52 protein-coding genes (1 of these 52 running past the window's edge) are annotated in these 56,897 nt (G+C 58.7%); 29 read left to right on the top strand and 23 right to left on the bottom strand.

All coding sequences use genetic code 11. The annotated features are described in order from the left end of the window. From rapA to AXW11_RS08010, 5 genes are all read left to right on the top strand, one after another. Positions 1–2,341 carry the 3' portion of an RNA polymerase-associated protein RapA gene (gene rapA / locus AXW11_RS08030; protein WP_091642547.1) on the top strand. The gene continues 524 nt to the left of window position 1, outside the view, so 2,341 of the gene's 2,865 nt are visible here — the last part of the coding sequence; its start codon lies off the left edge, out of view; its stop codon occupies positions 2,339–2,341. A 103-nt stretch (positions 2,342–2,444) separates the two neighbouring features. Then, complete coding sequence (locus tag AXW11_RS08025; RefSeq protein WP_213479792.1) at positions 2,445–4,898, top strand: acyl-CoA dehydrogenase; 2,454 nt, start codon at positions 2,445–2,447, stop codon at positions 4,896–4,898. Between the two features lie 77 nt (positions 4,899–4,975). Next, positions 4,976–5,356, top strand: a complete 381-nt coding sequence (gene crcB / locus AXW11_RS08020) for a fluoride efflux transporter CrcB (RefSeq protein WP_036210736.1) — start codon at positions 4,976–4,978, stop codon at positions 5,354–5,356. Positions 5,357–5,595: 239 nt separating this feature from the next. Continuing rightward, complete coding sequence (locus AXW11_RS08015) at positions 5,596–5,802, top strand: cold-shock protein (RefSeq protein WP_007154967.1); 207 nt, start codon at positions 5,596–5,598, stop codon at positions 5,800–5,802. A gap of 139 nt (positions 5,803–5,941) precedes the next feature. After that, positions 5,942–6,637: a lysophospholipid acyltransferase family protein gene (locus AXW11_RS08010; protein WP_091642542.1), complete on the top strand. Its 696-nt coding sequence runs from the start codon at positions 5,942–5,944 to the stop codon at positions 6,635–6,637. Positions 6,638–6,647: 10 nt separating this feature from the next. Here AXW11_RS08010 and AXW11_RS08005 read toward each other — a convergent pair whose 3' ends face one another. Further along, positions 6,648–7,463 (bottom strand): dienelactone hydrolase family protein, encoded by an 816-nt coding sequence (locus AXW11_RS08005; protein WP_036210742.1) that lies wholly within the window; start codon positions 7,461–7,463, stop codon positions 6,648–6,650. Between the two features lie 159 nt (positions 7,464–7,622). On the opposite strand from AXW11_RS08005, the gene ald reads away from it, so the two are divergent. The 4 genes from ald (at position 7,623) to AXW11_RS07985 (ending at position 11,955) form a co-directional block, all read left to right on the top strand. After that, entirely contained in the window at positions 7,623–8,735 is a 1,113-nt protein-coding gene (gene ald, locus AXW11_RS08000) for an alanine dehydrogenase (protein WP_091642539.1), read from the top strand. 29 nt (positions 8,736–8,764) lie between these two features. After that, positions 8,765–9,337 carry a glutathione S-transferase family protein gene (locus tag AXW11_RS07995; protein ID WP_036210748.1) on the top strand — a complete coding sequence of 191 codons (573 nt, stop codon included), beginning with the start codon at positions 8,765–8,767 and terminating at the stop codon, positions 9,335–9,337. 153 nt (positions 9,338–9,490) lie between these two features. Further along, the gene (locus tag AXW11_RS07990; protein WP_036210751.1) at positions 9,491–10,102 is read left to right on the top strand and encodes a Yip1 family protein; all 612 of its coding nucleotides are present in this window, start codon (positions 9,491–9,493) and stop codon (positions 10,100–10,102) included. Positions 10,103–10,215: 113 nt separating this feature from the next. Continuing rightward, on the top strand, positions 10,216–11,955 hold the full coding sequence (locus tag AXW11_RS07985) for an alkaline phosphatase D family protein (RefSeq protein ID WP_091642536.1): 1,740 nt from the start codon (positions 10,216–10,218) through the stop codon (positions 11,953–11,955). A gap of 29 nt (positions 11,956–11,984) precedes the next feature. Here AXW11_RS07985 and AXW11_RS07980 read toward each other — a convergent pair whose 3' ends face one another. Then, the gene (locus AXW11_RS07980; protein WP_036210756.1) at positions 11,985–12,380 is read right to left on the bottom strand and encodes a glutaredoxin family protein; all 396 of its coding nucleotides are present in this window, start codon (positions 12,378–12,380) and stop codon (positions 11,985–11,987) included. Further along, positions 12,377–13,003: an HPP family protein gene (locus AXW11_RS07975; protein WP_007154975.1), complete on the bottom strand. Its 627-nt coding sequence runs from the start codon at positions 13,001–13,003 to the stop codon at positions 12,377–12,379. The genes AXW11_RS07980 and AXW11_RS07975 overlap by 4 nt, the downstream gene beginning before the upstream one ends. A gap of 246 nt (positions 13,004–13,249) precedes the next feature. Here AXW11_RS07975 and ilvD point away from each other — a divergent pair, with 246 nt between their 5' ends. Next, on the top strand, positions 13,250–14,926 hold the full coding sequence (gene ilvD / locus AXW11_RS07970; RefSeq protein WP_041332496.1) for a dihydroxy-acid dehydratase: 1,677 nt from the start codon (positions 13,250–13,252) through the stop codon (positions 14,924–14,926). A gap of 5 nt (positions 14,927–14,931) precedes the next feature. On the opposite strand, the gene AXW11_RS07965 is transcribed toward ilvD, so the two are convergent. Continuing rightward, complete coding sequence (locus tag AXW11_RS07965) at positions 14,932–16,566, bottom strand: EAL domain-containing protein (protein WP_091642533.1); 1,635 nt, start codon at positions 16,564–16,566, stop codon at positions 14,932–14,934. A 255-nt stretch (positions 16,567–16,821) separates the two neighbouring features. On the opposite strand from AXW11_RS07965, the gene pbpG reads away from it, so the two are divergent. Together pbpG and AXW11_RS07955 are read left to right on the top strand one after the other, a co-directional pair. Further along, positions 16,822–17,736, top strand: coding sequence for a D-alanyl-D-alanine endopeptidase (gene pbpG, locus AXW11_RS07960; RefSeq protein ID WP_091642531.1), 915 nt, complete (start codon positions 16,822–16,824; stop codon positions 17,734–17,736). A gap of 26 nt (positions 17,737–17,762) precedes the next feature. Continuing rightward, on the top strand, positions 17,763–18,242 hold the full coding sequence (locus AXW11_RS07955; RefSeq protein WP_041332497.1) for an asparaginase domain-containing protein: 480 nt from the start codon (positions 17,763–17,765) through the stop codon (positions 18,240–18,242). On the opposite strand, the gene AXW11_RS07950 is transcribed toward AXW11_RS07955, so the two are convergent. The 3 genes from AXW11_RS07950 to AXW11_RS07940 form a co-directional block, all read right to left on the bottom strand. After that, complete coding sequence (locus AXW11_RS07950) at positions 18,243–18,935, bottom strand: pseudouridine synthase (RefSeq protein ID WP_091642527.1); 693 nt, start codon at positions 18,933–18,935, stop codon at positions 18,243–18,245. Positions 18,936–18,937: 2 nt separating this feature from the next. After that, a complete protein-coding gene (locus AXW11_RS07945; RefSeq protein WP_091642524.1) occupies positions 18,938–19,969 on the bottom strand; it encodes a metal-dependent hydrolase in 1,032 nt (343 codons plus the stop codon). 88 nt (positions 19,970–20,057) lie between these two features. Next, positions 20,058–21,260: a lytic murein transglycosylase gene (locus AXW11_RS07940; protein ID WP_374700693.1), complete on the bottom strand. Its 1,203-nt coding sequence runs from the start codon at positions 21,258–21,260 to the stop codon at positions 20,058–20,060. Positions 21,261–21,547: 287 nt separating this feature from the next. Between AXW11_RS07940 and AXW11_RS07935 the strand changes: the two genes are divergently transcribed. Beyond that, on the top strand, positions 21,548–22,405 hold the full coding sequence (locus tag AXW11_RS07935; RefSeq protein ID WP_036210776.1) for a response regulator: 858 nt from the start codon (positions 21,548–21,550) through the stop codon (positions 22,403–22,405). An 18-nt stretch (positions 22,406–22,423) separates the two neighbouring features. Here the strand turns inward: AXW11_RS07935 and phoR are convergent, their stop codons facing one another. The 5 genes from phoR to AXW11_RS07910 all read right to left on the bottom strand — a co-directional run bounded on the left by phoR (position 22,424) and on the right by AXW11_RS07910 (position 26,678). Beyond that, the gene (gene phoR, locus AXW11_RS07930; RefSeq protein WP_036210779.1) at positions 22,424–23,740 is read right to left on the bottom strand and encodes a phosphate regulon sensor histidine kinase PhoR; all 1,317 of its coding nucleotides are present in this window, start codon (positions 23,738–23,740) and stop codon (positions 22,424–22,426) included. Between the two features lie 58 nt (positions 23,741–23,798). Further along, on the bottom strand, positions 23,799–24,491 hold the full coding sequence (gene phoB, locus AXW11_RS07925) for a phosphate regulon transcriptional regulator PhoB (RefSeq protein WP_007154985.1): 693 nt from the start codon (positions 24,489–24,491) through the stop codon (positions 23,799–23,801). A 101-nt stretch (positions 24,492–24,592) separates the two neighbouring features. Beyond that, complete coding sequence (gene ubiA, locus AXW11_RS07920; RefSeq protein ID WP_085678688.1) at positions 24,593–25,480, bottom strand: 4-hydroxybenzoate octaprenyltransferase; 888 nt, start codon at positions 25,478–25,480, stop codon at positions 24,593–24,595. A gap of 84 nt (positions 25,481–25,564) precedes the next feature. Then, positions 25,565–26,104, bottom strand: a complete 540-nt coding sequence (locus AXW11_RS07915; RefSeq protein ID WP_036210785.1) for a chorismate--pyruvate lyase family protein — start codon at positions 26,102–26,104, stop codon at positions 25,565–25,567. Positions 26,105–26,120: 16 nt separating this feature from the next. Next, positions 26,121–26,678, bottom strand: a complete 558-nt coding sequence (locus AXW11_RS07910; RefSeq protein ID WP_036210787.1) for a hypoxanthine-guanine phosphoribosyltransferase — start codon at positions 26,676–26,678, stop codon at positions 26,121–26,123. A gap of 264 nt (positions 26,679–26,942) precedes the next feature. Between AXW11_RS07910 and AXW11_RS07905 the strand changes: the two genes are divergently transcribed. From AXW11_RS07905 to tesB, 3 genes are all read left to right on the top strand, one after another. Further along, positions 26,943–27,110: a rubredoxin gene (locus AXW11_RS07905; RefSeq protein WP_007154989.1), complete on the top strand. Its 168-nt coding sequence runs from the start codon at positions 26,943–26,945 to the stop codon at positions 27,108–27,110. Positions 27,111–27,146: 36 nt separating this feature from the next. Then, on the top strand, positions 27,147–28,301 hold the full coding sequence (locus AXW11_RS07900) for an NAD(P)/FAD-dependent oxidoreductase (protein WP_091642519.1): 1,155 nt from the start codon (positions 27,147–27,149) through the stop codon (positions 28,299–28,301). 79 nt (positions 28,302–28,380) lie between these two features. After that, positions 28,381–29,238 (top strand): acyl-CoA thioesterase II, encoded by an 858-nt coding sequence (tesB, locus tag AXW11_RS07895; protein WP_036210796.1) that lies wholly within the window; start codon positions 28,381–28,383, stop codon positions 29,236–29,238. Between the two features lie 14 nt (positions 29,239–29,252). Here the strand turns inward: tesB and AXW11_RS07890 are convergent, their stop codons facing one another. The 3 genes from AXW11_RS07890 to AXW11_RS07880 all read right to left on the bottom strand — a co-directional run bounded on the left by AXW11_RS07890 (position 29,253) and on the right by AXW11_RS07880 (position 33,559). Continuing rightward, positions 29,253–31,817, bottom strand: coding sequence for an EAL domain-containing protein (locus AXW11_RS07890; protein ID WP_091642516.1), 2,565 nt, complete (start codon positions 31,815–31,817; stop codon positions 29,253–29,255). 102 nt (positions 31,818–31,919) lie between these two features. Next, a complete protein-coding gene (locus AXW11_RS07885) occupies positions 31,920–32,366 on the bottom strand; it encodes a flavodoxin (RefSeq protein WP_075194199.1) in 447 nt (148 codons plus the stop codon). An 86-nt stretch (positions 32,367–32,452) separates the two neighbouring features. Beyond that, the gene (locus tag AXW11_RS07880; protein WP_041332501.1) at positions 32,453–33,559 is read right to left on the bottom strand and encodes a GGDEF domain-containing protein; all 1,107 of its coding nucleotides are present in this window, start codon (positions 33,557–33,559) and stop codon (positions 32,453–32,455) included. A 229-nt stretch (positions 33,560–33,788) separates the two neighbouring features. On the opposite strand from AXW11_RS07880, the gene AXW11_RS07875 reads away from it, so the two are divergent. Next, positions 33,789–35,348, top strand: a complete 1,560-nt coding sequence (locus AXW11_RS07875; RefSeq protein ID WP_085678703.1) for an inorganic phosphate transporter — start codon at positions 33,789–33,791, stop codon at positions 35,346–35,348. Between the two features lie 106 nt (positions 35,349–35,454). After that, complete coding sequence (locus AXW11_RS07870) at positions 35,455–35,721, top strand: hypothetical protein (protein ID WP_007154996.1); 267 nt, start codon at positions 35,455–35,457, stop codon at positions 35,719–35,721. A 6-nt stretch (positions 35,722–35,727) separates the two neighbouring features. On the opposite strand, the gene panP is transcribed toward AXW11_RS07870, so the two are convergent. The 4 genes from panP to AXW11_RS07850 all read right to left on the bottom strand — a co-directional run bounded on the left by panP (position 35,728) and on the right by AXW11_RS07850 (position 40,408). Next, a complete protein-coding gene (gene panP / locus AXW11_RS07865) occupies positions 35,728–37,404 on the bottom strand; it encodes a pyridoxal-dependent aspartate 1-decarboxylase PanP (protein WP_036210812.1) in 1,677 nt (558 codons plus the stop codon). A 126-nt stretch (positions 37,405–37,530) separates the two neighbouring features. After that, positions 37,531–37,965 (bottom strand): DUF503 domain-containing protein, encoded by a 435-nt coding sequence (locus AXW11_RS07860; protein WP_228301362.1) that lies wholly within the window; start codon positions 37,963–37,965, stop codon positions 37,531–37,533. A gap of 104 nt (positions 37,966–38,069) precedes the next feature. After that, positions 38,070–39,773: an acyl-CoA dehydrogenase family protein gene (locus tag AXW11_RS07855; protein WP_041332504.1), complete on the bottom strand. Its 1,704-nt coding sequence runs from the start codon at positions 39,771–39,773 to the stop codon at positions 38,070–38,072. Between the two features lie 2 nt (positions 39,774–39,775). Then, complete coding sequence (locus AXW11_RS07850) at positions 39,776–40,408, bottom strand: TetR/AcrR family transcriptional regulator (protein ID WP_041332505.1); 633 nt, start codon at positions 40,406–40,408, stop codon at positions 39,776–39,778. Positions 40,409–40,678: 270 nt separating this feature from the next. Between AXW11_RS07850 and AXW11_RS07845 the strand changes: the two genes are divergently transcribed. The 5 genes from AXW11_RS07845 (at position 40,679) to AXW11_RS07825 (ending at position 46,798) form a co-directional block, all read left to right on the top strand. Further along, on the top strand, positions 40,679–40,900 hold the full coding sequence (locus tag AXW11_RS07845) for a hypothetical protein (RefSeq protein WP_036210821.1): 222 nt from the start codon (positions 40,679–40,681) through the stop codon (positions 40,898–40,900). Between the two features lie 179 nt (positions 40,901–41,079). Further along, the gene (locus AXW11_RS07840; protein WP_228301363.1) at positions 41,080–42,111 is read left to right on the top strand and encodes a lipase secretion chaperone; all 1,032 of its coding nucleotides are present in this window, start codon (positions 41,080–41,082) and stop codon (positions 42,109–42,111) included. 138 nt (positions 42,112–42,249) lie between these two features. Continuing rightward, positions 42,250–43,245, top strand: a complete 996-nt coding sequence (gene hemB, locus AXW11_RS07835; protein ID WP_091642561.1) for a porphobilinogen synthase — start codon at positions 42,250–42,252, stop codon at positions 43,243–43,245. Positions 43,246–43,303: 58 nt separating this feature from the next. Then, complete coding sequence (gene ppk1 / locus AXW11_RS07830) at positions 43,304–45,442, top strand: polyphosphate kinase 1 (protein WP_036210827.1); 2,139 nt, start codon at positions 43,304–43,306, stop codon at positions 45,440–45,442. A 63-nt stretch (positions 45,443–45,505) separates the two neighbouring features. Continuing rightward, positions 45,506–46,798 (top strand): DUF945 family protein, encoded by a 1,293-nt coding sequence (locus AXW11_RS07825; RefSeq protein WP_228301364.1) that lies wholly within the window; start codon positions 45,506–45,508, stop codon positions 46,796–46,798. A 45-nt stretch (positions 46,799–46,843) separates the two neighbouring features. On the opposite strand, the gene coaD is transcribed toward AXW11_RS07825, so the two are convergent. The 4 genes from coaD to AXW11_RS07805 form a co-directional block, all read right to left on the bottom strand. After that, on the bottom strand, positions 46,844–47,326 hold the full coding sequence (gene coaD / locus AXW11_RS07820) for a pantetheine-phosphate adenylyltransferase (protein WP_091642508.1): 483 nt from the start codon (positions 47,324–47,326) through the stop codon (positions 46,844–46,846). 289 nt (positions 47,327–47,615) lie between these two features. Further along, positions 47,616–49,208 (bottom strand): GMC family oxidoreductase, encoded by a 1,593-nt coding sequence (locus AXW11_RS07815; protein ID WP_041332507.1) that lies wholly within the window; start codon positions 49,206–49,208, stop codon positions 47,616–47,618. Between the two features lie 18 nt (positions 49,209–49,226). Beyond that, positions 49,227–49,871 carry a hypothetical protein gene (locus AXW11_RS07810; protein WP_052479358.1) on the bottom strand — a complete coding sequence of 215 codons (645 nt, stop codon included), beginning with the start codon at positions 49,869–49,871 and terminating at the stop codon, positions 49,227–49,229. 52 nt (positions 49,872–49,923) lie between these two features. Further along, a complete protein-coding gene (locus AXW11_RS07805; protein ID WP_041332508.1) occupies positions 49,924–51,369 on the bottom strand; it encodes a coniferyl aldehyde dehydrogenase in 1,446 nt (481 codons plus the stop codon). A gap of 228 nt (positions 51,370–51,597) precedes the next feature. Between AXW11_RS07805 and AXW11_RS07800 the strand changes: the two genes are divergently transcribed. From AXW11_RS07800 to AXW11_RS07775, 6 genes are all read left to right on the top strand, one after another. Beyond that, positions 51,598–52,296 carry a TetR/AcrR family transcriptional regulator gene (locus tag AXW11_RS07800; protein ID WP_041332509.1) on the top strand — a complete coding sequence of 233 codons (699 nt, stop codon included), beginning with the start codon at positions 51,598–51,600 and terminating at the stop codon, positions 52,294–52,296. Positions 52,297–52,569: 273 nt separating this feature from the next. Then, positions 52,570–53,580, top strand: coding sequence for a TRAP transporter substrate-binding protein (locus AXW11_RS07795; protein ID WP_036210843.1), 1,011 nt, complete (start codon positions 52,570–52,572; stop codon positions 53,578–53,580). A 60-nt stretch (positions 53,581–53,640) separates the two neighbouring features. After that, positions 53,641–54,225: a TRAP transporter small permease subunit gene (locus AXW11_RS07790; RefSeq protein ID WP_041332510.1), complete on the top strand. Its 585-nt coding sequence runs from the start codon at positions 53,641–53,643 to the stop codon at positions 54,223–54,225. Beyond that, positions 54,225–55,541: a TRAP transporter large permease gene (locus AXW11_RS07785; protein ID WP_036210847.1), complete on the top strand. Its 1,317-nt coding sequence runs from the start codon at positions 54,225–54,227 to the stop codon at positions 55,539–55,541. Before AXW11_RS07790 ends, AXW11_RS07785 begins: the two co-directional genes overlap by 1 nt. A 1-nt stretch (position 55,542) precedes the next feature. After that, complete coding sequence (locus AXW11_RS07780; RefSeq protein ID WP_228301365.1) at positions 55,543–56,070, top strand: gluconokinase; 528 nt, start codon at positions 55,543–55,545, stop codon at positions 56,068–56,070. A gap of 21 nt (positions 56,071–56,091) precedes the next feature. Then, positions 56,092–56,897: LacI family DNA-binding transcriptional regulator (locus AXW11_RS07775; protein ID WP_286792064.1), on the top strand; the 806-nt coding region annotated here is incomplete at its 3' end.

Below are 56,897 nucleotides of genomic sequence, written 5' to 3'. Positions count from 1 at the left end.
GCTGGCGGACGAAGTGGGGTTGGGCAAAACCATTGAGGCCGGCCTGATTCTTCACTACCAGCTGCACACCAGTCGTGCCCGTCGGGTGCTTATCGTGGTGCCGGATTCATTGATGCATCAGTGGTTGGTGGAAATGCTGCGGCGGTTCAACCTGCGATTCTCGATCATTGATCGCAGCCGGTATGAGGCCATGGAGGATCTGGAGGGGTGGTCGGAAGAGGATGACGACCTGACCGATGCCGATGAAAACCCGTTTGAGAGTGAACAGCTTGCACTGTGCAGCCTGGATTTCCTGATGACCAGCGAACAGGCCCAGGCGGATGCTATTGCCGCCGGTTGGGACCTGATGGTGGTGGATGAGGCCCATCACCTGGCCTGGAGCCCGGAGGTGGCGAGCCCTGAATATCGGTTGATTGAGCAGCTTTCAGAAGCCAGCAATGGCTTGTTGCTGTTGACCGCAACCCCGGAGCAGGTGGGGGTGGCCAGCCACTTCGCTCGCTTGCGGTTACTGGACCCGGCACGCTTTCACGATCTGGAGACTTTCCGGGAAGAGGAAAAGCAGTACGAAGTGATCAATGGCGTGGTTTCCCATATCCGAGAGCAAGGCATAACCGCAGTCTCCGACACGGATCGGAAAGCCCTCGAGGGCTGGCTGGGTGATGAGCTGGAAGGTTTGATGGCGTCCCAGGAGCCGGCACAGGCCGTGGTTGATGCATTGCTGGACCGTCACGGTACCGGTCGTGTGCTGTTCCGGAACACCCGCGCCGCCATCAAGGGGTTCCCGGAGCGCCATCCGCTACCGGTTGCGTTACCCTGCCCGGAACTCTACCAGCAGGGAGATGTTTGTCAGGGGGTAGCCGGGTTAACGCCCGAAACGGCCGTGGACGAAGAACAATGGCTGGCGGAAGATCCCCGTGTCGCCTGGCTGGAGAAGACCCTGACCGGCCTGAAGCCGGCCAAGGTGGTGGTGATCTGTGCCCACGCCTCGACCGCCATGGCTCTGGAGCACTACCTGCAACTGCGTGCCGGTATCCGCAGCGCTGCCTTCCATGAACATCTGAGCCTGATCGAGCGGGATCGCGCCGCAGCTTACTTCGCTGATACTGAACAGGGCGCCCAGGCACTGATCTGCTCGGAAATCGGCAGTGAGGGGCGCAATTTCCAGTTCGCCCATCACCTGATCCTGTTCGATCTGCCCGCCAACCCCGACTTGCTGGAACAGCGCATCGGCCGGCTCGATCGGATTGGCCAGACCGACACCATCGACATCCATATCCCCTACCTGCAGGGAACGGCCCAGGAGGTCCAGTACCGTTGGTTTGAGGACGGCGTGAACGCGTTCAATGAAAGTTGCTCTGTGGGTGTCGCTGTCCACGATCATGTGGCCGTGCAGTGGCGAGCCGTCATTGATGGTGCGACGGACGACCTGCCGGCGTTGGTTGATGCTTCGCGGGCCGAGGCCAAGCGCCTGCGTACCTTGCTGCGCAACGGTCGCGACGCGCTCATCGAGCTTAACTCCTGCCGTCCGGACGTGGCGGAGGCGTTGATCAGCCAGATCGAATCCGAGGAAGAATCCGCCCAGGTTCGTGACTATATGATCGAGGCCTGCGATATCCTCGGCGTTGAGGTCGAGGATCATTCCGAGCATGCCGACGTGCTGAGGCCGGGCGAGCAATACCAGGCCGGACACGTGACCGAGCTGCCGGAAGACGGCCTGACCGTTACCTGGAGTCGTCAGCAGGCTCTTGAGCGCGAAGACATGGCCTTCATGAGTTGGGAGCATCCGCTGGTGACCGGTATCATGGAATCGGTCACCAGTTCCGGGCTGGGCAAGGCGGCTTTGGCCAGTATGACGGTCAAGGCGCTGCCACCCGGCACTCTGTTGCTGGAGGCCCTGTATACCGTGCATTGCCCGGCGCCTGAATCGCTGCAGTTGTCCCGGTACCTGCCGGTCTCGCCGTTGAGGCTGCTGGTGGATGTGAACGGACGTGACTTGTCGGCAACCCTGCCTCATGACCGGCTCAACGACATGTGCTCGAACATCCGCAGGCGCACCGCTCAGGCCATCGTGCCGCAGATTCGCCCGCAGGTGGAAACCATGGTCGATCATGCCGAACGCCTTTCCGAGCCGCACCTGGAGCCCCTGAGAGCGTCGGCCCTGGCCCAGGTCAGAGACGTGTTCGGCCCGGAAATCCAGCGTCTTGAGGCGATGAAGAAGGTCAATCCGACCATTCGTGACGACGAAATCGATTTCTTCCGTAAACAGTTGCACGCCGCGGAGACGTTACTGGGGCAGGCCAGCCTGTCCCTGGAAGGCATTCGCGTGATTGTAACTGCCTGATGGTGAACCAGTTGCTGGTCAGGATTCATCTGATCAGGTAGGTTGAACGTAACAGAATGTAGTTTTTGACATTCAAAACCACGGACGACAGAGAGTATCCATGATGACTTTCATACTGTTTCTTGCTGCTGTTACCGGCCTTCTTGTTGTGATGCGCAAGGAATCCGGTGCCAAACCCGCTATCGGGGTGATGGTGGTAACAGGCGTGCTTTCGCTTTTCCTGGCGTCAGGATTGCTCGCGCTCATACTGTTTATCGGCGCCGCCGTTACCGCCGCTGCAGGTCTGCCGGGATTTCGCCGGAGCTGGCTGACCCCGCGGGTATTCGCCATGTTCAAGAAAGTGGCTCCCAAGGTGTCCGATACCGAAAAGGTGGCCCTGGAAGCGGGGACCGTCAGTTGGGATGGCGAGCTGTTTACCGGGCGTCCCGACTGGCACAGCCTGCTGATCAACCGCAACACGGGCCTGTCTGAGAAAGAGCAGGCCTTTGTGGACAACCAGTGCACCCAGGCCATTTCCATGTGTAACGCCTGGGACCTGGCCGTTGAACGTGCTGATCTGCCGGCGGATTTGTGGGAGTTCCTCAAGAAAGAGAAATTCTTCGGCATGATCATTCCCGAGGAATACGGCGGCCTGCACTTCTCCGCCAAGGCCCAGACAGCGGTGTTGCAGAAGCTGGCGGCCAACGAAATGCTGATGGTCACCGTGGGCGTGCCCAACTCCCTCGGCCCTGGTGAGCTACTGGTTAAGTACGGCACCGACGAACAGAAGAACCACTATCTGCCCCGGTTGGCGGATGGTCGCGAAATTCCCTGCTTCGGCCTGACTGGCCCCCGCGCCGGTTCCGACGCCACCTCGCTGCCGGACACCGGTGTGGTCTGCAAGGGCGAGTTCGAGGGCAAGGAAGTGCTGGGCCTGCGTCTCAACTTCGAGAAGCGCTGGATTACCCTGGCGCCGGTTGCGACTGTGGTTGGTCTCGCCTTCCGCATGTTCGACCCCGACGGGCTGCTCGGTGACACCAAGGACTATGGCATTACCTGTGCGCTGATTCCCCGCAACACCAAGGGCATGGAAATCGGCCGCCGGCATTGTCCCATCGGCACGCCATTCATGAACGGCCCCATCAAGGGCACCGACGTGTTCATTCCGCTGGATTACATCATCGGTGGCCAGGAAATGGCCGGGCAGGGCTGGCGCATGCTGGTTGAGTGTCTGTCCGTCGGACGCTGCATCACCTTGCCATCCGGCGCGGCCGGAGCGGCTGCCTACTCCGTGGGCACCGCTGGCGGCTTCACTCGCATCCGTCGCCAGTTCAATACCCCGGTGGCAGACATGGAAGGCGTGCAGGAGCCTCTGGCCCGCATTGCTGCCAAGACCTACATCGCCCAGTCGGCAGTGAACCACACCGCGAACATGATCGACAAAGGCGAAAAACCGGCGGTACCGTCGGCGATTCTCAAGTACCACCTGACCGAATTCCAGCGCGGTGTCCTGACCGACGCTATGGATGTGCATGGTGGTAAGACGGTCACCCTTGGCCCCCGCAACTACCTGGGTATCGGCTTCAGTGGTGCGGCGGTTTCCATCACTGTGGAAGGCGCCAACATCATGACCCGCAGCCTGATGATCTTCGGTCAGGGTGCAATACGCTGTCATCCCTATGTACTGAAGGAACTGGCGGCCAAAGACAACGATGACATCGACGCGTTCGACGATGCCTTTTTCGGCCACGCTGGCCTGATCTTCGGCAACGCTGCTCGTGCGTTCACCCAGGCTCTGGGTATCGGCAAACCCGACGTGCCGTTTGACCACAATGCACGCAAATACGCCCAGGGTGTGGCCCGCTTTAGCGCCGCCTTCGGCCTGTGTGCCGACGCCGCGATGACCACGCTGGGGTCGGAACTGAAAATGCGTGAGCTGATTTCCGCCCGCCTTGGTGATGTGCTGGCCAATCTTTACCTGGCCTCCATGGTGCTCAAGAACTGGCATGAAACCCAGCCGGTTGACGGTGAGCGCGACCTGATGGAGTACAGCATGGCGCTGTTGCTGAACCGAGCGGAAACCGCCATGGAAGAATTCCTCCAGAACCTTCCTAACCGCCCGGTCGCTATGGCCTTGCGTGCCATCACCATGCCCCTCGGCCGTCGTTGGGACCAGCCCCATGATGATCTGGCCCGCAAACTGGCAAAAGCCATCTCCACCGACAGCCCCGTGCGGGAGAAGCTGTTGGCCGGCGCCTGGACGACGGCTGGCGAAGGCAAGGGTGCGGTTGAGAATCCCATTGCTCAGTACAACTATTTGCTGAAGGATTACGACAAGGCCGAACAGCTGTATCGCAAAGTCACCAAGGCGTATGCCAAGGGCCAGTTGCCGATGGACGCGCTGCATCCGGAAGAACGCTTCGAAGCCGCACTGGAAGCGGACATCTTCACCAAGGAAGAGGCCGAGTTCATGCGCGAGTACGAAGCCGTGGTCCTGGAAATGCTGACCGTCGACGACTTCCCGTTCGACGAGTTTGCCCGTAACAAGGACACGCTGATCGACCACAACCCGGCCTGACAGAGGGTATAGGGGTTTGGATTGAGGATGCCGGATGGCAACATCCGGCAGACACCAAATCATGAGGTAATTTGGGAATGTGGCTATCAATCCTGGCCGTAAGCGCCGGAGCCGTCATAGGCGCTAACCTGAGATGGGCACTGGGCCTTTGGCTCAACAGCAGCTACCACGCCATTCCCTACGGCACCCTCGCCGCAAACCTCTCCGGCGGCTGGCTTGTTGGCCTGCTTATTGGCTATTTCGTTCATGGCACTTCGTTGGCACCGGAGTGGCGCCTGTTTGCCATTACCGGCCTTTGCGGCGCCCTGACCACCTTCTCCACCTTCTCCCTGGAAATGCTTTCCGCTATTCAGGAAGGTAAATGGAGCATGGCCCTGGCTGGAATTCTGGCCCATGTTGTTGGCTCTATCCTCATGACAGCACTGGGAATTTACACCTTCGGGCTGGTCCGGGGATGATGGGTAACACTACGTACGGAATAAATGAAAAATACGCTTGGCAATCCCAAAAACAAAGAGTAGAGTTATTTACGTAGGAAAGATTCAGTAAAGCTTTCATGAATAAGACGTACCTCCGCAGTTAGTAGTGACCGTCCTGTTTTTGATTCCGCGAATTCTGTATTTCCGTAAACGCTGATCAGGCATCACGACGATGGCCTGGCGGCAAGATAAAATGATTGATTTCAGGAAGTTTAAGTATGTCTACTACTACCGGCACTGTTAAGTTCTTCAACGAAGCAAAAGGCTTTGGCTTTATCACTCGTGAAGGCGGCCCGGACGTATTCGTTCACTACAGCGCAATTCAGGGCAGCGGCTTCAAGACCCTGGCAGAAGGCCAGCAGGTTGAGTTCACCGTTACCCAGGGCCAGAAAGGTCCTCAGGCGGAAAACGTTACTGCTATCTAACGGATAGTAGGGCACCGCCAGAAAGGCAGCCTCGGCTGCCTTTTTTTGTGGGTGGATTTTGTGATTCCCACCCGAATGTGACATCTTTTATACCCTGCCGTCGGGCGATCGCCCAACCTTAGTTTGCTCAGGGCCTGCTATGCTGAACACCCTCAAAGCTGTCTGGATCCTGTTTTGGGCTGCACTGCTCACGCTGATCCTGTTCCTGCCTATTGTTATCGCCGCACTTGCCGGCCGCAATGGCAACGCCGCCTTTCACGGCACCCAGGTATACGCCTGGTGCATGCTTAGACTCACCGGAATCCGCCTTGAAGTCAGCGGACGCGAGCACATCGACCCGGCCCAGCGCTACGTTATCCTCAGCAATCATGCGTCCTATTTTGATCCCCCGGCCCTGGTGCTGGCATTGGGGCTGCAATACCGCTGGGTGATCAAGAAAGAGCTGCGTAAGGTGCCACTGTTTGGCCTGGCGCTGGAGACCTCGCGTAACCTTTTCATTGACCGATCAAAAGGCAGTGATGCGCTGGAAAGTATCAAGCGCGGCGTCGCCCAGTTGCCCGAAGGCACCAGCATCCTGATGTTTCCCGAAGGCACCCGATCCTGGGATGGCAAACTGCTGCCCTTCAAGAAAGGCGGGTTCGTCATTGCCCGCGACGGCGAACTACCCGTTCTACCGGTGACGATCCGGGGCTCCCATGACCGACTCCCCAAGGGAACCGCGGCATTCTCGCCAGGTTTGATCGAGATTATTGTTCATCCGCCGGTAGCCACCGCCGGACGTGAGGTGAGGGAAGTTCAGGAAGAAGTGAAGGGCACCATAGAAGGTGCCCTCTGAAGGGCAACGATCAGTCGCCGAAAACGTCTTCGTAGAGCCGCAGGGTGCCCTCCCAGGAACGTTTTGCAGCCTGCTCGTCGTAGGCGATGGGCATATTGAATTCCTCGGCGACCTTATCCGCTCCCGGATTGGTGAACGAGTGCATGACACCGGGAAAACTGACCAGCGTTAGATCGGCCCCGGCATCCTGCATTTCTTTCACCAGACCGGACACCTGATCCGAGGGCACCATCTTGTCCGCACCACCGGTGTAGACGTGAATCCTGGGCTGAACCTTGCCGGCTTCGGCTTTGATGGGGCTGCCCAGCGCGCCGTGATAGCTGACTACGGCATCCAGATCCACACCCAGGCGTGCCATGTTCAGTACCACGGCACCGCCAAAGCAATAACCCTGGGCGGCAATCCTGCTGCCGTCGACACTGTTGTGCTTCGCGAGCAACTCCTTGGCGGCCATGAAGCGAGCCTTAACCTGATCAATATCCTTGGTCGCCTCCTTCATAAAGGCCTGCGCATCTTCGGGATGTTCGGCGAGTTTGCCGGAGCCATACATATCCAGCGCAAACGCCGTGTAGCCGGCCGCTGCCAACTTTTCCGCCTGCTCACGGGCAAACTCATTGTGCCCCCACCATTCGTGAACCACCAGAACGCCTGGGCGCTTGCCTTCGGCTTCGTCGTCGTAGGCCATGTAGCCGGTAAACGTTTTGCCGTTTACGGTGTACTCCACGGTTTCTGTCTGCATGTCGGCTGTCACCTGTCCACTTGCCAGGGTAAGGGCTACTGCGAGTGAGAGCGGCGCTGCCGCCAGGGCATGCCTGTATCTGTTCATTGGTTCCTGCTCCGTTTGGGTCGATTGCGTGGATTGCTTCGGGTTTTACGCCGAGGCCCATTAAACCGATGCATTCAATTGCTACTGCCGGTGTCAGACCTTTTTACTACACTTTACCCGATGAGACATCGTTTACCCGACGGATTCAAGGGGTCAGGCATGAAGATAGGCGTACCGAAGGAGATCAAGAATCACGAGTACCGGGTGGGAATGACACCGGCGGCGGTCCATGAGCTGTGTGGCCACGGCCACAGTGTTTGCGTTGAGACGAATGCTGGTGCTGCCATCGGCTTCACGGACGATGATTATGTGAAGGCCGGGGCCGAGATTCTGGAAAACGGAACGGCGGTATTCGAGGCAGCCGACATGATCGTCAAGGTCAAGGAACCCCAGGCGGAAGAGCGAGCCTTGTTGAAGTCCGGCCAGACCCTCTTTACCTACCTGCACCTTGCGCCGGATCAGGCCCAGACCGATGACCTGGTAGCGTCAGGGGCAACCTGTATTGCCTATGAAACAGTCACCGACAGCCACGGGCGGTTGCCGCTACTGGCCCCTATGTCGGAAGTGGCGGGGCGGATGTCGATTCAGGCTGGTGCCCACTGTCTGGAAAAATCCCTCGGCGGTCGAGGTGTGCTGCTGGGCGGTGTGCCGGGTGTGAGCCCTGCGCGGGTAACTGTGATTGGCGGTGGTGTGGTGGGTCAGAACGCTGTCGCTATGGCCATTGGCCTGGGGGCCCATGTAACGGTCCTCGACCGCAATATGGACGTACTGAGAAATCTTGACCATCTCTATGGCAACCGCATCAGCACGTTGTTCTCAACCGCCGCGACCCTGGAGGAAGCGGTGATCGAGTCGGATCTGGTCATTGGCGGCGTTCTGATTCCCGGAGCGTCCGCACCCAAGCTGGTGACCCGTGATATGGTCAGCCGTATGCCCGAAGGCAGTGTTATCGTGGATGTGGCCATTGATCAGGGCGGTTGTACTGAAACTTCGAAACCCACCACGCACGATGCGCCTACCTACGTTGTGGATGGGGTGGTGCACTACTGTGTCGCCAATATGCCGGGCGCGGTGGCAAGAACCTCCACTCTGGCGCTGAATAATGTAACACTGCCGTTTATCGTCGCCCTGGCCAACAAGGGACCGGAAAGGGCGATGAAGGACGACCCCCATCTGCGCAACGGCCTCAACGTGTTCCTGGGCAAGGTCACTTTCCGCGAGGTGGCGGAATCCACCGGCTATGAATTTGCAGATCCTGACAACCTGCTCTGATAGCAACGTCATTCAAACAAGGAGATTTCATGAAACTGATCGGTTCCACCACTTCCCCCTATGTTCGTCGTATCAGGCTGCTACTGGATGATAGTGACTATGAATTCGTGAACCTCGACATCTATGGTCAGGGCAGGGATGAGCTCCGGCGCAACAACCCGGCGCTGAAGATTCCCATGCTGATCGACGACAATCAGGAGGTGTATGATTCCCGGGTAATTGCCCGCTACCTCAGCGAAAAGCAGGGCATGGTGCCGTTGACCTGGGACCAGGAAAACCAGCTGACGCTGATTGACGCTGCCAACGATTCTGCGGTGATCCTGCTGCTGTCGGCCCGTTCGGGCATCGATACCAACGAAGACCTGATGTTTTTCAACCTCCAGCGTGAACGCATCATGATGACGTTCAGAACCCTGGCGGCCATGGTGGACGATGGCCAATTCGCCCAATGGAACTACCCCGCCATCTGCCTCTATTGTCTGGTGGACTGGATCGAGTTCCGGGACCTGGTGGATTTTGCCGGCATTGAGAGTCTGCTCGGGTTCAGGGATCAGCATCGTGATCAGCCGCTTGTCGCCGCTACTGACCCGAGAAAAGCGTAAGGTTTTGTCGGGAAGTGATTGGCAATAAAAGACAAGGTGGCTTTAACACTTGCGTTTCTAGGCTATAGTTGAGGGTAGCGTGGCCTGATCTTTCCAGGCCCGTGAGGCGTATCCATTCAACCAATAATAAAATTACCTCAAGGGGGTAAAGCCATGCTCCTGAATCACGCATTTGGTCTGTTCACCCATCCCGATGCCGAGTGGGCCGAGATCCGCAAGGAACACGCACCTCCCCGGCGGCTCTATGTTGCCTATGTGCTGTTGCTTGGCGCGATAGCGCCGATCTGTGCCTACATTTCCACGGCTCACATTGGTTGGACGGTGAGCGGTGAGCGCGTCATAAAGCTCACGGAAGTCAGTGCGATACAGCTAAGCGTTCTGACCTATCTGGCCATGCTGGTGGGGGTGTTTGCCCTGGGGTTCGCCATCAACTGGATGGCTCGGACATATGGCGCCCATGAAGAAACCGTTCCTTCCAATGGCATTGCGTTGGCGGCTTATTCCTGTACGCCGCTGTTCCTCGCCGGTTTTGCGTTGCTCTATCCGGTGCCCTGGTTCAATGCCCTGGTCTTCCTGGCGGCGGCCTGTTATGGCGCCTGGCTGATGTACGATGGCCTGCCGATTGTCATGGGCATTCCCAAGGACCAGGCGGTGATGTACGCCGGTGCCCTGTTGACCGTGGCGCTGGTCATTCTGGTGTCAACCCGCGTGGGTTCCGTCATCCTCTGGAACTATGGCCTGGGGCCGGTCTTCGTCGAAGGGTAGCGGCTTTGCCCGGCCTGTCGTGATTTGCTATTCAGGATGTCGCCATCCGTCATCCTGTCGTTACACTTTGGCGCTACCTTTTACCTGACCACTAAACTAGGGCAGGGAAAGGTATGAAACGATTGAGCCGCAGGGACTTCCTGAAAGCATCCGCTATGGGCATGGGCGCTGTTGCCATATCCACAGGGCTGGCCGGATGCATACTCGACAGCAGCGACAAACGTGATATCCGCTTCTCCCAGGGTGTTGCCAGTGGCGACCCCCTGCAGGATGGCGTGATCCTCTGGACTCGTGCCGTACCGGACGACGATTCCGGGCGGGACGTGGACATCGTCTGGGAAGTTTCTACCGACGCTGACTTCCGGAGCATGACTCATTCCGGTCGCTCGCGCGCCTCGGCTCAGCACGACTACACCTTCAAGGTGGATGTTCGGGGCCTGATGCCAGGTCAGCGCTATTACTATCGTTTCCGCACCGCCAGAAGCACCTCCCCGACCGGTATGACGCAGACCCTTCCTGAAGGCTCGGTGAGCCAGGTGAGGTTCGCGGTGGTGTCCTGCTCCAATTACCCCGCCGGCTACTTCAACGTGTATCGGGAAATCGCGGGCCTGGATAACCTGGATGCCGTGTTGCATCTGGGGGATTATCTCTATGAGTACGACAGCGACCCGGATAGCTATGGCGCGGCGCAGGCAGAAGCCATGGGCCGTATGTTCCCTGCGTCGAATAACCGTGAGCTCATCACTCTGGAGGATTACCGCCATCGCTACGCGATTTACCGGGGCGATGATCATTTGAGGGAGTTGCACCGCAAGGTGCCGTTCATCACGGTCTGGGATGACCACGAAGTAGCCAACGACACCTGGAGGAACGGGGCTGAGAACCACAACGCCGATGAGGGTGATTTCAGTGACCGTAAACTCGATGCCCTGCGGGCCTACTTTGAATGGATGCCGATCCGGCCGGTCACGGACGGAGACCAGGAAACCATCTCCCGCAGCTTCCGCTTTGGCGACCTGGTGGACCTGCACATGCTGGATACACGGATCATCGGCCGCGACGAGCAACTGGCTTACACTGATTACCTGACCCAGGATGGCATTGACGCGGCCCGGTTTGCTGCAGATGTAGGCGACCCGAACCGTACCATGCTGGGTGCGGAGCAGCGGCTTTGGCTTGAGAATGCGCTGGCAACTTCAACCGCCACCTGGCAGGTGCTGGGGCAGCAGGTGTTGATGGGACGGATGACGCTGCCCGCGGAGCTGCTGGCCGGCATCATCAACCCTGACCCATCTGTGTTGCTGCCCCTGTTCGCGGAGCTGGCTGGCCTCAAGGGTCGCTACCTGGCTGGAGATCCCTCGTTGACCGACGAGGAAATTGCCCGGATTGAAACCGTGCTGCCCTACAACCTGGACGCCTGGGACGGCTACTACGTGGAACGAGAGGTGATCCTGGAAACGGCGAGGCAACTACAAAAGAACCTCGTGGTACTGGCCGGGGATACCCACAACGCCTGGGCCAGCAACCTGAAAACCGGCAATGGTGACCAGGTGGGTGTGGAGTTCGCCACGCCGGGGGTTTCTTCCCCCGGTCTTGAAGACTATCTCCAGTTGCCTGAAGCGACCATACCCGATGCCGAGGCGGCTATTGAGCTTCTGGTGGACGATCTCGACTACCTGAACGTGAACCAGCGGGGCTATATGCTGGTGACATTTACACCCGACGAGGCGAGGGCGGACTGGCGCTTCGTCAGCACCGTCAAAGACCGTAACTACGAGATTGTCAGTGGTCGCAATGCTGCACGGCAGACCTTGCCGGGGCCGGGCAACCGTTCACTGGTAACGCCCGGTTGACGGCATCTGTGAACCCGCTGCCGAATGATTCAGGCGGCGGGTTCGAATTGCCGTTGCAACCACAGTTTGATGTCGTCGGATTCGTACAGCCACTGATCCTTGCCGTCATCCTGCCGAATTCGCAGGCAGGGCACCTTGACGTGACCGCCGCCGGCTTCCAGCTCTGAGCGGCGTTCGCCGTCATGCTGTGCGTCACGGGTTTCGATGTTGAGGCCCAGGCGCGCAATTTCCTTGCGGACCTTGATGCAGAACGGGCAGGCCGTAAACTGGTAAAGCGCGAGGTCTTCGCAGGCACTGTCCACCTTTGCCTGTGCGTCAGGCGTGCGCGTGATGCCCTTGGGTGTGCTCAACTTCTCGCTGATCAGCATGAAGGGGGTCAGGATCAGCCGAAGGGTACGGAAAAAATAGCGGATGATGATTCTCATGGACTCGATACTGCTCCAGTCGATGGGGTGGATTTCGTTGCAGACCAAACCGGATAGGGAATGCCCGACAGCCTGTTCATGCAATAAGCGTGTGCCAGAAGCAGGCAAACGCCAGCCATCAGGACGGGCAGTTGTGCCGGATCAGGCATCAGGCCGAGTGATACGATAAGCGCAGTGGCTCCGGCCGGCGGATGCACGACACGGAATAGTACCATCAGGCAGCCGGTCAGGCCGAGGGATAAAGCCGAAGCGCCGACCCTTGGCAGATCGACTCCGTGTAAAAATGCGGAGGCCTGGTCCTGTAGACCAAAAATATGAAGACTGAACAGCCCCATCAACGCACCGATGAGGTGGCCGCAAAAGGTATTGCGCGGAGAGGCCGGTTCCGCGAGCGGAACGTGGAACAGTATAAACGCCGTGGCGCCCAGCGATGGGAATATGAAGGCTTCCTGAGTAACCAGTGCGATAAAGGAAACAAGCGCGATACTCAGTGTGCCGTTGATCAGGCTAAACCCCGCCATTACAGTTCGGCGGCTGTATCGGTTCGTCAGCTGTTCAAGATGAAAAACCTTTAGCAGACCACTGGCTAACTGCCAGCGCAGTCGTTCGTTTCTGCGTCCCATTGCTCTCTCGTTAACCTGAATTATTTGCACTAAAAAGGTGCGTGATAGTAAGCCCTGACCCTGCACAAGGCAAATCGCTATTTCCGATAACCGTGAGCGACTGGCAAAGGTTCACTGATGCTTCTGAGCAGAAGGGCGTAAGGTATTGCCTGGGGCGTTGTATTGCTGTCGCCGGGCGTTTCTGACAGTCTTTTGTTAATGACAGAAACAAGGCCGGGCTAACCGGACATTCAGGAGAGCACAGTAATGACAGAAGACAAACGCCGCCGTTATTCCGCGCCCGTGGTCGACGGCCTGGGCAAGTCGGCAAGCCGCGCCATGTTGCGGGCCGTGGGGTTTACCGATGAAGATTTTCGCAAACCCCAGATCGGTATTGCCTCGACCTGGAGCAACCTGACGCCCTGCAATATGCACATCAACCAACTGGCGGAGGAATCCGCTGCTGGTGCCGACGAGGCCGGGGGCAAGAGCCTGACGTTCAACACCATCACGGTATCGGACGGCATCGCCAACGGCACCGAGGGTATGAAGTACTCTCTGGTGTCGCGGGAAGTCATTGCCGACTCCATTGAAACCGTGGCTGGTTGTGAAGGTTTTGATGGCCTGGTTGCCATCGGCGGCTGCGACAAGAACATGCCCGGCTGCATGATGGGTCTGGCGCGGCTGAACCGGCCGTCGGTATTTGTCTATGGCGGCACCATCATGCCCGGCGAGAATCACACCGACATCATCTCTGTGTTCGAGGCGGTGGGTGCCCATGCCCGAGGTGATCTGGACCTGATTGAGGTCAAACAGATCGAGGAAACCGCGATTCCGGGCCCAGGCTCCTGCGGCGGGATGTACACCGCCAACACCATGGCCTCGGCGATCGAAGCCATGGGCATGAGCCTGCCGGGCAGTTCTGCCCAGAACGCTATTTCCGAGACCAAGGCGGCAGACTGCAGGGCGGCGGGCGCGGCGGTGCTCAACCTGCTGGAGAAAGACCTGAAGCCATCGGACATCATGACCCGTGAGGCGTTCGAGAATGCCATCACCGTGGTGATTGCCCTGGGTGGCTCCACCAACGCGGTGCTGCACCTTATTGCCATGGCCAGTACCGTTGGCGTTGACTTGTCGCTGGATGACTTCGTGGAAATCGGCAAGCGGGTTCCTGTGCTGGCGGACCTGCGCCCCAGCGGTCACTACATGATGTCAGAACTGGTGGCCATTGGCGGTATCCAGCCATTGATGAAGATGTTGCTCGACCGTGGCATGCTCCATGGCGACTGCATGACGGTCACCGGCCAGACACTGGCGGACAACCTGAAAGACGTGGCTCCATACCCGGCAAGCCAGGACATCATTCATGCCTTTGATGACCCCATCAAGGCGGATAGTCATCTGCGTATCCTTTACGGCAACCTGGCGCCCACTGGTGCGGTGGCCAAGATCACCGGCAAGGAGGGCACTCATTTCACTGGTCGTGCACGGGTGTTCCAGTCTGAGGAAGAGGCCCAGGAGCGGATCATGGACGGCACTGTTGTGGCCGGGGATGTGTTGGTGATCCGGTTTGAGGGGCCCAAAGGCGGCCCGGGCATGCGGGAAATGCTGACGCCTACCTCGGCCATCATGGGCAAGGGCCTGGGCAGCGATGTGGCGTTGATTACCGATGGGCGTTTTTCCGGTGGCAGCCACGGTTTCGTGGTTGGTCATATTACACCGGAAGCCGCCGAAGGGGGCCCGATTGCGCTGGTGGAAAATGGTGACACCATCACCATTGATGCGGTGGCTAACCGTATTGAGCTGGATGTTTCGGAGCAGGAAATGGAACGCCGCCGACAGGCATGGACGGCACCGGCTCCCAGGTTTACCCGCGGGGTGCTGGCCAAGTACGCGCGTACCGTAAGCTCCGCCTCGGAAGGCGCAGTGACGGACAAGCCCTGAGTGCGTCAGGGGCAGGCCGGTTCAGGCTTGCCCCAAAAAAAGCCCTGCCCGTAGAGGTCCGGGAATTGCTGTAACCAGCGCACCACGGCCTCATCTTCAACACCTTCAACCACCACATCCAGGTCCAGTGCTTCACCCAGCTCCAGGGTCGCACGGAAGATTCGCTGGCGCGTAGGGTGGTCGAGAATGTCTTTCAGGAAACTGCGATCTATCTTGAGCTCATCCAGTTCAAAGCTCGCCAGTGTGCCCAGTGATGAATGGCCGGTCCCGAAATCGTCCATGGCAATTCGGAACCCTTTTCGGTTCAGGGTGTGAATCATACGGCGGGAAGCCTCTGGATCGGTCATCATCGCGGTTTCCGTAATCTCCAGTATCAGGTCTTTCGCCTGAATGTTGTGACGGGTGATGATGTTGGTTACCTTCTCCTCGAAGCCAGCATGAGTCAGGTCCGTGGCGGAAATGTTGACGGCGATGGCCAGCTCGTCGCCGTAGCGGGCTGTCAGGTGGGGGTATTCGCTGCAGGCCCGTTCAATGACCCAAAGCGTCACAGGATAGATCACCCCCACCTGTTCGGCCTGGGGAATCCACTGGTCTGGTGGTACATACCCGAACTCCGGGTGATGCCAGCGTATCAGGGCTTCCACCGAACGAACTTTGGCGTCTCGAATGCGCACTTTGGGCTGGTATTCCAGCCACATACTGTTGCGGGCGAGTCCGTTTTCCACCTCCAGCATTAACCGTTGTTGCTGGTCTTGCCGCTCGGTTAGGGCCGGGTCGTACCCAGGGAGTCCCCGGCTGTCGTTCGCTGAGGCGGCCCCCGCGGAAGAGAGCAGGCTGGCGGCTCCGGTTGTCAGGATGACCGAGCCTGCGGCAGCGCCAAGGAAGAACGCGGACTCCGCAAAGCTGGTGCTCGGCGCCCAACCCGTTGTATGTAAAAAAGAGATCACGGCCCCGACCAGTATGGCGAGGAAGGCAAGCCCATAATAGCGTGCAAGGACGTGCTGACGAATCTGGCTCAGAACCACCAGCAGGATAAACGCGCCACCAGCGAGGGCCAGGCCGAGGAAAGACGCTTCGCCAACACCCGAAATGTTCACCGGCGTCGCCAGTAGATGCAGGAAAGCCAGCAGACTGATGACGTGAATGATTCGCCGGGAACGACGGCCCAGCGGCAGGAAGTGCGGCGTGAATTCACACAGTGCGATCAGGCACAGCGGCAGACTGATGTGCAGCAATGCGTTGTACTGCGGCTGGTCGGGCCAGATAAACCAAAGGCCAAACTGTTCCAGCACCAATTGGCAGTGCAGGACACCGGCCATGAACACACTGAGCCACGCGAGGCCGGGCCGTTGTAGCATAAACACAACTGCCAGGTTGAACAGCAGTGCAAACGCCAGAATCCCGCCGATAAATACTTGCCGTACCAACGCCATCAGGTCCTGAGGCAAACCCGTTTCCAGGCTCGATAACCAGTGGACGCTGCCCAGTGCCTGGGGAGTCAGCGCCGCAAGCAGCCATCCGTAGGCAATGGCAAAGATCAACACGATCAGGGGTAGCCAGCGGTAGAAGCCATTGCTCGCATCAAAGGGCAGGGGCGTACTGGCGATCTTCTGCGTCGTTTCGGGTCCGGTTGAATCCATTCGCTTGGTTGTCCTGCTCGTTTCCCGGAGGGCTTGTTACACTATGGTTACCTTGTGAAATATTGTGTAACAATATGATTTCAATGTAATTTTACGCGATTTTATACGGTTTTGCATTTGATGTTTTAAACGCCTGAATGAATTCTGTGTCCGAGCCCGTTAATACTTTTACCCTGGCCTACCCGGAGCCAGCCGCCAATTTGGCTGGTATAGTGAAAGGCTGACACCGTAATGACACATAACAAGGTTTGACCAATGATCCGAACGGCCATTGTCCTGGCGCTGACAGTCCTGTGTTTGCTCAACGTTTCCCGGGCGATGGCGATCGAGAGGTCCGAGTTGCAATTGGCATCCGTTAACGCAGCTGTGGCCTATGCCGACGATGAGGGGCTGGTTTACGGCAAGAATGCGGATCGGCGGGTGCCCATCGCGTCCATCACCAAATTGATGACTGCGCTGGTGGTGATGGAGTCCGGCGAGCCCCTGACCGAATGGCTGGACTTCCGGGAGCGCCATGTTCCCGCTCCGGCGAATGCCTATACCCGTATTCGTGTGAGCTCCGAGCTCAGACGCTCTGACGTACTGCGTATTGCACTGATGTCGTCAGAGAATTTTGCGGCCCATACCCTGGCAAGACACCATCCCGGTGGGTATGACGCCTTTATCGAAGCGATGAATGCCAAGGCCGTTGAGTTGGGAATGCTGAAAACAACCTTCGTGGATCCCACTGGGTTGTCGGTTGACAATCGTTCCACCGCGGCGGATCTGGTTCGCCTGGTCAGGGCGGCCAGCCAATACCCACAGATACGGGAGTATTCCACCACCCGCTATTTCACCGCCCAGTTCCGCCAACCCAGATATCGACTGGCGTTCGGGAATACCAATGTCCTGGTTCATCGTGACAGTTGGGGCGTGGGGATCAGTAAAACGGGCTATCTGTCCGAAGCTGGCCGTTGCCTCGTTATGCTGTTTGAACTGGATGGCAAGCCGTTGGTAACGGTGCTGCTTGATTCTCTGGGCACCCGTTCACCGATGGGGGATGCGGGCCGGATCAAACGATGGCTGACCACCGGCGCCGGTGGCAGTGTTGCTGCGGCCGCGCGTGCGTATGAGCGGAAAAAGAACGCAGCTTATGCCGCTTCGGATGGCGCATCCGTGAGCGTGAACTGACCTCTGGCGAATCGGGAACGCAGCGTATGATTGAGATATTCACCACCGGTGGCACCATCGACAAGGTGTATTTCGATGCCAACAGCGAGTTTGAGATTGGCGATAGTCTGATTGCGGAGCTGTTGGCGGAGTCCAACATCCATGACGGCTATACCCTGAACGGGTTACTGCGCAAGGACAGTCTGGAAATCACGGACGGCGACCGGGAGGTCATCAGAACCGCCGTCAGTCAGTGTGACGCCGAGCGCATACTGATCACCCACGGTACCGATACCATGCCGGAAACCGCCAGAGAGCTGCTGTCGGTGAAAGGGAAAACCATTGTGTTGTTTGGCGCCATGCAGCCGGCACGTATGCGCCGGAGTGACGCGGTTTTCAATATCGGCTATGCATGGGCGGCGGTCCAGCTATTGCCTCACGGGGTTTATATCGCCATGAACGGCGAGGTGTTCGAGGCAGGTTCCGTGCGCAAAAACCTGAAGGCCCAGCGCTTCGAACGCACCTGATCAGCCCAGGCTGTTCACTTCCTCCGTGGTTAGTTCCCGGTATTCTCCCGGCGCCAGTGAATTGTCGAGTATGAGGGGGCCGACACGCCATCGGTGCAATCCCGTCACATGGTTCCCCACCGCCGCCAGCATTCGTTTGACCTGGTGGTAACGCCCTTCCGACAACGTCAGGTCAATTTCCCCGGCATTGAGTAAATGGACATCGGCAGGTCTGGTTGGCCGCGACTCACCGTGCAGTAATACACCCTGTTGCAGTTGCGTGATGGCGAGGTCATCAATGGGTTCGGCGATCGTCACCCGGTAGGTCTTGGGGCATTTCACCCGGGGCGATGTGATGCGGTGTGACCATTGGCCATCGGTGGTCAGCAGCAGGAGCCCGGTGGTGTCGGCGTCCAGCCGCCCGGCGATGTGGAGCCCGTGGCGGACATCTGCGGGCAGCAGGTCCAGCGCCGTGGGCTGCTGACTGTCGGTGGTGGCACTGATGACCCCGGCAGGCTTGTGCAGCATCAGGTACCGCTCTCCTGGCAGTGACAGCGGCTGGTCATCGAGGGAAACCCGGGTGTCTGCGGCCACCGGAGAAGCGGATTTGCGACAGATCTGCCCGTCCACCCGGATTCGGCCTGAACTGATGGTTTTTTTCGCATCGCGGCGCGACAGCGTGGTCGCGTTGGCAATGAAATAATCCAGGCGCATGCTCAGGTACACCCTTCTCCTGGCGGCGGCAGCGTTAGGCTGGCAAGGCACAGTACCTCCGCAGAACCCGTCATTCGCGACCAGAGCACGCCGAGGAGTTCCCCGCCAATCGCCGGACGCTCCAGCTGTGAACTGGGCTCTGGCTCAAGACGGTCGCCATGGTACTTGGCGAGTATGAAGGTGAAGGGATGCGCCCCGGGGATACCCAGGCGGATATCAGTGGCCGTGAGCTGGTCGCCGTCCATGTCGTAGTGCAGGAAACCACGCGTAAACCAGTCCAGTCGCTGGCCTTCTGGTAATGACGTGGCGGCCTTTGCCAGGCTGGGTTCGCGGGAAAAGTGTTCCACCGTAACGGGGCCGTCGCCATCGAAGAATCCGGTCACGATTTCCACCCGTTTTTCCTCACCCACAACGGTCACTCGCCACAGTACGGTATTGAAAGGCATCGGCTGAACCAGCCGTGGGGCCTCTTCCAGGCCTTCCTTGGCCAGCGTGGGGCCAACCCGTTCCTGGATGATTTGTTGCGCCGTTGCGCTCCACCCCAGATAAAGCGTTGAAAGGAGCAGGCCGGCCATGATGGCGCTGGTTTGTGGCCCGCGGATGAGGAACGCCGTGATGCCGATCAGTAACGGCAGGGTATAAAGCGGGTCGATGATGAAAATGCTGCTGATGGCCACAGGTGGCCCTATAGGCCAGAACAACTGGGTTCCGTAGGTGGTAAAGGCATCGAGCAGAGGGTGCGTCATAAGCACAAGCGCGGTGAGCGCAAACCAACGCCCGTAGCCGAGATGGGGGCGCCACCGATGGAGTGCAAAAGCCAGCAATACGGACAGCGGCAGCAGGACAAACAGCGAGTGGCTGAATCCGCGGTGCTGGGTAAAGTTGGCGACCGCCGTGCCGTAATCAATGATGACGTCCAGATCGGGAAGGGTGCCGAGAACGGCACCGACCAGCAGGGCTGAACGGCCAAGGGTTTTTCCGGCAACGGCACCGGCCAGCGAGGCGCCCAGTGCCGCCTGGGTAATCGAATCCATCGGGATAACACCTTGTCATTTAAGTCCGGCAGGTATTATGCGCGGAATCGGTTGTCGGATCACGCCCCAGATGGTCGGCAGATGGCTGTCAGGTATCACTCCCGGACGTTTCAGACGTCAGGTCTACCCCCAAGGCATTGAGAACCGTGTCGCCGGGATAGCCGTCGGCAACGAGGCCATTTTCTGACTGGTAGCCGCGAATAGCCGACCGCGTGTTGGGGCCAAGGATGCCGTCCGGTTTCCCGGTATCAAATCCCTGCTCGTTCAACGCTTTTTGCAGGGTAAGGATGTTGTTCCGTGACAACGCTGGCATATCCTCCGGTGGCGGGTTCTGCAGTTTACCGGCACCGGCGATGCGGTCCGCCAGATGTCCAACCGCGATAGCGTAGAATTCAGAGCGGTTCCAGCCCATGATCACATTAAAATTCTTGTAGGCCAGGAATGCAGGCCCCCGGTGCCCGGCCGGGACCACCAGCGCGGCTTCGATGGGCTCGTTCGCCAGTTTATTGCCGAAGGCGTCGGTTACGCCCAGGGTGCGCCATTTTTCCAGGGGTAGTCGGCGGCCGTCCGCCATGCTGTAATCGAACCCCTGGGACAGAAGAACCTCCCGCCCCCAGCGGTAGTCGCCATCCCAGCCGAGATCCTGTAGAAAGTGGCCAGCTGACATCATCGCGTCCGGCAAGCTGTTCCACAGGTCGCGCTTGCCATCGCCGTCGCCATCCACCGCATGGCGCAGGAAGACGGTTGGCATGAACTGCACATGCCCCATGGCGCCTGCCCAGGAGCCCTCCATCTGCTCGGCGGGTATCGCGCCCTCGTCAATGATTCTCAAGGCTGCAATCAACTGTTCGGTAAAGAATTGGCTGCGCCGTTCGTCGCACGCCAGGGTGGCGAGGGAGCTGGGCACCGACATCTTGCCAAAGTAGGAACCGAAGTTGGTTTCCAGGCCCCAGAACGCCACGAGATAGGGGGCGGGCACGCCGGTTTTCCGGGTGACGCGTTCAAGCAGTGCTTCGTGTTGGTCCAGCAACTCCCGCCCGCGGCTTACCCGGTCGGAGTTGACCCTGCGGTTAAGGTAGTCCGCAAAGGTGGTGGTGAATTCGGGCTGGCGGCGGTCGAGCTCTATCACTCGCTCCAGGTATTCTGCGCCTGCCAGCACTTCGCCCGCCGTTTGTGATGACACACCCGCCTCGATGGCCTGGCTTTCCAGGTGTTCGATGCACTGGGGGAAACGGTTTTCCAGGTCGGCGTCAGCGGCCGCGGACACGGACGCACTGCTCAGGACGAACAATCCGCTGAGTGAAAGGTGTCGAATCGTCCGTTGGCTCTTTGATGTCCCTGTGAATATGCTCGGCACGCTAAACCTCGGTCTGGAGTGGATGTTTCTGGCTCATGGTAGCCTGTTTTTGTGGCCCTGAAACACTGTTGTTACCGGATTCCGGTGACAATTCTTTAACCTGGTGTTCCACTCCGCATCGGATGTGTCGTCTTTTTGTAGTCCTGCTATTCCCCACCATCGGCTTGTTCTATAGTTTGCAGAACGAGACGACAACTTTCTGAAAGACAAAAGGTCCGAAAATGGCAACGCTGAAGGCGCTGGTGGTGGATGACGCCAGCTTTGTGAGGGATCTGGTCAAGCGAACGGTGCGTCAGCGTTTTCCAGTGATTGACACCACGGATGCCCAGAACGGCCGCCGGGCGCAATCACTGATGTCGCGCACAACGTTTGATCTCATCCTCTGTGACTGGGAAATGCCGGAGATGTCGGGTCTGGAGCTGTTGCAGTGGATGCGCCAACAGCCACAGTATGAAAAAACGCCCTTCATCATGATCACCAGCCGTGGTGACAAGGATCATGTGGTTGAAGCCGTCAAGGGGGGAGTCTCTGAGTATCTGGGGAAACCCTTCAGCCCTGAGGGCCTGAGCAATAAGATCATCAAGGTGATGGGGCGCCGCCTCAAGGACGCCATGGATCGCGGCGGGAAGTCCATGGCCGGGCCGGCGGAAGCGTTTCGCGAATCCGCCAGCCTGCTGACCCAGAAGCGGGAAGCTGCTTCTCCGGCACCAGTCCGTGCCAGCAAGTCGTCCACGTCCTCTGCCTCCGGGTCGACAGCCAGGCCGCCAATGAGCGTGGCGTCGGTGCGTTTTTCAGACAGCACTCTGCGCTCAGTCGTCAAGGACATCACCCTCACGGAAGTGCGGGTGATCGCCAAGCGGGACCAGCAGTTTCCGGGCATCCTTGATCAGGCTGTGGTGGATATCGAAGTGGCCGAAGGGCAGGTAGCGCGGCTTAATGGTTACGTCCACCAGTTGCAGGCGGTGGACAAACGCCAGGACACGGATTTTGTGGGCGTGACCATCCGATTTGTGGACGAAGACCCGAAAAAGCTGGAAGACCTGTCCCGTTTTATCGCCCGTTTCCGCAGCGGCGGTTAGCCACGAAAGCTATCCCAATCAGGACGCGGTCTCAGGAAGCCTTTCCGCCAATCGTTCCCGGGGGAAGTGGCAGATGAATTCGCTGCCGTCGCCAATCCGGCTTCGAATTTCCAGGTTACCGTCATGGTTGAGCAATACATGCTTGACGATCGCCAGCCCCAGGCCGGTGCCACCGGTCTCCTTGTGTCGGCTGGGGTCGGCGCGATAGAACCGCTCGGTAAGCCGTGGGATATGAACCGGGTCTATACCGATACCGGTATCTTTCACTGACAGATGCCCGCCGTCGCGGTCTGTTTTCCAGATGATGGTGATGAGTCCACCGGCAGGTGTGTACTTCACGGCGTTGAAAATCAGGTTGGAGAAGGCGCTGCGCAGTTGGCTTTCGTCGCCCCTCAGCAGATGGCGATCGCCAATGCTGACGTTGAATTCGTGGCCCTGTTCGCCGCTGAGGGCCTTGGCGTCGTGGCAGATCTGCTGGATCATCGCCTGTAAATCCGTGACCGCATCGTTGATGGTTTGCTCGCCGGTTTCAATTCTGGACAGCAATATCAGGTCGGTAATCAACGCTTCCATGCGCGAGGACTGCTGCGCCATGGTGTTGATGGCGCGCCGCCATTTGGGCGGCAGGTCGTCGGCGTTGTCCACCAGGGTTTCCAGGTAGCCGCTGATCACCGTCAGGGGTGTTCTCATCTCATGGGAGACGTTGCCAACGAAATCCCGTCGCATCTGTTCAAGCTGGTACAGGCGGGTTACGTCCTTGGCCACAATCAGGCGGTCGTCGTCGCCAAACAGGCTGATCTGGATTTGCAGGTGAATGTGCGGTTTTGCGGGTGAGTTCAGTTCCAATGGTTCCCGGTAGTCGCGGGAGTCGAAGTAGGCCTTGAACGCGGGGTTGCGGATCAGGTTGTGAATAAACTGCCCGCGGTCCGAACTGCGACGAAAGCCCAGAAGATGCTCCGCTGAGCCGTTCCACCACTCCATGGCGCCCCGCGAGTCGGTCATGATCACACCATCGCGCATGGCATTGGTGGACTCCTGGACCCGGTTGATCTGGGCGCGAAGTTTGTCCTGGGTGCGTAGGTGGTTCTGGTGAAGCCTGTGTAGGCCGTCGAAGATGTCGCCCCAGAGACCAACACTCTGAGGGGCTTCGTCACTGCCGCTGGGATTGCCGAGCCAATGGTACAGACGTTTGGCCTGGGCCAGAGTCCACCACAGGTAAGCCAGCAGCCCTGCCGTCAGCCCGTAGAGGGGCTCGCCAAAGAAAAGCCCGACGGCCGTGCAGGCTATCAGGAGCGTGATAATCCATCGCAGGTACTTTGACCAGTTGTGTTGCATTACAGCTGCCCCTGAATCAGTTCCGGGCCCTTTTCGGGGTAAAGGGCGCCGGTTGTGGTTATGCTGCTCTGGTTGAGAACCGGTAGCCGGTGCCACGCACTGTCTGGATCAGGTGATCATATTGGTCGCCAAGGGCTTTGCGCAAACGGCGTATGTGAACGTCGACGGTTCGCTCTTCAACATAGACGTTCCCACCCCACACCTGATCAAGCAGTTGGGAGCGAGTATAAACCCGTTCCTGGTGTGTCATGAAGAACTGCAGTAACCGATATTCCGTGGGGCCGATGTTCAGGGCGCCGGTTTCCGTGGTGACCCGGTGGCCGACCGGGTCCAGGGTCAGGCCATCCACTTCGATCGGAGTTTCCACGCCGGGCGGCGTGGTGCGGCGCAATACGGCTTTCAGCCTGGCCACCAGCTCCCTCGGCGAGAAGGGCTTGGTGATGTAGTCATCCGCACCCACTTCCAGGCCCTGGATCTTATTGTCTTCCTCGACCTTGGCCGTCAGCATGATGATGGGGATTTCCGCCGTTGCCTCTTCTTTTTTCAGGCGCCTGGCCAGTTCCACGCCGCTGGTGCCTGGCAGCATCCAGTCCAGGAGTATCAAGTCGGGCTGTTTGTCAACGATCAGGGCATGCGCTTCGCGGGCATCCGCTGCCTCAAGGTAGTCGTAGTCGGCCATTTCGAGGGCCACAGCGATCATTTCGCGGATGGGTGCCTCGTCATCGACGATCAGGACAGTTTTTCCAGTCATGAGCATTAACCTGTGTCATACCGAGTATTGTTGCTGCCTCATTACAACCGGGTAGTGTTACAAGTATATGACAGTAGCAGGCTGTGACTGGATTTGTTCGACTAACTGATGATCCGGTCAATCAACAGACCGGTGAAAACTGCAAAGCCCGCCCAGTTATTGTTGAGAAAGGCCTTGAAGCATCCGTCGCGTTCGCGGAAGCGGGCCAGGTGCTGCTGGAAGACAAACAGGCACGCCATGGCGACGAGCCCGAGGTAATAGAAAACGCCGAGCTCGGCCTGCTGTCCCACGAGGATGAGAATCAGCACCACCAGGGCCTGCAGGATTGCGATAACCGCCCGGTCGGCGTCTCCGAACAGAATGGCCGTGGATTTGATGCCAATCCGGATGTCGTCATCACGATCCACCATGGCGTACAGGGTGTCGTAGGCAACGGTCCAGAGCACGTTGGCGGTAAACAGCAGCCAGGCCAGTTTTGTGACCTCACCGGCCTCGGCGGCCCAGGCCATGGGAATGGCCCAGGAAAAGGCAGCCCCAAGAAACAGTTGCGGCAGATGGGTGTAACGCTTCATGAACGGGTAGATGAACGCCAGTACTGCACCCCCGAACGACAGATAGAGAGTCAGCGTGTTGGTGAACAGCACCACCATCAGGAAGGCTGTCACGCAGAGGCCTGCGAACAGGGCGACAGCTTCCCAGGCTTCGATGCGACCGGAGGTCAGTGGGCGGTCTTTGGTGCGTTTGACGTGTCGATCCACCTTGCGGTCGGCAAAATCGTTGATGGCGCAACCGGCAGCTCGCATCATGAATACGCCGAGGGTAAAGACGATAAAGTTGCCAACGCTGGGGAAGCCGTCTGCAGCCAGCCAAAGTGCCCAGTAGGTTGGCCATAGGAGGAGCAGGCTGCCGATGGGGCGATCGACTCGCAGCAGTCGGGCGTAGTCTGCAAGGCGGGCCTGGATGTGATCTGGCACAGCATTGGGCAGCATAGGTCTGGTCCGTCCGGGATGATGTTGCTGAGGCTGAGCGGGGATTATAGCCAGCGGTGAGGTTCGGTTAAAAGAGCCGCTGCGTCAGGGGCAGAGCGTGGGCAGGAAATACTCGCCGACCAAGAGGCTATGATGACCGCTGAAAAAACGGGAGCGGCGGGCCGCCATGGGTTGATGGCGGTTAGCCCGATGGCAAAGACCGGTCTCGAACGGCCCCCGTTGCCACTGTGGGTTGCTGAACAGATAGGCGCCGAGAGGGCGGCGTCCCAGGTTGCGCAGGCGGCGTCCACGCCCAGATAGGGTTGCCAATGGAATGATCGTACGGGCGAGCACCCAGGGGGTGTTGTCGCCGTTCAGGCAGACCTCGCGGATCCACGCATTCTGGCGCACCGGAATACCCAGGGTATGGGCCTCCTCCACAGTGGGGCGGGCAAAACCTTCCTGGAGGATATCCACGTGAAAGTGCTCGCGACATCGGAGTTGAAGCGCCCGGGTCAGTGAGCCCTCCAGCGTCAGCCAGTGGCTGAGCGGCCCGTGGATGGCCGGGTTCTTCAGCGCGGCTGCTGAAAAAGAGCGGTACCAGTCCGTAGCGGGGGTGGAGATGGCGTTTTCACCCTCAAACATGCTGGGTGCGTACCGGTCAAAGTCCCTTGACGGCATAAATTCCCGGGGCGTTGCGCCAGTAACCTTTGTAATCCATGCCGTAGCCAAACAGGAAACGGTCCTCAACTTCCAGGCCGGTAAAGTCTGCCTTCAGGTTTGGCTTTGCCTTGCGATCGTGTTGTTTGTCGACCAATACGGCCGTCAGAACCTCGCTGGCGCCATGGGCGAGGCAGTAATCTGCAATGGCGCAGAGTGTCGTACCCTCGTCGAGGATGTCATCAACGATCAGTACCGTGCGGCCATTCATATTGGCTTCCGGCTGCAGTTTCCACTCCAGGATGCCACCGGTGGTTTCCTGGCGGTAGCGAGTGGCGTGAAGGTATTCCGCCTGCACGGGAAACGTCAGCCTTGGCAGTAGGTGGCCGGTGAGGATAAGGCCGCCATTCATCACACAGAACAACAGCGGGTTGGTGTCCTTGAGGCGCCCGGTAATCTCTTCTGCAAGAGACTGGATGGCAGCCTGTACCTGCTGTTCGCTCACCAGGCAGTCGGCTTCGGCCATTACCTGATTCAGTTCGGCGACGGTGTCGGTCATAGCACTGGGGTCCTATCGTAAAACGGCCGATTATACCGGAGGTGGCACGCTGAAGGGAGGGGCGTTTCCCGGTTCGCCTGATGGAAATTCTGGCGATTGGCAGAAAACCCGCTGAATAGCCGTCGGCGACGGCATTGGTCAATGCCGCAGCGGTGGGTATGATGGTTTCCCAGTGTGAATGGTGCCAACTCGGTGCATGAAAGACTTGCGCGTACAATTGTCTGACAATTATTATCGCGCCCCAACGAGTTTCGGAGGAATGACATGAAGAAGTGGCAGTGCGTTGTCTGTGGATTTATTTACGATGAGGCGGAAGGCTGGCCGGAAGACGGTATTGAGCCCGGAACCGCCTGGGAAGACGTACCGGAAGATTGGGAGTGCCCGGACTGCGGCGTGGGTAAGGAAGACTTCGAGATGATTGAAATCGGCTGATACGCCGGTACCGCTGAACAGGTTTGGAGAGCAGTAATGAACGCAGACGCCCCTATCGTGATTGTGGGTACCGGATTGTCAGGCTATTCGCTGGCTAAGGAAATCCGTAAGCAGGACAAGGACACACCAATCGTCATGGTAACGGCGGACGATGGCTATAGTTACTCCAAGCCCATGCTTTCCACTGGCTTTACCAAGGGCAAAGAGGCTGATGAACTGGCGCAGGCGTCGGCGGAGGCAATGGTGGAGCAACTGAACCTTCAGCTGCGTACTTACACCACCGTGACCGGCATTGATCCGGATGCCCACGAACTTGTGCTGGGGGACGAACGGCTAGGATACAGCAAACTGGTGTTGGCCTGGGGTGCCGATGTGATTCGCCTGTCCATTGCCGGTGACGGCCATGAGCGTGTCTTTTCCATCAACGACCTGATGGACTACCGTGCCTTTCGCAAGGCTTTGAAGGGCAAGAAGCGGGTGGCCATCATGGGCGCGGGCCTGATCGGTTGTGAGTTTGCCAACGACCTTCGCAACGGCGATGTCGACGTGGATGTGATTGCTCCTTCTGATGCCCTGATGCCGGGACTTCTACCACCGGCTGCTGCGGCAGCGGTGCGCGATGGACTGGAAGGGTTGGGCGTCCGTTTTCATCTGGAAACGGTTGTGGAGCACATTGCCAATAGCGGGGAAGGTGTCCGCCTGACCCTGGCCAATGGCGAGGAACTGGACTCCGACCTAGTTATTTCCGCGGTCGGGCTGCGACCACGCACGGAGCTGGCTGCAGCAGCGGGCCTGGAGACCCAGCGTGGCATCGTGGTCAACCGCGCCCTGGAGACTTCAATGCCAGATATTTATGCACTGGGTGACTGCGCTGAAGTCGACGGTCATGTGTTGCTGTATGTGCTGCCGCTGATGGCGTGCGCCCGTGCGTTGGCAAAAACACTGGTGAGTGAGCGCACTGAAGTGAAGTACGGCACCATGCCGGTCATGGTCAAGACCCCCTGTTGTCCAACAGCGGTGTGTCCGCCACCGGCGAATGCGTCGGGCAACTGGGAAGTGGATGCGGATGGCCAGGATGTCCGTGCCCTGTTCAAGAGTGAGTCTGGCGAGGTTCTGGGCTTTGCGGTAACCGGTGGTTATGCGATGGAGAAGCAGGCCCTGTCGAAGGAGGTGCCACCGATTCATAACTGAGGGTGGTATCAGGATTGCGAAAATCCCCAGCTTGCGGTAGAAACTCATTCGTGAGCTAACGATATTGACAGGAGCTGGCATGCTTGAAGTAACCAGAAAACTGGTGGATCTGCTGGATCTCTCCCCCATCGGTGATGACCATTTCCAGGGGGACAGTGAAGATCTCGGCTTTCCCAACGTGTTTGGCGGCCAGGTTCTGGGGCAGGCGCTGATGGCCGCCAGCCGTACGGTGGAAGGTCGTCTGCCACACTCGCTGCACGCCTACTTCCTGCGCCCCGGCAATCACAGCATGCCCATCGATTACGAGGTCCAGCGGGTTCGGGACGGTGGCAGTTTCTCCGTCCGACGGGTGATTGCACGTCAGGGTGGCAAGGAGATCCTGACCGGCTCCATGTCATTCCAGGTGGCCGAAGAAGGCTTCGAACATCAGCTCGACATGCCCTCGGCACCGGATCCGGAAGGCCTTAAATCCGAGCAGGAGTACGGCGAACTGCTGGCTCCCCATGTTCCCGAACATCTCCGCGACACCCTAACCCGGGATCGTCCCATCGAAATCCGTCCCGTAGACCCGGTCAATCCATTGAAGCCGGAACCGCGGCCGCCTTACAAGCAGAGCTGGTTCCGTACTCAGGGGCACCTGCCAGACGATCCGGTGTTGCACCGTTGCCTGCTGACCTACGCGTCAGACTTTTCTTTCCTGGGGACGTCGCTGAACCCCCATGGCGTGTCATTTATGAACAAGAAGATGCAGGTTGCGAGTCTGGATCATTCCATCTGGTTTCATCGTGAGTTCCGTATGGACGAGTGGTTGCTCTACGACAAGGACAGCCCCAGCGCCTCTGGCGGACGCGGCTTCAATCGCGGTAACTTTTTTGATCGCCAGGGCCGGCTGGTAGCATCGACCACCCAGGAAGCCCTCATCCGTCAACGGGGATAGGTTTGCGGAGATAGTTAGCCAAGCTTGTGGCTTCTCCCATGATGTTTGTAGTCGGCCATCCAAACGATGATGTCGTCGAACGGCAGTGGCGGCGTCAGGATGTAGCCCTGGATCATGTCACAGCCCATCTTGTCCAGCAGTTCCATTGCCTCTGCGCTCTCCACACCCTCGGCCACAACGGCATAACCCAGGCTGTGGCACATTTCGATCGTGGTCTGGACGATGACACGGTCTCCAGCCTGGGATGCCAGGTCGGTGACCAGTGAGCGGTCGATCTTGATCTCGCTGGCGGGCAATCGCTTGATATACGACAGCGAAGAGTAGCCGGAACCGAAGTCGTCAATGGACAGCGGGATACCTGTGGTGTGCAGGGAATTGAGGGCGCGCAGTGAGTTGACCGGGTCCTGCATCATTGAGGTCTCAGTAACTTCCAGGATGATCGCTCCGCGATGCGTGTGATGGCTGCTCATCAGGCGCTGGACGTATAACGGGAAGTCCGGTTCCCGCAGGTTGTTGGGGGAGATGTTCACCGAGATATTGAGCGGGTAGCCGTTCTCCAGCAATTGCCCTCTCAGCGCCAGTGATTGTTCCAGTACCCAGCGTGTCAATGGCTTGATCAGCCCGGACTGCTCGGCCAGGGCAATCAGCTCGTCGGCGGGTATTGGCTTTTTCCGGCCGGGCCAGCGAATCAGCGCTTCAAGGCCGACCACCTCCCTGGTTTTCAGTGACAGCTTTGGCTGCAGGTATAGGGCAAGTTCACCGTGTTGAAGGGCACGTTGCAGCTCGGACACCAGGGTAAGGCGGTCCGCGCTGTAGGAGTCCCGCGACGGCTGATAATAGGCCAGCCCACGGTCTCGGGCGTCGTCCGAGCCCTGCGCAATAAAGGCGCGCCGGATCAGGGTATTGGTGTCGGTGGCGTGATCCGGGTAGATCGCCGAGCCAGTGTGGGGGGCCAGCGGCAATTGCATGCCCAGATAGTCCAGCGGTGCACGGATTTCCTCAAGGGCACGAACAATGGCACGGGGTGTTTCCGAAATAACATCTGCTTCCACGATAAACCCGAAGGTGGCCGACTCCAATGAGGCCAGGTAGAAACTCTTCCGATCATTGGTCTCGACCGCACAGATGCCGGGCAGTTCGCTGACGATGCTGTTGAAACGCCGGGCGGCGAGCTCGAGCAGCCGGTCGGTGTTGCGATGCCCCAGGGTTTTGGTGATGGCTGGAAGGTTGCTTAGGTGGATCACCGCAATGGAGAGGCGCTTTTCCGGCTCTCGGTTGATCAGTTCGTTGATGGTCATTTCCAGGCAGGCGCGATTGGGCAACCCCGTTAGCGGGTTGTGAAGGGCCTGTTCGATCAGTCGCAGCTCTGCCGAGCGCCGTGCCGCCATGGCGGTGATCTCTGCTTCGCGGGCGCGAACCTTGTCTTCTCGTTCCTGGTAGAGCCGGGCGGCAAGGGCGATGGTCAGCAGGACGGCTTCGAGCGCGGAGCCGATTTCGATGCCGTAGGCCGTCACGAAGCTGTTGGGCACGAAGCCGTATTTATTGGCTGCGGTGATGGCGCTGCCCAGGGTGAGCAGGCCCCAGGCTATGGTGTAGTAGCCGGCCTGGGGGTTGCCCCGAATCCATTGTATCGGCCCCATAACGGTCAACAGCAGGCAGCTGGGGATTGCCAGGGCAACCGTGAGCCGGCTGGCAACGCTGTAGTCGGTAACGAACGTTGCCACCGCCACCACGACGTTCACCAACACCATATACCACACAAGCTTGTCCATGCGCGGGCTGGTGACGCGCAGGTTGAGGAAGGCACGTGAGAACAACAGGGTGAATATCAATGCCACCGGCACGGTGAGAACCATGGTCTGGTTGTGCAGCCAGGGCGACTGTGGCCAGAGCAATTGGTAGGTGCTGCCATTCAGGCTGCCAATAAACATCAGATAGCTGAGGGTGGAGAGCACGTACAGCAGGTACATGCGCTCTCTCAGTGCCAGGAAGATAAACAGGTTGAAAAAGATCACCATGATCAGGATGCCGTAATAGATCGCGTGCATCTGGTCTTCGATGGACGTGGCTTCGAAGTAGGTTCGAGGGTCCCACAGTCTGATGGGGATCTGCATGGCGCCCTGAGTCCGAACACGCAAAAACACCTGGTAATCGCTTAGCGGATCGGTTTCGAAGGAAAACAGAAAGTTGCGGTGTTGAATCTGGCGCTGCGCAAAGGGGAGGTGGTCGCCCGTTGAGATGCGTTGCCTGACGACGCCATTCTCTATCAGGTAGAAGGTGATATCGTCGAGCTGGGGGTAGCGTATCTCCAGTAGCTTACGGTCACTGGGTATGGCGGATACAGGAACGCGGAGCCACACGGTGTCGCGAATGTAGCCGAAGTTGGGGCTTTCGCCTTCCAGTGACTGCCATCGGTCGGAAGCAAGGGCTTCCCTGAGATCCATCTGTTCCGAAGGTGCCACCCGAATATAGTCCATATCCGGTTCTGCAAAGCCGGGCGAAGCCGCGTTTGCCTGGGTTCCGAAAGCCATCATGATCAATGCGCCCGCCAGGGCGAAAAACTGAGCAATATGGCGCACGTAGTACCGATCTTGTTGTGATTGTCTGGCTCAGTATGGCGTTATCTGCCGGGGGGCTCAAGGCTGATAATGCCGGTTTTCGAACGTCACTTGTGTCAGGTGTTACAGCTGTTCAAGCCACTCCCGTACCCAGGGAACGGCTTCCATCTCCGGCTCGGTGGTTTCCAGGGCATCAATCCTCAAGGTATCCCCCACTTTCCGGGCTGAAGTTTCGTATAAAGCCTCTTCCATCAGCTCACCGGCACCACAAAAGGTGTCACCGTAGGAGCTGTCGCCAAGCACAATTACGCCAAACGGACGCGCGGGTTGTTGGGGCAGTTGCTCGCGCAGCCGCAAATAGAACGGTAGCAGGTTGGGGGGTAGCTCTCCCTGGCCGGTGGTTGATGTACACACCAAAAGCGGTTCGTCGTTCCCGGTGATGTCCTCCAGGTCGGGTTCCTCAAGGATCGTGATCCGATGCCCTTCCGGTTCCAGGGTTTTCTTCAAGGTACGTGCCGTCAGCAGGGCGCCACCATAAACGCTGCCGACCAGAATCCGGATTGAAGCCATGAATGGTCCTGTTGATTCGTAACGACAACCGTCCCTTGACGGCTGTCTGCGTTGGGGCCCGATCATAGCCGGTGATGCGGTAACGCTCAAGATCCGGCTCCGGAAGGGCTGGTTTCCCTGGGGGATGTTCGTACTCTGGGAGCAACGCGATTGCGCCCGTCTTCCTTGGCGCTGTATAGGTGGACGTCAGCCTGTTTCAGTAATTCATCCACTGAGCCGGTTTTGGCGATGGAGCAGATGCCGGCGCTGATGGTGACGGGCATGCGTTGGCCGGCAAAGGAGAACTCGGCACTGGCCACCTCGGAACGTAGTCGTTCTGCGAGAGTGAGAGCCTGTAGCAGTGACGTGTCCGGCAACAGGATCAGGAACTCCTCTCCCCCCCAGCGTGCGGCCACATCCGTTTGGCGGATAACGGTTTGCATCAATTCCGAGAAGGCCCGCAGTACGTGGTCACCGGCGTCGTGTCCGTAGTCGTCGTTGATACGCTTGAAGAGATCCAGGTCGATGAGAACGATGGAGAAATGGTGGCCGGAACGCCGGTACCTTGAATACTCCTCGTTCAGCCGATGCTGCATGTCCCTGCGGTTGGACAGGCCCGTCAGTTCGTCAGTACGGGCCGCATGTTGGTGGGTGCGGGCCATATCCATCAACTCATTGCGTGCCTTCAGGCGACTGGCTTCCAGCACGAAACAGAAGATGGATTCGAACGTCAGCGTGGCGAAAAAACGGATCTTGAAGTCTGTGCTGTATTCGGCGGTCACCAACGGTAGTTCAGGGAACTGGAAAACCACAACCGCCAGCAGGCAGCAGAATAACAATACCGCTGTGCCGGTTTTCAGATCGGTCAGGTAAAACAGCAGCGGCGGGAACACGTAGAACCAGAGTGGGCCGGTGTTGCTCTCGCCACCGGTGATGATCAGGTATCCGAACAGCAGGCCGACAATGGAGATCATGCCAGCCTTCTGATGGCGGCGGTTGCGGGAACGGGCAAAGGACAGCATGTTCATTGCCACCAGTCCCGCAAAGAACCAGAGCGAGAAGGCGTGGTGAGTGTGGGTTGCAAACCACGCCTTGGCGCCAATGCCCAGCAGGAAGAGGATGGCCATGGCTGACAGACCGGTCAGCAGGCGGGAGACGCGTTCCTCCTCGCCTTCGTCGGCTACTTGTTGGCTGGTATCGGGGAGTCTGGTCATGACACTTTTTGTTGTTGTCGATTTGTTGTTGGTGCTTTGTCCAGACTGCGTGAGCCGGGATAGTGAATCAGATTAGTCGAAGCGGGAAATCTGTACAGCGACTTTGGTCAAGCAATCACCATTATGACCGTTATGTTTCAATTTCATGGCAAAAAATTTATAGTTGCCGCCGTAAGTACTGTGAAACTGTAGCTTCCCGTATCCTCCCTGTTGCGAGACCTGACGTATTATGGCCGGCAAAAACGGATTCCTCGATACTCTCCTGACCAGCCCATCGACCGAGCGTTATCGCGTTGGCTTCAGCTTCCTGTTCCTGCTCTGCATATTTATAGCCGTGGGACAGATCAGCGACGGCATGCCCAACAACATGCTGCTGATGGCAGCTGCGGTCATCGGTGGCTACATGGCCATCAATATCGGCGCGAATGACGTCGCCAACAACGTCGGCCCGGCGGTGGGGTCCGGGGCGCTGTCGCTGGGTGGCGCGGTTCTGATCGCCGCCGTGTTTGAGGCCGGCGGTGCTATTGTCGCCGGTGGTGACGTGGTTTCGACCATTAAAGGGGGCATTATTGCCGCTGAAAGGCTCGATGATGTCAGCGCCTTCGTGTGGCTGATGACAGCCGCACTTCTTGCCGGCGCCCTGTGGCTGAACCTGGCCACCTGGATGGGTGCTCCGGTGTCCACTACCCACTCCATTGTCGGGGGCGTTCTTGGGGCCGGAATTGCCGCCGGCGGCTGGGGCATTGCCGACTGGGCCGTCATGGCCAAAATTGTCGCCAGTTGGGTGATTTCCCCCGTAATGGGTGGCGTGCTGGCGGCGCTGTTCCTGTATGCCATCAAGAAGACCGTGCTGTATCGCAAGAACGTGGTGCCGGCGGCAAGAATCTTCGTGCCCTGGCTGGTGGCGATCATGGCCTGGGCCTTTGGCACCTATTTGATGGTGAAGGGGGTCAAGAAGGTCGTTGAAGTAGACTTCCTGGGGGCCTCTCTGGTTGGTCTGGGGCTCGCCGCAGTCATTTTCTTCCTGATGCGGGTTCTGGTCGGCCGCCGTGCCGCAACCATGGAAAACAGCTCTGCCGGAGTGAATACCCTGTTTACCTGGCCGCTTATATTTGCCGCGGCATTACTCAGTTTCGCCCATGGGGCGAACGATGTGGCCAATGCCATCGGCCCGCTGGCGGCCATTAACGATGCACTGTCGGCTGGTGCAGTGGTCACCGCAGCGTCCATTCCTTTGTGGGTAATGCTGGTTGGTGCCCTTGGTCTGGCCGTTGGTCTGATGCTGTTCGGCCCACGCCTGATCAAGACCGTGGGGACTGAGATCACTGAACTGGATAAAACCCGGGCGTTCTGTATCGCCCTGTCGGCGGCGCTTACCGTCATCATCGCCTCCCAGTTGGGGCTCCCGGTCAGTTCCACCCACATTGCCATCGGTGGTGTGTTTGGTGTTGGTTTCCTGAGGGAGTATCTGAAGTCAAACTACGCCACCCAGCTCCACAACATCATGGACAGCCATGAGGAAGAGGAGCGTGAGCGTCTGCGCCCGTTCCTGGAAGATTTCCGTAACGCCTCGGTTGAGCAGATGGAAAACCTGCTCCAACAGGCCAAGAAAAAGAAACAGGTACCGCTCTCCAAGAAGGAGCGCAAACGCCTTAAAAAGATCTACCGCGAGGAGATGGTCAAGCGTTCGCACCTGACTCGTATCGTTGCTGCCTGGATCATTACGGTGCCCGCGTCGGCCTGCATGGCGGCCGTTCTGTTCTTCACCCTGCGCGGGCTGATGCTGTAAGGGATTGTCGCGCTGGTTGTCAGGTGCCTGTTTGGCCCATACTATTCTTCAATACGGGAGGCGTTTGCCTCCCAAATAAGTTGCCACTCTGTCCGGGGATTGATTCATGAGTTCAGCAGAAGAAAGCCGTCAGGCGAAGGTCATTGACGAGCTCAGGGTGTTTATCAAGAAGGTCCTCAGTGATCCGACCATTGCGGTGAAATCGGTGGAAATTGCCCGCAAATATCGCAATCAGCCCAATGCCAATGAGTTGATTGCCCGTGAGATCAGCGCCAACACAACGATCCGTATTCCGGAGAGCTGGAGTCGGGCGGATCACATGTTTCTCGATATCCTGGACGAAGTCCTGGATGACGAAGAGGCGCTTTACTGATCTTTGTCAGGCCTGCCGAACGCCGGGCTGATGCTGCTTCAACACGGCATCGGCCATCTGGTCCAGGATGGTGATTTCGTCCTGGATGCCCTCGTCCGATGACAAATCCCGCTGTTCCTTCAGTATGTCCGCGAGGATTTCTTTCGTGGTCAACGGGTTGGCCAATACCACCCGGAACACGATGCAGGGGAAGTGATAATAACGCGACGGTTCGAGCCGGGTACGGGAAACGAAGGCTTTACCCCGTTCACGTTGGGTTTTCTGAATGAACTTGGTGATGCGGTTCAGGCAGGTGTTGAGTCGTTCGGCCTGTAGCGAGTCCGCGATTGCCAGTGCCTGCTGCACTTTCTCCGGGCAATAGCGATAAGTCAGGATATTGAGCTCTGGTTTGGTGATGAGCTCGAAATCCGTTTCTGCGTTGATCATTTCCGCAAAGGTTTGTGCCTTGTCGATGCCCTGGTCGATGAGGATCTCATAGCCTTCCCGCGCCAGGATTCTCAACCCCGACTGGATCAGCATTGACATGCCCGGCCGCGAACCTTCCAGGGTGGTACTACCCAGATCCCGCGAGCCTTTACGGATAATGTACTGGGCGTGATGCTCGACAGCGCTTGCCAGGCCCGGGTCGCGGAACACCACCAGCCCAGCCCCCATGGGAACATAGAGTTGCTTGTGGGCGTCGAAGGTCACCGAGTCGGCCTTTTCGATGCCCCTGAGCAGGTGCCTGTGGGTGCGGGAAAACAGTGTCGGCCCACCCCAGGCCGCGTCCACATGAAAATGGGCGTTGAACTCCCGGGCGATGTCTGCCATGGCGTCCAGCGGGTCGACGTTGCCGGTCTCGGTGGTGCCGGCAATGCCGCAGATGGCCATGACCCGGATTTTCTGGCGGTGCAACTCCAGGCATTTCTCCCGCAGTGCATCGGTGTTGATGCGGTTGTCGTCATCGGTGTCGACAGGCACCAGGAAGTCCCGGCCCAGACCCAGTACATCGGCGGCTTTGCGCAGTGAGTAGTGGCCGCGGCGGGAGACCAGAATGGCGGCACCCTCGCAGCCGTAATAGCGTAGTGCCCGGAACAGGCCTTCCTGATGGATACCGCGGAAGCTGCCTTCGGCGGGGAACGCGTTGTTGCGTGCCACCCAGAGTGCGGTCAGGTTGGCCACGGTGCCGCCGGAGCACATGGCACCGAGGGCGTAGCGGGGATCGTGCATCCACTTGCGGTAGAAGGCACCGTCCTGCTCATACACCAGCCGGTGGATCATGCCCAGTACCTGGCGTTCCATGGGCGTGAAGGCCTTGGAGGTTTCGGTTTTAACCAGGTTCTGGTTGAGGGCAATCATGATCTTGGACAGCGGCAGCATGAAATAGGGCAGTGCCGAGGTCATGTGGCCGATAAAGCTGGGAGACGCCGTGTGTACCGAGTTGGCCACCAGCTTGTCGAGCAGGAATTGGGCCTGTTCGGAGACGAAGATGGGCTTTTCCGGAATGGCGTAGTCCGAGAAGTCTTTCTCGACTTCGGAAAGATCCCGCTCGACCGCAACGATGTGTTCCTGGAGGAATCCGGCAAGGTTGCGGGATATGTTCTGGTCAATCCTGCTCAAGGTGGATTCAGGTGCCTCGGGCACGGTGAATACACGATACATGGCCTCTACCGAGGCCTGGGCGGATTTTTTCTTTCCGGTCATAGGTGCCACACACTATCAGTGGTCATTCGCAAAGCCTGTCCCGGGCGTTCCGTTCTCCCTGAGGGGGCGTAGTATACGGTGTCGTGAAACCATACGCTACAGCATGGGCCCTGCATGGCGGGAGGGTCAAAGTATCTCTTGGTGTACGTCCAGTATGGCAGCGTCGATGCGTTCCTGTATGGCTTTTTCGATCTGGTCGAGGCGCTGGGCGATCTGTTGCGATGAGCCTCCGAGGGCGGCGATGGTCCAGGTGGCGCAGTCGAGGGCGTCCTGGTCGGCGGTTTCGGCGACGGCCAGGTCGGGTTCTTTGCCCCAGACGGCTTTCAGGGCGGTGAAGACTTTGCGTTTGGCTTTGAGGTCTTCGCAGCCGTAGAGCTGGAAGTGCAGGGTCAGGATGCCCACGTGGGGCGTGATCACTGGTTGCTGTGGGTTGTTTTGGTTCAGGAGCTTTTTCAGGGCTTCGGACATGGTTGCTTCCGGCTTTGGTGCTGGAACCGGTGAGAAAGGACTCTCCAAAACACGCTCCTTCGGCCCATCCTTGGGGCGCTTGGGCTCCGCCATCCATGGCTCCGCACAGTTTTGGAGAGTCCTTCCCCACCGGTTCGCCAACTATTCAGGTGGAGTCCCTTAAGTCTACCACCACGACAGACTGATGAAGGTCCAAATTAGCCTACTACAGGCGTCGCCCGTTTGATAATAGCCGCCGGGTCGGTGCCGGAGGGCAGGTTGCCGTAGTTCAGGCCGCCGTTGTGTTCCAGGCGGGAGGCGCAGAAGGTGTCGGCGACCGCAGGGTCGGAGTTTCTCAGCAGCAGTGACGACTGCATCAACAGGGCCAGGCGATCCACCAGGTTGCGGGCGCGGTATTCGAAGTCGCTGATGTCGGCGAAGTCGTTCTGCAACTGGGCCAGGAAGCGGTCGAAGCGGGCGTCGGCGCCGCGGGCTTCGGCGGCTTCGCTGAAGAAGGCGTCGAGGGTGTCTGGTTCTTTCTGCAGTGCGCGCAGGGTGTCCAGGCACTGGACGTTGCCGCTGCCTTCCCAGATGGCGTTGACTGGGGATTCCCGCAGCAGTCGGGGCATGATGCAGTCTTCCATCACGCCGCTGCCGCCGATGCATTCCATGGCTTCGTAGGCGTGGTTGGGGGTGCGTTTGCAGATCCAGTACTTGCCAACCGGTGTTGCCAGTCGTGCCAGCAGGCGCTCGTGCTCCAGATGTTGGCTGTCCAGGGATTTTGCGATTCGCATGGTGTAGGCCAGGGCGGCTTCGCTTTCCAGTGCAAGATCGGCGAGGACGTTCTGCATCAGCGGCTGTTCGCTGAGTCGCCCACCGAAGGCGCTGCGGTGGCGGCAATGGTGGGACGCCTGGGCCAGTGCCTGGCGCATGCCGGCGGAGCTGCCGATCATGCAGTCGAAGCGGGTCATGGCGACCATTTCAATGATCGTCGGTACACCTCTGCCTTCCTCGCCCACCATCCACGCCAGGGCGCCGCGCAGTTCGGCTTCGCTGGACGCGTTGGCGACGTTGCCCATCTTGTTCTTCAGGCGCTGGATCTGCCAGGGGTTCTTGCTGCCGTCCGGGCGCCAGCGTGGCATCAGGAAGCAGGACAGGCCGCTTCTGGTCTGGGCAAGCACCAGGAAGGCGTCGCACATGGGGGCAGATACAAACCATTTGTGGCCGACCAGTTCATAGGCCTGCCCCGGGCCTTCTGCACCGATGGCGTAAGCACGAGTCGTGTTGGCCCGGACGTCGCTGCCACCCTGTTTTTCCGTCATTGCCATGCCGATGGTGACGGATTGTTTTTCGCTGTCCGGCAGGTTTCGGGGGTCGTAGCTATTGGCGAGGATTTTGTTTTCCCAGGCCGCGGCCAGTTCCGGTTGTTTGCGGATTGATGGAACGGCGGCAAAGGTCATGGTAATGGGGCAGCAGTGGGCGGCCTCAATTTGGGAGTGCATGTAGTACTTGGCCGTTCTCGCGACATGGGCGCCTGCGCCGGGATTGGTCCACGGGCTGCTGTGGAGGCCGTTTTCCATCGCTGTGGACATCAGTTGGTGGTAGGCGGGGTGGAAGTCCACCTGATCCGTGCGATGGCCAAAGCGATCATGGGTATTGAACGCCGGTTTGTTCTCGTTGGCATGGAAGCCGAGCGCGATGGTGTCCGCCGCGCCGGCGAAAGCACCAAACTGCTTAAGGTCGCTGGTCGCTGCTGCGGCGCCCTCCCGGGCGACCGCCTCCTGCAGGGCCTTGTCCTGTTCGAAGAGGTTGTAATCCTCCAGAGCGGGTGGCTGATTGAAGACCTCGTGGGTAACCGCCAGGTAGCGGTCGTCACTGGAGGGGGTTGCGGTTTCCTGCTGCAGGGGCTGGCGGGCCTTCATGTTTATCTCCTGGTGCCAGTCAACCCCTGCATGCAAAAGCAAATGATGGAGTTGACCAGCGGATCGTGGTCGTTGGTCTCTGCCTGCTCCGTGGTGTCAGCCTGTGCCGGGGACAGAGGCCCCACAAGGCTTTCGGCAATGGCACCTACAAGGCAGGTACTGCTTTGCCTGGCATCCTGATCCGGGAGGCAGCCCTCCTTGATGCCGTCCCGGATGGCCTGCTCGAAAAGTTGAGCGTAGGCGCGGCGGAACTTGAGGCGCTCTTCCTCAACTTTCGGGTCTACCGGCTCTGCGATCAGCGACCAGGCCATCACCGGGCCTCTCAGGGCTCTCTCCGCAAACTGGCGAAGGGCCACTTCCAGACGGGAAACGGCGTTGTCTTCGGCGGCCAGTGCCTCAGCGACTTTGTCGACTTCCCGTTGTGTCGCAATCCTGAAGATCTCTGCAAACAGATCTTCCTTGGACTCAAAGTGTCGGTAGATGGTTCCCGTAGCAACGCCGGCGCACGCTGCGATTCGCGTTATCTGGGCGCTGCGGAAGCCGCCGTCGGCAACGCATCCGTACGTGCATTCGATAATGCGCTTGCGGGCCTCAGCCTTGCGATTGCGCATCTTTTCCGTTTCCCGATATGCCATGCGGGTTCCTTATAAGTAGTGAATCATTATTCATTCTTTGTGTCAATCAATAGCCCAGTATAGCTTGGTTCATATTATTCTTTAAAAACAATATCGTGGAGTTGCTTACAAAAAATTACAAAAAAATCGTTGTCAGGAAATAGCGTTGCAACTGAAAGCGGATTATAAAGACGCCAAGGCAGGTAGTAAGACGCATCCGCCGAGATGGGGCGGCCGTGCCACAACAGGCTTGGCGCGCTCGTTGTACTGTTTTCGTTGATGGAGAAAATCATGAGTGAATTCGACGAAAGCAATCTGGAGCAATCCGGTAGCTGGACACATGACAGCGACGATACACATTCCATTGCCGGCCGTGCGCGAATCCGCGCTCAGCTTCAGCAGGATATTGAATCGTTTCTGAACCAGGGCGGCAGAATTCAGGAAGTGGATACGGCATTCCGTTCGGACCCTTCCCGCAAGGTGGATGTCGGTTTCAATAATCGCTCCCTCTGAATTCATGAGGCCGCAGCCTCTGAGGCTGCGGCCTGTTTGCGTTCGTGGTTTACGGTTGTTTTGACGCCGGTCTCACAGCAGTACCCCGTATTCCTCTATGCTGCGTTCTGCAGGATAGCGTGTTCCGTGCACCATGACCGTTACTCACCCCACATTCGACCCTTAAACAGGCCGCGTTCATGAGAGGATTCCTTCGTTTTGCAACCACGGCGCTTGTCGTCATGGCGCTGATCGCGGCGGGCATGGTCATTTTCTTTGGTGATACCCCGACCCCCTCTCAGGAGACAGTTGATACAATCGCCGACACAGAAAGCGGCGTTGTGGCAAAGTCGGATCCCACGACCGGACGTAGGGCGCCGTCAAAACTTGTAGGCGAAACCGCGGTTGCGGTGCCGGATACAATGCCAGCGTCGTTGGCCGGAACCAGCGTACCCGGTGGCTGGGACAAAACCGACGCTAATGGCTCCCTGGTCCCCACGCCGCAGTTGCGCCAGTTGTTTGAATACTACCTGGCGGCGCTGGGCGAGGAGACGTTACCCCAACTGGTTGCCCGGATAGAGCAGGCGTTGGCCCGGCTTGAAGAGCCGGCCCGATCGGAAGCTCTCGACACTTTGGGGGACTATCTGGACTACAAGCTGGCGTTGGGCGACCTGGAAGCCACTTATGGTCATGACGCCACGACGAATGCAGAGGACATGCAACGGCGAATGGCAGAAATACGCGCCCTGCGACGCACCTGGATGGATGCGCAAACCGCCGACGCCTTTTTTGCAACGGACGAGGCCGTAGACCAGTTCCAGGTTGAGCAGCTGCGTATCCGAACCGATCCGTCTCTGTCTGAAAAAGAGCGGGAGCAGGCGCTGGCGGAAGCCGAGAAGGCACTCCCGGAACCGCTTCGTCAGGCACGCCGGGAAACCCGCAAATTCGCCGACTACCAGCGTGCGCAGTCGGAATTCGCGGATGATCCCGACGCCTTGCGCGCCTGGAGGGAGGAACGCTTTGGTGCCGAGGCTGCCCGTGAGCTGGAGAAGGTGGAAGCCGAACAAAAGGTATGGGAAGCCAAGTGGCAGGCCTATAGCCAGGACCTGGCGGAGCTTGACGACATGGGGCTTGCCGGCCCGGAGCGCAAAGCCGCCATTGACACGCTCAGGGATGATTATTTTGAGGGCGCTGAAAAGCTGCGTGCCGAGGCCCTGGATTCCATCCGGTAACAGTCCTTTCATCTGAACGTAGTAGCCTGATGGTGTGGCTCGGCTGTAGGCCCTGCCACCGCCGCTTATGGGCGTGTATGATGGGGCGGTAGCCCCATTTTCCACAGGAGGTATTCCGTGAGCTTTTCGGCCAATCGCATGTTCCCAGCCACTCGTCTGCGTCGTAACCGGGTTGACGGTTTTTCCCGGCGTCTGGTTCGGGAGAATCAGCTCACTGCCGACAACCTGATTTTTCCGGTGTTCGTACTGGAAGGCGAGGGTCAGCGGGAGGCGGTACCCTCCATGCCCGGCGTCGAGCGCCTGAGCGTTGATCTTCTGGTGGAACAGGCGGCGGAACTGGTGGCGCTTGGGATTCCGGCCGTGGCGCTGTTTCCCGTGGTGCCTGCGGAGCACAAGAACCTGTCCGGATCTGGCGCGTGGGATTCCGATGGTCTGGCCCAGCGTGCGGTGCGTGCGCTGAAGAGCGCCTACCCTGAGTTGGGTGTTATTACCGATGTGGCACTGGACCCATTCACCACCCATGGCCAGGACGGCATTATCGACAACGACGGCTATGTGCTGAACGACGTGACCGTGGAAGCGCTGGTTAATCAGGCGTTGTCCCATGCCGACGCGGGTGCGGATATTGTGGCGCCGTCCGACATGATGGACGGCCGGGTCGCTGCCATCCGCGAGGCCCTGGAGTCCGCTGGCTATGTGAACACCCGTATTCTGGCCTATTCTGCCAAGTATGCTTCCAGTTATTACGGGCCGTTCCGCGATGCGGTCGGCTCAGCGGGCAACCTGGGCAAGGGCAACAAGGCCACCTATCAGATGGACCCGGCCAATAGTGATGAGGCGCTCCAGGAAGTGGCGATGGACATCGCCGAGGGTGCCGACATGGTGATGATCAAACCCGGCATGCCGTATCTGGATATCGTTCACCGGGTAAAACAGGAACTGCAGGTGCCAACGTTCGTCTATCAGGTCAGTGGCGAGTATGCCATGCACATGGCCGCTGCCGAGAACGGATGGCTGGATGGCGACGCCGTGATGATGGAGAGCCTGATGGCCATGCGCCGTGCCGGTGCAGACGCCATCCTTACCTATTTTGCCGTCAGGGCTGCACGGCTGATGCGTGATAACCGCACCTGACAGGTTACAGTCAACAGCAGGGCGCCTTAAGGTCTCTGATAAATGGAAGCAGTAAGCAATGACTACTGAATCTGCAAACAAGCTAAAGGCTGTCGATGTTCCGGACGTGCCGGCTCCCGTGGAAGCACCATCCCCCGGCGTGGAAGTTGATGTCGCCGCCCAGGAAAACTATTTCAACCGCGAACTGAGCCAGCTTCAGTTCAACTACCGGGTGCTCAAACAGGCTCTGGATACCACGCATCCGTTGATTAACCGGCTGATGTTCTGCTGCATTTTCAGCAGCAACATGGACGAGTTCTTCGAGATCCGGGTGGCGGGCCTGCGCCAGCAGATCAAGTATGGCCGTGAAACCCTGGGCTCCGACGGCATGATGCCGGAGCAGGTGTTGGGCGAAATCAGCCGGGTGGCCCACGAGTACATCCGGGAACAGTACGACATCCTGAACAACGTGCTGATCCCCGAGATGGAGCAGGAAAACATTCACTTCGTCCGGCGTCGTGAATGGACGGAAGCTCAGGCCGACTGGGTGCGCCGTTACTTCGAAGAGGAAATCCTGCCGGTGGTCAGCCCCATCGGGCTGGACCCTTCCCACCCGTTCCCGCGCCTGGTCAACAAAAGCCTGAACTTCATTGTAGAGCTGGACGGTAAGGATGCCTTCGGTCGCGAAACCGGGATGGCCATCGTGCCTGCGCCACGGTCGCTGCCGCGTCTGGTCCGGCTTCCGGATGACGTCTGTAACGGTGGCGACAACCTGGTGTTCCTGTCCTCCATGATTCACGCCCATGCCGATGAGCTCTTCCCAGGCATGGAGGTGAAAGGCTGCTATCAGTTCCGCCTGACCCGCAACGCCGACCTTGAACTGGAAGACGACCTTGAAGATCTGGCCTCCGCCCTGCGCGGCGAGTTGCTGAGCCGGCGCTTCGGTGACGGCGTGCGACTGGAAGTGGCGGACAACTGCCCGGAAGAACTGGTGCATTTTCTGCTGCGCGAGTTTGGACTGACGGATCGCGACCTTTATCAGGTTCACGGCCCGGTCAACCTGACACGTTTGATGGCCGTCGGTGGGCTGGTGGATCGCCAGGACCTCACCTATTCGGGTTTCTCGCCGTCGATTCCCAGGCAGATCCGTGCCAAGGAATCTATGTTCGATGCCATCCGCAAGCGCCCGCTGCTGTTGTTGCATCCCTATGAAAACTTCAGTCCCGTGACCGACCTGCTGCGGCAGGCTGCAAAGGACCCACAGGTCCTGGCTATCCGTCAGACCCTGTATCGCACCGGTGCCGACTCGGAAATTGTCGAAGCGCTGATGGATGCAGCCCGGCGTGGCAAGGAGGTGACTGCGATCATCGAACTGCGGGCCCGGTTCAGCGAGGCGGAAAACCTGGAGCTGGCCAGCCGGCTGCAGGAAGCGGGTGTGATCGTGGTCTACGGGGTGGTGGGTTACAAGACCCACGCCAAGATGATCCTGATCGTGCGCCGTGAGGAAGGAAAGCTGAGGCGTTACGTACATCTGGGTACCGGGAACTACCATGCCGGTAACGCCCGCCTTTACACCGATTACAGCTACATGACCAGCGACGAATCCATCGGTGACGACGTCAACAAGCTGTTCCAACAGCTGACGGGCATGGGCAAGGCCTTGAAAATAAAGAAACTGTTTCACTCACCCTTCACACTCCATACCCGTCTTCTGGGCCTGGTGGACCGTGAAGCGGAACTGGGGCCCAAAGGCCGGATTATTTTCAAGTTTAACGCCCTCACTGAGCGCGAGTTGATCAAGGCGTTGTATCGTGCGTCCCAGGCAGGCGTGAAAATCGACCTGATCATCCGCGGTATCTGCTGCCTGAGGCCGGAAGTGCCGGGGCTGTCGGACAACATCCGGGTGCGCTCCATCATTGGCCGTTTCCTCGAGCACACCCGGGTTTACTATTTCGGTAACAACGGCCGGCCGGAAGTCTATGGGTCCAGCGCCGACGGCATGGAACGGAACCTGCTGAGCCGCGTGGAAACGGCGTTTCCGATTGAGGATCCGGCGTTGATTGCCCGCGTCCGCGAAGACCTGGACACCTATCTGGCGGACAATTGCCAGTCCTGGGTCTTGCAGCCGGACGGTAGTTACATTCAGAATCAGGCAGCCGAGGGCGAGGATCGCCTGGCGTCGCAACTGGTCCTGCTTGAACGCCTGACCGGGAAATAACGATAACCCGCATACGCCTGCCCCAGTGCAGGCGATGTGGGCGCTGTAATGGAGTAAAGGCTGTTGAAGAAACAATGGATGGTTGCCGGTGCAGCCGTACTGGCTGTTGGTGTAGCTGCGCCCTGGGCCGTTGGATATGTAACCGAACAGCAGTGGCAGAGGGTCACTGCGGACGTCAATCAGGCGCAGCCCCTGTTCAAGCTGCAAACCCGCGATTATGACAGGGGCTACATGGGAGCCGAGTTCGCCGGCACCATCACGATCCAGGATCCGGACACCGGTGACGAGCACTCATTCGACTATCAGGCACGGGTAAGCCATGGGGTTACCGGCAGCCTGATTGATTTTACCCCGCCTCCTGAGCTTGGCGCTGAAGTTGAGAAGATCTTCCCCGACGAAAAGCCCCGGTTGACCCTGGAGACCCGCCTGTGGGGAACGGCGATCGCCGAGCTTTCCGTGCCGGCTGTGAGTGTGATCGACGAGGAAACCGGCGAATCCTTCGATATGTCGGAAAGCTTTAGCCGAGCAGAAATCAGTGGCAACGGTTCACAGGCTGATATCCTCATGCTTTGGCCGGGCGCCGTGATTCGGGGGCCAGACCTGCGCATCAGTATCGAGGATTTTCGCCTTGAACAGACCATGGAACACCTGACAGGCGACGTCTGGCTGGGTGACGGGGACATGTCGCTGGCGCGACTTGAAGTGGCGGCCCGGGGCGAGCCGACCCTTCGCTTTGATGACTTTTCGATGAGTGGTGAGACTACCACCGACGATGACGGCAAGAGCATTGATTCCGAGGCTGTCGTTACTTTGGAAAAGGTAACGGCGGACGACGAGAGCTTCGGCCCTCACCGTATGGAAATGGTGTTAAGTGGCCTGGACGTGCAAAACTGGAGTGACCTGACAACGGCAATGACGGACATGCAGGCGGCTGCCCTGAACACCGCAGGCGGCGATTCGAGTGCCATCATGCAGCAGCAGATGGAATCCATGAATCGCATCAATCAGGCCATGCTGGGCCTTGCGGCCAACGGTTTTTCGTTCGGGTTTCCGGAGCTGTCCTTTGCCACGCCTTATGGCCCGGTCAATGGCGAGATCATGGTGCAGCACCCGTCGCTGTCTGACGACGAGAAAGACCAGATGATGATGGTGATGCAGCAGCTGACCGGCAATCTGGATGTCAGCATGCCGCTGGCTCTGGTGGAGCAGCATCCGGAGCTGGGGATGCAGGTTGCGCCTTTGATCAAGCAGGGCATGGTGGTGCAGGAGGGTGACCGGCTGCGAATCCAGGGCACACTGGAAGATCTGGCCCTGGACATCAATGGCAACGTGATCCCGCTGCCACCGATATTCTGATCCGTTGTTCTGTGCTGCCCGGGATGGGCAGCGCTTTCGCGTCTGTCAGTCCTTGATAAATTTCTGTTTGAGCGCGGCTTCCACGGCCGGGTCGACAAATTCGGAGACGTCACCGCCCAGTGAGGCGATTTCGCGGATCAGGGTGGAGGAGATGTACGACAGGTGGTTGGAGGGTGTCAGGAACACGCTTTCCACTTCCGGCGCCAGGCGGCGGTTCATGTCGGCTAGCTGGAATTCGTACTCGAAGTCGGAGACGGCTCGCAGTCCGCGGATAATCACGGTGGCGTTCTGTTCCCGGACGAAATCGGCGAGCAGGTTGCTGAAGCCGGTGACGCTGACGTTGGGCAGGTGGGCGGTGGCTTTTTCCACCAGCTCGCAGCGTTCTTCCAATGTCAGTAGCGGGGACTTCTTGGGGTTGTAGGCGATGGCGACGACGACTTCGTCGAAGAGCCGGCCTGCGCGCTCGATGAGGTCGGTGTGGCCGTTGGTGATCGGGTCAAACGTACCCGGGTAGATGACTTTTGGCATTCGGAGCTCCTTTTCACCGGAAGCGCACAGGATAGCAGCCTTCGTCTTGAACCAAAATGTTCCCTAATCCCTCACTTCTGCGGGCTGCTGACTTTGGATTGCTCGCTTTGGTGCATGTGCCGCATGAGGATGGCCTTCCAGGATACGCTACGAGCACATCCATGTGCGCTTGAGTAAAGCCATCCTTGGCTTTACACAATCCTGGAAGGCCATCCTCACGCGGCACCCCCGGTTTCACACCTGCCTAGTTTCTTCACCGAATCCACCTTTCCGGCGGTCTCTTTTGGGTTTACACCTTGAGTTTCTGAGCCAGCCTAGTGCTATTTCTTGCAGCCAGTGCATAAACCGACAATTGCGGATTTGCGCCAATGCTTGTTGGGAAGATCGAGGCGTCGTGGACGCTGAGGTTGGCCACGTGGTGGTGTTCGCCGAAGCCGTTGACGACGGATTCTTCCGGGTTGCGGCCCATGCCGCAGCCGCCCATTTGGTGGGCGGTGAACAGGCGGACGCGGTGGGGTTCCATGGCGAGGTTGTCGATGCCGGCTTTGGCGTCGGCCCAGGAAGAGTACCAGGGAGAGTCCAGATGCATCAGGCGGACTTTCTGGGCGCCGGCGGCGAACTGGATTTCGGCCATTTTGTAGAAGGCGTCTTTCAAACCCTTCCAGAGGTAGTCGCTGACGGGGTAGTCCAGGATCGGGCTGCCGTCGTCGCGGAGGCTGACGGTGCCGCCGACGCTGTCGGGATGGAAGCCGTCGCGCAGCAGGGCGATGACGGAGTTCAGCCGGGGCAGTTTCGACAGGTCGCGGATCTGTTGTTCGCCGTGGCCGGGAACCACGCCGGCGGACATGGCCGGGTGCAGGGGCGGTACTTCCAGTTTGAAGCCGGCGGGGCCGTCGACGCCCTGTGAGAAGTTGAATTCGTCGGAATAGATTGACTGAGGTGCACCGTAATAAGGATCGACGGTGTCAGGCATTTCCGCGATGGTGGCATTGACCGGGTGCAGGAAGGTGCGCTTGCCAATGCGGTCGTGGGGGTCGGGAATGTCTGAGCGCAGCAGCAGGCCAGGTGAGCCGATGGCGCTGGCGGCCACCACGAAATGCCGGGCTCGCAGTTCAACGGTAAAGCCAGACGGGGTGACACCGTCCGCCGCCATGGCCGAGGCCTGAAGGTGGCTGATTTTGTCCTGCTCCATCACCAGTTTGTCGGCCCGCAGGCCGTGGAACAGTCGGGCATTGTTGTCCAGGGCGCCGGGAATAGTGGTGGTCAGAGCCCCCTGTTTGGCGTTCGTGGGGCAGCCCACGCCGCAGTAACCCAGATTCCAGCAGCCTTTGACGTTGCGTGGAATCACCTCCCAGGACCAGCCCAGCGACTCGCAACCCTGGCGCAGGATGTCGTTGTTCACATTAGGCTCGGCCAGCCAGGGCTCAATGTTATGTCGTTGCTCGCGGCCGTCGAACCAGGGCTTCATGGATGCCGGGGTCAGGTCGTCGAGCCCGAAACGGCTGGCCCAGTGATTCAGCGTCGGTGCCGGTGTACGGAAGCTGGACGTCCAGTTCACTGTGGTAGAGCCGCCCACACACCGGCCCTGAAGAATGGCGATTGCTCCGTCTTTGGTGACCCGGCTCATGCCTTCCTGGTAGAGGGAGGCATAGGCGTCCAGCTCGTTCATTTTGAAGTCTTTCTGGTGATACAAACGGCCTTCTTCCACCAGAATCACCGACAGCCCGGCTTTCGCCAGAATCTCCGCCGTGGTGCCGCCCCCGGCGCCGGTGCCGATGATCACCACATCGGCTTCGTGGGTCTGGTTCTGTGTCAGGGTGGCGCCGTCGGTGACCTTCCAGCCAGCCTCAAGCCCACGGGCGATACGATCCGTTAACGACATAATAATGCTCCGGTTGGCTCAGGCGTTGTCTTTGAACTGGGGCAGGGCGTCCACGGCCCAGGCGGGTGGTCCGGGGTAGCCGGACAGGTGCCAGTGGTCTTCGTGGCCATAGAATGCCACGTTACTGACCTTGGTCAGGGCGATGTAGCCGTTGTTGAACAGCCCAACACCACTGGTGCGCCAGCGCTCAAGAAAGGCATCCACGGACTGCGTGCTGGCGTTCTCCCAACTCGACCAGACCCGGGCAACCGTCACCCGTGTCAGCCCGAAGTTCAGCAGGTCAAACAGACCCCGCAACTCCTTCTGGTTGGCGGGTCCGAACTGGTGAATCCCGGCATCAATGCGCTCAATCGTCGCCTGAATCTGCTGGCGGCGAACCACGGGTTCCTCAGTCAGCCCAGGGCCCACCATGGCCGGCAATAGGGCCTGGAACAGCACAATGTCGTCGCGGGTCAGGAACTGGAACTCGTAGCTTTGGTCCATCGCCCCCGGCATCGGATAGTCCCGCCCGGCGGGCGCGGTTGCACAGCCGGACAGGCCAGCGGTCACACTCACCGTGCCGAGGAACATGGCTCCACCAAGCCCGGTCCGGAGAAAACTCCGACGGTCCATGGCGGAATCGGAAAGGTCCGTTTGCACGGATCGAGAAAGGCTTTCAGGCATAACGACTCTCTTGTTCTTATTGTCTTTTGTTGGCCGGCGATCAGCACCCAAGTCACCGAATAAACAACTTATATACCATCTTGTGAGCCGTCGTTCCGTGCGGCGCATACACAAACTTGCCACTGTTGAACTTCTGCTTACTGAAAATGGCCCGTTGATGAGAGAACGTCAGGAAACCTTCCTTGCCGTGGTAATGCCCCATCCCCGAATCACCGATACCACCAAATGGCAGGTCATCCTGGGCAACGTGCATCAGTGCATCGTTGATGCACATGCCACCGGAATGGGTCTGGTTGACCACATGCTCCTGCATCGACTTGTCGTAACCGAAGAAATACAGCGCCAGCGGGCGAGGACGGTCATTAATGTAATGGATCGCCTCATCCAGGTTGCCATAGCTGATGATCGGCAGAATCGGCCCGAAAATCTCATCCTGCATGATCTTCATATCCGGCGTGGTCTTCAGCGCCAGCGTAATCGGCATCTTGCGGGTGCCATCCTTCAGGTTCTCATTGGCCGGATTGATCTCAATCAGCTCGGCCCCTTTTTCCCGCGCATCCTCAAGATAGCCTTGCAGGCGGTCATACTGGCGTTCATTGATAATCGCCGTGTAGTCGTCATTGTCTCGCAGGCTCGGATACATCAACGCAAACTGATGGCGATACTCATCCACAAACGCCTGCACACGGTCTGCCGGGCACAACACATAATCCGGTGCCACACAGGTCTGGCCCGCATTCAGTGCCTTGCCGAAAGCGATACGCTGGGCGGCGTCTTCCATCGGAACATCCGGCGATACGACGGCAGGCGACTTGCCGCCCAGTTCCAGAGTCACCGGCGTGAGATTTTCCGCGGCTGCCCGCATCACCAGCTTGCCCACCGACGTGGAGCCGGTGAACAGAAGGTGATCGAAGGGCCGGCTGGAAAAGTCTGCGGCGACATCCGCCTCACCGTTAATCACACAGACCAGGTCCTCCGGAAACGCAGATTCGACAATCTCCTTGAACAAAGCAGAGGTGTGCGGCGTGAACTCCGACATCTTGATCATCGTACGGTTACCCGCAGCCAGTGAGGCCACCAACGGCCCAACGGCCAGATACAGAGGGTAGTTCCAGGGCACGATGACGCCCACAACACCCTTAGGCTGGTAGTGAACGCGGTTGCTGGCGGGCTGGAACAACACGGACACATGCCGCTTGGAGGGCTTCATCCAGCTTTCCAGGTTTTTCAGTGTGTAATTGATGCCCTGGATGGACGGCATCACTTCCGCAATCAGCGATTCGTCCTTCGAGCGACAGCTGAAGTCCCGGTCGATGGCGTCCAGTAACCGATCCTGATTGGACAGCAGTACGCGCTTGAGGCGCTTCAGATTTTCCTGACGCTCGGTCAGCGACGGCATCGGGTTGTTGCGAAACGCCTTCTTCTGGTCCTCAAACACACGGTGGGTGTGCTGGATGTGCTTCTTGCTTTCAGTCAGCTGGACAACGGTGGCTACCATATCGCTCTCTCCTCGCGGCCCCGGCCTGCCGGGTCGCCGCCCTTATTGTTCGTGGAGCCTGCGACAGCTCCGGAATGCGGTGGTGAAAAAGTATTCAGTTTGCGCTTGGGGCTATTATTAGAGTATATACTCTAGGTAGTCAAGCTGGCCCTGATGGCTGATCGGGCCATCCACGGATCGCAGCGCCAAAGCACAGGCACCCACACAACAACACGCATTGCTGAGCCTATGAAAACCCGAGACAAGATTCTTCTTTCGAGCCTTGATCTGTTCAACGAAAGGGGAGAGCGCAACGTAACCACCAACCATATCGCCGCCCACCTGGCGATATCGCCGGGCAACCTGTATTACCACTTCCGTAACAAGTCCGACATCATTTACGAGATCTTTCTCGAGTATGAAAAGCTGGTGGATTTTTACCTGGATATCCCGGAGAACCGGCCCATTACCCTGGATGACCTGACCTTTTATCTCGAATCGGTGTTCGATGGCCTTTGGAGCTATCGGTTTTTTCACCGCGACCTGGAATACCTGCTCGACAGTGACCAACGCCTGCGCCAGGACTATCGCGAGTTCACCAACCGCTGTCTGGCGGCGATCAGCCGGATATTCGAGAAGCTGGCGGAGGCGGGAATTATCGAGCCTCAGCCTGAAGAGCTGCGTTCCGCGATGTCCCTGAACGTATGGTTGGTCATTACCAACTGGATGGCTTTTCTGAAAACCGCCCACGCCTCTGAGGCCTCTGCGAGCCTGACTCTGACCGAGCTGAAGCAGGGCATCTATCAGGTGCTGACCCTGGAGATTCCCTATCTGACGGCGGATTACCGGGAGCAGGTGATGACGTTGCGGGAGAAGTATCGTCCGCGTTTGCCGGATGCGGCTGACGCATCGGTTTCAGGGCAGGGCGAACCCATCGGGAATCATTGAGGAACTTTTGATCAATTGGCGTGTCAATAGTTACGACATCGGGGATTCGGACATTCTCGGTGTCTCCTGAGTGAGTTCTCAGGTTTTAGCACGTCGCAAACCCTGACGTTTCACCGGCCTGTCTTCTGGCAGGTCGGCTTTTTATGCCAGCCCTCCCCTCATAACCCCAAACCGACCTTCCATTGCATCCTTGTCAGAGCGTTTTAAATCCAATAGACTCGTAAATGTTACCGGTAACATATGCCGGCACAAAAACAATCAGGAGATACCAATATGTTCCCGACAAGACTCGCAGCTGGCCTTCTGTCAGCCACCCTGGCGTGCAATGCCCTTGCCGCCGATTTCAACTTCAAGTTCCAGTCTTCAGATCCTTCCGGCGTCAAGAACTTCGAGATCCAGCAGGCGTGGGCCGACCGGGTAGAAGCGATGACCGGTGGTCGTGTCGAGATTGACCTGCTGCCGGTGGGCAGCGTTGTCAGCCACACCGAAACCCTCGGCGCCATGAAAATGGGCGTGTTGGATGGCCATATTTCCGTGACCGGGTATTTCTCGGGAAAGGATCCTGCATTCGGCCTGATCGGTAACACCGTTGGCGCCTGGTCCAGCCCGGACCAGCTCATTGACTACATCAACCATGGTGGCGGTTATGAGTTGATGAACGAGCTCTACAAGCCCTATGGCGTGAAATTTGTCGGCGGTGGCGGTACCGGCGTGGAGTCGTTTGTGTCGAAAAAACCGCTTGATGGCGTCGAGGATCTCAAGGGGCTGAAGATGCGCGCACCGGAAGGGCTGGTGCAGTCTGTCTTTGCCGCCGCTGGCGCATCCCCCGTAAACCTGCCAGGGTCCGAGGTCTACACGGCGTTGAGCAAGGGTGTGATTGATGCCGCGGACTACACCGTGTTCTCCACCAACCATGAGGCCGGCCTGAACGAGATTGCACCGCACCCGGTCAATCCTGGTTTCCATTCGCTGCCATTGATTGAAATCGCGATGGACCTCAAGGAGTGGAACAAGCTGCCAGAGGACATCCAGGCCATCATGACGGTATCCGCCCGTGACTTTGCCCAGGACATCAGCACTCAGTTGGCGATGGCCGATCGTGAAGCCGTCAACGAAGCCCGGGCCAACCCGGACATTACCATCCACGACTGGTCCGCTGAGGAGCGTCGGAAGTTCCGCACCATCGCCCGTGACCAGTGGCAGGTCTACGCAGAGCAGTCGCCCAATGCCGAGAAGGTCTACCAATCGGTGACTGAGTACCTGGAGTCCCAGGGCCTCCTCTAAAACAGGTTCCCTCGATATCAGCCTCCGGGCGCCCTATGGCCCCGGAGCGAGGAGTTCATTATGTCCGTTGAAAACAACACAGATGCCCCGGCGTCCGGTTCTGATCGCGAAGATATCCAGCCTGATAAGGGCGAGGATGTCGGGTTTACCTGGCTGGACAAGGCCATTGTCTGGCTTGGCAAGAGGTTGAGCCTGGTCTTTGCCGCGATTGTAGTGGTGTCGTTCTACGAGATTGTCCGCCGTTATGTGTTTGATTCCCCCACGCTCTGGGTGCACGAAACCGTGACCTTTGCCGGTGCCACGCTGTTTGTCATTGGCGGGCTTTATGCCCTGGCTACCGATCGACACGTGCGTATTGTATTGATTTATGACGCCGTCTCTCACCGTGCCCAGCGATGGTTGCGGGTCGTCCACCACCTGCTGGGACTTGCCTTCTGCGGCATGCTGCTGTTCGCCAGTTGGTCGATGGCGACCGAAGCCGTGCTGGCGCCCTGGGGTGGCTGGCGACTGGAAACCTCCGGCTCCGCCTGGAACCCGCCGTTTCCCGCGCTGCTGAAGGTGGTCATCCTGGTTGCGGTGGCGGTCATGACGCTTCAGTTCCTGTTGCACCTTATTCGTGACCTTCGTGGCAAGGGAGATAAATGATGTTTGAACTGGCCTCCCTTGGTATCGGCTATGGCAGCCTGTTGATGCTTGTCATGCTGATTGTATTGCTCCTGACCGGTATGCAGTTGGCGTTTGCCACCGGTCTGGTCGCTCTTGTGTTCGCGCTCGGTTGGTTTGGCCCGGATGCCCTGCCCATTGTCAGCAGCCGTCTGTACAGCTTTATCGGCAACTATGTGTTCCTGGCGGTGCCGATGTTCGTGTTGATGGCCTCGCTGCTGGATCATTCCGGCATTGCCCGGGACCTGTTCGATGCCATGGCCCGCCTGGGTCGCAAACTCCGAGGTGGTGTGGCCATCCAGACGCTGGTGGTGGCGGTGATCCTCGCCTCCATGTCCGGTGTGATCGGTGGCGAGACGGTGTTGCTGGGCATCCTGGCGCTGCCGCAAATGCTGCGCCTCGGATACGACCGCAAACTTGCCATCGGCACCACCTGTGCCGGTGGGGCACTCGGCACCATGCTGCCTCCCAGTATCGTACTGATTATCTACGGGCTGACCGCCAACGTGTCCATCGGCGATCTCTTCAAAGGGGCTTTCTTGCCCGCACTGATACTGGCGCTGCTCTATATGGGGTATGTGTTGATCCGGGTTTGGCTGAAGCCGGAGATGGCGCCGCTGCCCTCGGATCAGGACACACCTGAAACACCAATGCCGAATTTCTTCAAGGCACTGCTGTTTCCCCTGCTGTCCGTGGTTGTGGTGCTGGGCAGCATCTATGGCGGTGTGGCGTCGGTCACGGAAGCCTCGGCCCTGGGTGTGATGGGTATTGCCATCAGCACCTGGATTCGTGGTGAGCTGTCCCTTGCCATGGTGCGCAAGGCCACCATCAGCACGCTGCGGGTGTGCGGCATGATTATCTGGATTGGTATCGGCGCAACCGCTCTGGTGGGCGTCTACAACCTCATGGGCGGTATCGATTTCGTCCGCGACATGGTTTTCGCCGTCAGCGGTGGCCATGGCCTGACGACGATCCTGTTCATGATGCTGATCCTGCTCATCCTGGGTATGTTCCTGGACTGGGTCGGCGTTGCCTTGCTCACCATGCCGATCTTCGTGCCGATTGTGACGGAACTGGGCTATAGCCCGATCTGGTTCGGGGTGGTGTTCTGCATGAACATGCAGGTGTCCTTCCTGTCACCGCCGTTTGGCCCGGCGGCCTTCTATCTCAAGACCGTGACGCCAAAAGACATCTCCCTGGGGGAGATCTTCCGTGCCCTGCTGCCGTTTATCGCGCTTCAGGTGGTCGCCCTTGGTCTGCTGATTGTGTTCCCTCAATTGGCGCTATGGTGGCAGTGACATGAGTGAAAGGATGACACCAAAGACACCAAAAATCGTGGTGATGGGCGTGTCCGGGTGTGGCAAAAGCCTCACCGGGGCCAGGCTTGCACAGGAAATCGGCGTTCCGTTTTTCGACGCGGACGATTACCACAGCCGTGCCAACGTGGAGAAAATGGCAGCCGGTATTCCGCTGACCGATGAGGATCGTCTCGGTTGGCTGGATGACCTCGCCAAGTTGATCCGGCGGGAGGAGGGTGGCCTGGTGCTGGCCTGTTCCGCCTTGAAGCGCGTCTACCGCAAGCGTTTGCAGGGGGGCAGCCCGGAAACCCGGTTCGTTTATCTCAAGGGGGATTTTGAAACCATCTGGGCGCGCCACTCCAGCCGAACCGATCATTACTTCAATGGTCACGCGATGCTGGAGAGCCAGTTCCATTTGCTGGAGGAGCCGGGGCCGGGTGAAAACGCGGTGGCCGTCGATGTCTCCGGTACGCCGGAGCAAGTGATCCGTCACTGCCTTGTCGGGCTCGGGTATGATAGGCCTCTTTGAACGTTCTGGCTGGAGCCGTAAATGGTAAAGAACAAACGTCCCACATTGCAGGACATTGCGGACCGGGTTGGTGCTACCAAGATGACGGTCAGCCGTTGCCTTCGTGGCGCAGACAATGTCTCCAAGCCCATGCGGGAGCGGATCTTTGCCGAAGCCGAAGCACTGGGGTATATCCCCAATCGCGCGCCGGACCTGTTGTCCAAGTCCACCAGCCACGCCATTGGTGTGTTGCTTCCGTCCCTGACCAACCAGGTCTTTGCGGATGTGATCAAGGGTGTGGAAGCGGTTACCGAGCCCGCCGGTTACCACCTGATGCTGTCTCACTACGGCTATAGCCCCGAGATTGAGGAGCGCAGCCTGTCATCGCTGCTGTCCTACAACGTGGATGGCGTGATTCTTTCCGAGAGCCAGCACACGGGCCGCACGCTGAGGATGCTTCAGACCGCTGGGGTGCCCACCGTGGAAATCATGGACACGCATTCGGCCCCGTTCGAGCAGGCTGTCGGGTTTGATAACGTCAGCGCGGCTTATGACATGGTGCGGGAGATGATCCGGCTTGGACGCAGGCGCGTGGTCTATCTCGCCGTGCGGCTGGATGCCCGTACCCTGCAACGTCAGGAAGGGTACAGCCGGGCAATGGAAGAGCAGGGGCTGACGCCAGTCACCCTGCGCAGCGAGCAACGCTCGTCTTTTAGTGTGGGTGCCACCCTGATGGCGCGGATACTGGAGGAGAATCCGGACGTTGACGGCATCTTCTGCACCAACGATGACGTTGCGATTGGTGCGTTTTTCGAGTGTCAGCGCCGGGGTATTCCGGTGCCAGAGCG

The sequence above is a fragment of the Marinobacter sp. Hex_13 genome, assembly GCF_001566815.1.
GTDB classification, from domain to species: Bacteria; Pseudomonadota; Gammaproteobacteria; order Pseudomonadales; family Oleiphilaceae; genus Marinobacter; species Marinobacter salarius.
The sequence above is the reverse complement of the archived record's forward strand: the minus strand, read 5'-3'. Positions and strand labels throughout refer to the sequence as shown.

Excerpts from the sequence above, each read along its gene's own strand:
- AXW11_RS07780 (WP_228301365.1), top strand. The coding sequence starts at position 55,543 with ATGAGTGAAAGGATGACACCAAAGACACCAAAAATCGTGGTGATGGGC.
- AXW11_RS07855 (WP_041332504.1), bottom strand. The coding sequence starts at position 39,773 with ATGAAGGCCCGCCAGCCCCTGCAGCAGGAAACCGCAACCCCCTCCAGT.
- AXW11_RS07995 (WP_036210748.1), top strand. The coding sequence starts at position 8,765 with ATGAAACTGATCGGTTCCACCACTTCCCCCTATGTTCGTCGTATCAGG.
- AXW11_RS08005 (WP_036210742.1), bottom strand. The coding sequence starts at position 7,463 with ATGAACAGATACAGGCATGCCCTGGCGGCAGCGCCGCTCTCACTCGCA.
- ppk1 (WP_036210827.1), top strand. The coding sequence starts at position 43,304 with ATGACTACTGAATCTGCAAACAAGCTAAAGGCTGTCGATGTTCCGGAC.
- AXW11_RS07860 (WP_228301362.1), bottom strand. The coding sequence starts at position 37,965 with ATGGCGGAGCCCAAGCGCCCCAAGGATGGGCCGAAGGAGCGTGTTTTG.
- coaD (WP_091642508.1), bottom strand. The coding sequence starts at position 47,326 with ATGCCAAAAGTCATCTACCCGGGTACGTTTGACCCGATCACCAACGGC.
- ilvD (WP_041332496.1), top strand. The coding sequence starts at position 13,250 with ATGACAGAAGACAAACGCCGCCGTTATTCCGCGCCCGTGGTCGACGGC.
- AXW11_RS07815 (WP_041332507.1), bottom strand. The coding sequence starts at position 49,208 with ATGTCGTTAACGGATCGTATCGCCCGTGGGCTTGAGGCTGGCTGGAAG.
- tesB (WP_036210796.1), top strand. The coding sequence starts at position 28,381 with ATGCTTGAAGTAACCAGAAAACTGGTGGATCTGCTGGATCTCTCCCCC.
- AXW11_RS07965 (WP_091642533.1), bottom strand. The coding sequence starts at position 16,566 with ATGGATTCAACCGGACCCGAAACGACGCAGAAGATCGCCAGTACGCCC.
- AXW11_RS07905 (WP_007154989.1), top strand. The coding sequence starts at position 26,943 with ATGAAGAAGTGGCAGTGCGTTGTCTGTGGATTTATTTACGATGAGGCG.
- AXW11_RS07805 (WP_041332508.1), bottom strand. The coding sequence starts at position 51,369 with ATGGTAGCCACCGTTGTCCAGCTGACTGAAAGCAAGAAGCACATCCAG.
- AXW11_RS07935 (WP_036210776.1), top strand. The coding sequence starts at position 21,548 with ATGGCAACGCTGAAGGCGCTGGTGGTGGATGACGCCAGCTTTGTGAGG.
- AXW11_RS07900 (WP_091642519.1), top strand. The coding sequence starts at position 27,147 with ATGAACGCAGACGCCCCTATCGTGATTGTGGGTACCGGATTGTCAGGC.
- AXW11_RS07885 (WP_075194199.1), bottom strand. The coding sequence starts at position 32,366 with ATGGCTTCAATCCGGATTCTGGTCGGCAGCGTTTATGGTGGCGCCCTG.
- AXW11_RS07875 (WP_085678703.1), top strand. The coding sequence starts at position 33,789 with ATGGCCGGCAAAAACGGATTCCTCGATACTCTCCTGACCAGCCCATCG.
- AXW11_RS07910 (WP_036210787.1), bottom strand. The coding sequence starts at position 26,678 with ATGACCGACACCGTCGCCGAACTGAATCAGGTAATGGCCGAAGCCGAC.
- ubiA (WP_085678688.1), bottom strand. The coding sequence starts at position 25,480 with ATGCTGCCCAATGCTGTGCCAGATCACATCCAGGCCCGCCTTGCAGAC.
- ald (WP_091642539.1), top strand. The coding sequence starts at position 7,623 with ATGAAGATAGGCGTACCGAAGGAGATCAAGAATCACGAGTACCGGGTG.
- AXW11_RS07785 (WP_036210847.1), top strand. The coding sequence starts at position 54,225 with ATGTTTGAACTGGCCTCCCTTGGTATCGGCTATGGCAGCCTGTTGATG.
- AXW11_RS07850 (WP_041332505.1), bottom strand. The coding sequence starts at position 40,408 with ATGGCATATCGGGAAACGGAAAAGATGCGCAATCGCAAGGCTGAGGCC.
- phoB (WP_007154985.1), bottom strand. The coding sequence starts at position 24,491 with ATGACTGGAAAAACTGTCCTGATCGTCGATGACGAGGCACCCATCCGC.
- AXW11_RS07975 (WP_007154975.1), bottom strand. The coding sequence starts at position 13,003 with ATGGGACGCAGAAACGAACGACTGCGCTGGCAGTTAGCCAGTGGTCTG.
- AXW11_RS07990 (WP_036210751.1), top strand. The coding sequence starts at position 9,491 with ATGCTCCTGAATCACGCATTTGGTCTGTTCACCCATCCCGATGCCGAG.
- AXW11_RS07950 (WP_091642527.1), bottom strand. The coding sequence starts at position 18,935 with ATGCGCCTGGATTATTTCATTGCCAACGCGACCACGCTGTCGCGCCGC.
- AXW11_RS07790 (WP_041332510.1), top strand. The coding sequence starts at position 53,641 with ATGTCCGTTGAAAACAACACAGATGCCCCGGCGTCCGGTTCTGATCGC.
- AXW11_RS07985 (WP_091642536.1), top strand. The coding sequence starts at position 10,216 with ATGAAACGATTGAGCCGCAGGGACTTCCTGAAAGCATCCGCTATGGGC.
- AXW11_RS07880 (WP_041332501.1), bottom strand. The coding sequence starts at position 33,559 with ATGACCAGACTCCCCGATACCAGCCAACAAGTAGCCGACGAAGGCGAG.
- hemB (WP_091642561.1), top strand. The coding sequence starts at position 42,250 with ATGTTCCCAGCCACTCGTCTGCGTCGTAACCGGGTTGACGGTTTTTCC.
- AXW11_RS07955 (WP_041332497.1), top strand. The coding sequence starts at position 17,763 with ATGATTGAGATATTCACCACCGGTGGCACCATCGACAAGGTGTATTTC.
- AXW11_RS07800 (WP_041332509.1), top strand. The coding sequence starts at position 51,598 with ATGAAAACCCGAGACAAGATTCTTCTTTCGAGCCTTGATCTGTTCAAC.
- AXW11_RS07945 (WP_091642524.1), bottom strand. The coding sequence starts at position 19,969 with ATGGATTCGATTACCCAGGCGGCACTGGGCGCCTCGCTGGCCGGTGCC.
- AXW11_RS08010 (WP_091642542.1), top strand. The coding sequence starts at position 5,942 with ATGCTGAACACCCTCAAAGCTGTCTGGATCCTGTTTTGGGCTGCACTG.
- AXW11_RS08015 (WP_007154967.1), top strand. The coding sequence starts at position 5,596 with ATGTCTACTACTACCGGCACTGTTAAGTTCTTCAACGAAGCAAAAGGC.
- pbpG (WP_091642531.1), top strand. The coding sequence starts at position 16,822 with ATGATCCGAACGGCCATTGTCCTGGCGCTGACAGTCCTGTGTTTGCTC.
- AXW11_RS07980 (WP_036210756.1), bottom strand. The coding sequence starts at position 12,380 with ATGAGAATCATCATCCGCTATTTTTTCCGTACCCTTCGGCTGATCCTG.
- AXW11_RS07840 (WP_228301363.1), top strand. The coding sequence starts at position 41,080 with ATGAGAGGATTCCTTCGTTTTGCAACCACGGCGCTTGTCGTCATGGCG.
- panP (WP_036210812.1), bottom strand. The coding sequence starts at position 37,404 with ATGACCGGAAAGAAAAAATCCGCCCAGGCCTCGGTAGAGGCCATGTAT.
- AXW11_RS07870 (WP_007154996.1), top strand. The coding sequence starts at position 35,455 with ATGAGTTCAGCAGAAGAAAGCCGTCAGGCGAAGGTCATTGACGAGCTC.
- AXW11_RS07845 (WP_036210821.1), top strand. The coding sequence starts at position 40,679 with ATGAGTGAATTCGACGAAAGCAATCTGGAGCAATCCGGTAGCTGGACA.
- AXW11_RS07810 (WP_052479358.1), bottom strand. The coding sequence starts at position 49,871 with ATGCCTGAAAGCCTTTCTCGATCCGTGCAAACGGACCTTTCCGATTCC.
- AXW11_RS08025 (WP_213479792.1), top strand. The coding sequence starts at position 2,445 with ATGACTTTCATACTGTTTCTTGCTGCTGTTACCGGCCTTCTTGTTGTG.
- AXW11_RS07915 (WP_036210785.1), bottom strand. The coding sequence starts at position 26,104 with ATGTTTGAGGGTGAAAACGCCATCTCCACCCCCGCTACGGACTGGTAC.
- AXW11_RS07795 (WP_036210843.1), top strand. The coding sequence starts at position 52,570 with ATGTTCCCGACAAGACTCGCAGCTGGCCTTCTGTCAGCCACCCTGGCG.
- phoR (WP_036210779.1), bottom strand. The coding sequence starts at position 23,740 with ATGCAACACAACTGGTCAAAGTACCTGCGATGGATTATCACGCTCCTG.
- crcB (WP_036210736.1), top strand. The coding sequence starts at position 4,976 with ATGTGGCTATCAATCCTGGCCGTAAGCGCCGGAGCCGTCATAGGCGCT.